At 61.8% G+C, this 57084-nt stretch carries 52 protein-coding genes and 2 tRNA genes (1 of these 54 only partly in view); 25 read left to right on the top strand and 29 right to left on the bottom strand.

Annotated features, from left to right (window positions below; translation table 11 throughout):
* From LAN61_15680 to LAN61_15635, 10 genes are all read left to right on the top strand, one after another.
* Positions 1-1344: the 3' portion of a hypothetical protein gene (locus LAN61_15680; protein ID MBZ5541956.1), read on the top strand. The gene continues 525 nt to the left of window position 1, outside the view; 1344 of the gene's 1869 nt are visible here — the last part of the coding sequence; its start codon lies off the left edge, out of view; the stop codon is at positions 1342-1344.
* Positions 1345-1374: 30 nt separating this feature from the next.
* Entirely contained in the window at positions 1375-2127 is a 753-nt protein-coding gene (locus LAN61_15675) for a hypothetical protein (GenBank protein MBZ5541955.1), read from the top strand.
* A gap of 297 nt (positions 2128-2424) precedes the next feature.
* Positions 2425-2814: a phosphoribosyl-AMP cyclohydrolase gene (hisI, locus tag LAN61_15670; protein ID MBZ5541954.1), complete on the top strand. Its 390-nt coding sequence runs from the start codon at positions 2425-2427 to the stop codon at positions 2812-2814.
* A complete protein-coding gene (gene hisG, locus LAN61_15665; protein ID MBZ5541953.1) occupies positions 2811-3683 on the top strand; it encodes an ATP phosphoribosyltransferase in 873 nt (290 codons plus the stop codon). Before hisI ends, hisG begins: the two co-directional genes overlap by 4 nt.
* Complete coding sequence (gene hisD, locus LAN61_15660; protein MBZ5541952.1) at positions 3683-4936, top strand: histidinol dehydrogenase; 1254 nt, start codon at positions 3683-3685, stop codon at positions 4934-4936. Before hisG ends, hisD begins: the two co-directional genes overlap by 1 nt.
* Positions 4933-5982, top strand: coding sequence for a histidinol-phosphate transaminase (gene hisC, locus LAN61_15655; protein MBZ5541951.1), 1050 nt, complete (start codon positions 4933-4935; stop codon positions 5980-5982). The genes hisD and hisC overlap by 4 nt, the downstream gene beginning before the upstream one ends.
* Before the next feature lie 75 nt (positions 5983-6057).
* A complete protein-coding gene (gene hisB / locus LAN61_15650) occupies positions 6058-6648 on the top strand; it encodes an imidazoleglycerol-phosphate dehydratase HisB (protein MBZ5541950.1) in 591 nt (196 codons plus the stop codon).
* Between the two features lies 1 nt (position 6649).
* Positions 6650-7255 (top strand): imidazole glycerol phosphate synthase subunit HisH, encoded by a 606-nt coding sequence (gene hisH, locus LAN61_15645; protein ID MBZ5541949.1) that lies wholly within the window; start codon positions 6650-6652, stop codon positions 7253-7255.
* On the top strand, positions 7252-8016 hold the full coding sequence (gene hisF, locus LAN61_15640) for an imidazole glycerol phosphate synthase subunit HisF (protein ID MBZ5541948.1): 765 nt from the start codon (positions 7252-7254) through the stop codon (positions 8014-8016). The genes hisH and hisF overlap by 4 nt, the downstream gene beginning before the upstream one ends.
* A complete protein-coding gene (locus LAN61_15635) occupies positions 8010-8699 on the top strand; it encodes a 1-(5-phosphoribosyl)-5-[(5-phosphoribosylamino)methylideneamino] imidazole-4-carboxamide isomerase (GenBank protein MBZ5541947.1) in 690 nt (229 codons plus the stop codon). The genes hisF and LAN61_15635 overlap by 7 nt, the downstream gene beginning before the upstream one ends.
* A gap of 107 nt (positions 8700-8806) precedes the next feature.
* On the opposite strand, the gene LAN61_15630 is transcribed toward LAN61_15635, so the two are convergent.
* Complete coding sequence (locus LAN61_15630; protein ID MBZ5541946.1) at positions 8807-11335, bottom strand: TonB-dependent receptor; 2529 nt, start codon at positions 11333-11335, stop codon at positions 8807-8809.
* Positions 11336-11954: 619 nt separating this feature from the next.
* Here LAN61_15630 and LAN61_15625 point away from each other — a divergent pair.
* Together LAN61_15625 and LAN61_15620 are read left to right on the top strand one after the other, a co-directional pair.
* On the top strand, positions 11955-12200 hold the full coding sequence (locus tag LAN61_15625) for a PxKF domain-containing protein (GenBank protein ID MBZ5541945.1): 246 nt from the start codon (positions 11955-11957) through the stop codon (positions 12198-12200).
* Positions 12201-12297: 97 nt separating this feature from the next.
* Positions 12298-12609, top strand: a complete 312-nt coding sequence (locus LAN61_15620) for a tyrosine-type recombinase/integrase (protein MBZ5541944.1) — start codon at positions 12298-12300, stop codon at positions 12607-12609.
* 139 nt (positions 12610-12748) lie between these two features.
* Here LAN61_15620 and LAN61_15615 read toward each other — a convergent pair whose 3' ends face one another.
* Both LAN61_15615 and LAN61_15610 read right to left on the bottom strand, forming a co-directional pair.
* Entirely contained in the window at positions 12749-13891 is a 1143-nt protein-coding gene (locus LAN61_15615) for a hypothetical protein (GenBank protein MBZ5541943.1), read from the bottom strand.
* A 537-nt stretch (positions 13892-14428) separates the two neighbouring features.
* A complete protein-coding gene (locus LAN61_15610) occupies positions 14429-14863 on the bottom strand; it encodes a CHASE3 domain-containing protein (GenBank protein MBZ5541942.1) in 435 nt (144 codons plus the stop codon).
* A 514-nt stretch (positions 14864-15377) separates the two neighbouring features.
* Here LAN61_15610 and LAN61_15605 point away from each other — a divergent pair.
* The gene (locus tag LAN61_15605) at positions 15378-16187 is read left to right on the top strand and encodes a DUF3050 domain-containing protein (protein ID MBZ5541941.1); all 810 of its coding nucleotides are present in this window, start codon (positions 15378-15380) and stop codon (positions 16185-16187) included.
* A gap of 252 nt (positions 16188-16439) precedes the next feature.
* On the opposite strand, the gene LAN61_15600 is transcribed toward LAN61_15605, so the two are convergent.
* The 15 genes from LAN61_15600 to LAN61_15530 form a co-directional block, all read right to left on the bottom strand.
* Positions 16440-17561 (bottom strand): chemotaxis response regulator protein-glutamate methylesterase, encoded by a 1122-nt coding sequence (locus LAN61_15600; GenBank protein ID MBZ5541940.1) that lies wholly within the window; start codon positions 17559-17561, stop codon positions 16440-16442.
* Positions 17562-17564: 3 nt separating this feature from the next.
* Positions 17565-19097, bottom strand: coding sequence for an AarF/ABC1/UbiB kinase family protein (locus LAN61_15595; protein MBZ5541939.1), 1533 nt, complete (start codon positions 19095-19097; stop codon positions 17565-17567).
* 93 nt (positions 19098-19190) lie between these two features.
* The gene (locus tag LAN61_15590; GenBank protein ID MBZ5541938.1) at positions 19191-21185 is read right to left on the bottom strand and encodes a PAS domain S-box protein; all 1995 of its coding nucleotides are present in this window, start codon (positions 21183-21185) and stop codon (positions 19191-19193) included.
* Between the two features lie 181 nt (positions 21186-21366).
* Complete coding sequence (locus LAN61_15585) at positions 21367-21768, bottom strand: group 1 truncated hemoglobin (protein MBZ5541937.1); 402 nt, start codon at positions 21766-21768, stop codon at positions 21367-21369.
* A 33-nt stretch (positions 21769-21801) separates the two neighbouring features.
* A complete protein-coding gene (locus LAN61_15580) occupies positions 21802-22164 on the bottom strand; it encodes a hypothetical protein (protein ID MBZ5541936.1) in 363 nt (120 codons plus the stop codon).
* A 144-nt stretch (positions 22165-22308) separates the two neighbouring features.
* Complete coding sequence (locus tag LAN61_15575; protein ID MBZ5541935.1) at positions 22309-23166, bottom strand: protein-glutamate O-methyltransferase CheR; 858 nt, start codon at positions 23164-23166, stop codon at positions 22309-22311.
* Positions 23167-23180: 14 nt separating this feature from the next.
* Positions 23181-24251 (bottom strand): chemotaxis-specific protein-glutamate methyltransferase CheB, encoded by a 1071-nt coding sequence (cheB, locus tag LAN61_15570; GenBank protein ID MBZ5541934.1) that lies wholly within the window; start codon positions 24249-24251, stop codon positions 23181-23183.
* Complete coding sequence (locus LAN61_15565; GenBank protein ID MBZ5541933.1) at positions 24251-24586, bottom strand: response regulator; 336 nt, start codon at positions 24584-24586, stop codon at positions 24251-24253. Before LAN61_15565 ends, cheB begins: the two co-directional genes overlap by 1 nt.
* Positions 24587-24836: 250 nt before the next feature.
* Complete coding sequence (locus tag LAN61_15560) at positions 24837-25316, bottom strand: chemotaxis protein CheW (GenBank protein MBZ5541932.1); 480 nt, start codon at positions 25314-25316, stop codon at positions 24837-24839.
* The gene (locus LAN61_15555) at positions 25316-27463 is read right to left on the bottom strand and encodes a chemotaxis protein CheA (protein MBZ5541931.1); all 2148 of its coding nucleotides are present in this window, start codon (positions 27461-27463) and stop codon (positions 25316-25318) included. The genes LAN61_15560 and LAN61_15555 overlap by 1 nt, the downstream gene beginning before the upstream one ends.
* A gap of 24 nt (positions 27464-27487) precedes the next feature.
* Complete coding sequence (locus LAN61_15550; protein ID MBZ5541930.1) at positions 27488-27877, bottom strand: response regulator; 390 nt, start codon at positions 27875-27877, stop codon at positions 27488-27490.
* A gap of 157 nt (positions 27878-28034) precedes the next feature.
* Positions 28035-29387: a sigma-54 dependent transcriptional regulator gene (locus LAN61_15545; protein MBZ5541929.1), complete on the bottom strand. Its 1353-nt coding sequence runs from the start codon at positions 29385-29387 to the stop codon at positions 28035-28037.
* A gap of 20 nt (positions 29388-29407) precedes the next feature.
* Positions 29408-31660 carry a PAS domain S-box protein gene (locus tag LAN61_15540; protein ID MBZ5541928.1) on the bottom strand — a complete coding sequence of 751 codons (2253 nt, stop codon included), beginning with the start codon at positions 31658-31660 and terminating at the stop codon, positions 29408-29410.
* Positions 31661-32306: 646 nt separating this feature from the next.
* Positions 32307-32381: transfer RNA gene (locus LAN61_15535), tRNA-Lys, on the bottom strand.
* 67 nt (positions 32382-32448) lie between these two features.
* Positions 32449-33408: a phosphoesterase gene (locus LAN61_15530; protein ID MBZ5541927.1), complete on the bottom strand. Its 960-nt coding sequence runs from the start codon at positions 33406-33408 to the stop codon at positions 32449-32451.
* A 271-nt stretch (positions 33409-33679) separates the two neighbouring features.
* On the opposite strand from LAN61_15530, the gene LAN61_15525 reads away from it, so the two are divergent.
* Entirely contained in the window at positions 33680-33982 is a 303-nt protein-coding gene (locus LAN61_15525; protein MBZ5541926.1) for a DUF4282 domain-containing protein, read from the top strand.
* 45 nt (positions 33983-34027) lie between these two features.
* On the opposite strand, the gene LAN61_15520 is transcribed toward LAN61_15525, so the two are convergent.
* Positions 34028-34486 carry a DUF4870 domain-containing protein gene (locus LAN61_15520; GenBank protein MBZ5541925.1) on the bottom strand — a complete coding sequence of 153 codons (459 nt, stop codon included), beginning with the start codon at positions 34484-34486 and terminating at the stop codon, positions 34028-34030.
* Positions 34487-34630: 144 nt separating this feature from the next.
* On the opposite strand from LAN61_15520, the gene LAN61_15515 reads away from it, so the two are divergent.
* The 3 genes from LAN61_15515 to LAN61_15505 all read left to right on the top strand — a co-directional run bounded on the left by LAN61_15515 (position 34631) and on the right by LAN61_15505 (position 37025).
* Complete coding sequence (locus LAN61_15515; GenBank protein ID MBZ5541924.1) at positions 34631-34774, top strand: hypothetical protein; 144 nt, start codon at positions 34631-34633, stop codon at positions 34772-34774.
* A gap of 79 nt (positions 34775-34853) precedes the next feature.
* Positions 34854-36668, top strand: coding sequence for an ABC-F family ATP-binding cassette domain-containing protein (locus LAN61_15510; protein MBZ5541923.1), 1815 nt, complete (start codon positions 34854-34856; stop codon positions 36666-36668).
* Positions 36669-36707: 39 nt separating this feature from the next.
* Positions 36708-37025, top strand: coding sequence for an EthD family reductase (locus LAN61_15505; protein ID MBZ5541922.1), 318 nt, complete (start codon positions 36708-36710; stop codon positions 37023-37025).
* Positions 37026-37075: 50 nt separating this feature from the next.
* Here LAN61_15505 and LAN61_15500 read toward each other — a convergent pair whose 3' ends face one another.
* Positions 37076-38239 carry an NAD(P)/FAD-dependent oxidoreductase gene (locus LAN61_15500; GenBank protein MBZ5541921.1) on the bottom strand — a complete coding sequence of 388 codons (1164 nt, stop codon included), beginning with the start codon at positions 38237-38239 and terminating at the stop codon, positions 37076-37078.
* A 255-nt stretch (positions 38240-38494) separates the two neighbouring features.
* Between LAN61_15500 and LAN61_15495 the strand changes: the two genes are divergently transcribed.
* Together LAN61_15495 and LAN61_15490 are read left to right on the top strand one after the other, a co-directional pair.
* Positions 38495-39790, top strand: coding sequence for an MFS transporter (locus tag LAN61_15495; protein MBZ5541920.1), 1296 nt, complete (start codon positions 38495-38497; stop codon positions 39788-39790).
* Between the two features lie 93 nt (positions 39791-39883).
* Positions 39884-39970: transfer RNA gene (locus LAN61_15490), tRNA-Leu, on the top strand.
* A gap of 31 nt (positions 39971-40001) precedes the next feature.
* Here LAN61_15490 and boxB read toward each other — a convergent pair.
* The 3 genes from boxB to LAN61_15475 all read right to left on the bottom strand — a co-directional run bounded on the left by boxB (position 40002) and on the right by LAN61_15475 (position 44102).
* Positions 40002-41432, bottom strand: a complete 1431-nt coding sequence (boxB, locus tag LAN61_15485; protein MBZ5541919.1) for a benzoyl-CoA 2,3-epoxidase subunit BoxB — start codon at positions 41430-41432, stop codon at positions 40002-40004.
* Positions 41433-41504: 72 nt separating this feature from the next.
* Entirely contained in the window at positions 41505-43184 is a 1680-nt protein-coding gene (gene boxC, locus LAN61_15480; GenBank protein MBZ5541918.1) for a 2,3-epoxybenzoyl-CoA dihydrolase, read from the bottom strand.
* 9 nt (positions 43185-43193) lie between these two features.
* Positions 43194-44102: a helix-turn-helix transcriptional regulator gene (locus LAN61_15475; protein ID MBZ5541917.1), complete on the bottom strand. Its 909-nt coding sequence runs from the start codon at positions 44100-44102 to the stop codon at positions 43194-43196.
* A gap of 450 nt (positions 44103-44552) precedes the next feature.
* On the opposite strand from LAN61_15475, the gene LAN61_15470 reads away from it, so the two are divergent.
* From LAN61_15470 to LAN61_15450, 5 genes are all read left to right on the top strand, one after another.
* Entirely contained in the window at positions 44553-44693 is a 141-nt protein-coding gene (locus tag LAN61_15470; GenBank protein ID MBZ5541916.1) for a hypothetical protein, read from the top strand.
* Positions 44694-44793: 100 nt separating this feature from the next.
* Positions 44794-45693: a universal stress protein gene (locus tag LAN61_15465; protein MBZ5541915.1), complete on the top strand. Its 900-nt coding sequence runs from the start codon at positions 44794-44796 to the stop codon at positions 45691-45693.
* A 14-nt stretch (positions 45694-45707) separates the two neighbouring features.
* Entirely contained in the window at positions 45708-46181 is a 474-nt protein-coding gene (locus LAN61_15460; protein ID MBZ5541914.1) for a CBS domain-containing protein, read from the top strand.
* Positions 46182-46328: 147 nt separating this feature from the next.
* Positions 46329-48752, top strand: a complete 2424-nt coding sequence (locus LAN61_15455; GenBank protein MBZ5541913.1) for an AAA family ATPase — start codon at positions 46329-46331, stop codon at positions 48750-48752.
* Entirely contained in the window at positions 48749-49648 is a 900-nt protein-coding gene (locus LAN61_15450; GenBank protein ID MBZ5541912.1) for a universal stress protein, read from the top strand. The genes LAN61_15455 and LAN61_15450 overlap by 4 nt, the downstream gene beginning before the upstream one ends.
* On the opposite strand, the gene LAN61_15445 is transcribed toward LAN61_15450, so the two are convergent.
* From LAN61_15445 to LAN61_15420, 6 genes are all read right to left on the bottom strand, one after another.
* Positions 49632-49883 carry an acyl carrier protein gene (locus LAN61_15445; GenBank protein ID MBZ5541911.1) on the bottom strand — a complete coding sequence of 84 codons (252 nt, stop codon included), beginning with the start codon at positions 49881-49883 and terminating at the stop codon, positions 49632-49634. The genes LAN61_15450 and LAN61_15445 overlap by 17 nt on opposite strands.
* A complete protein-coding gene (locus tag LAN61_15440; GenBank protein ID MBZ5541910.1) occupies positions 49880-51076 on the bottom strand; it encodes a 2-oxo acid dehydrogenase subunit E2 in 1197 nt (398 codons plus the stop codon). The genes LAN61_15445 and LAN61_15440 overlap by 4 nt, the downstream gene beginning before the upstream one ends.
* Entirely contained in the window at positions 51069-52052 is a 984-nt protein-coding gene (locus LAN61_15435) for an alpha-ketoacid dehydrogenase subunit beta (GenBank protein MBZ5541909.1), read from the bottom strand. Before LAN61_15435 ends, LAN61_15440 begins: the two co-directional genes overlap by 8 nt.
* Positions 52049-53047: a pyruvate dehydrogenase (acetyl-transferring) E1 component subunit alpha gene (gene pdhA, locus LAN61_15430; GenBank protein MBZ5541908.1), complete on the bottom strand. Its 999-nt coding sequence runs from the start codon at positions 53045-53047 to the stop codon at positions 52049-52051. Before pdhA ends, LAN61_15435 begins: the two co-directional genes overlap by 4 nt.
* Complete coding sequence (gene acsA / locus LAN61_15425) at positions 53048-54811, bottom strand: acetate--CoA ligase (protein ID MBZ5541907.1); 1764 nt, start codon at positions 54809-54811, stop codon at positions 53048-53050. It abuts the gene before it with no gap.
* A gap of 107 nt (positions 54812-54918) precedes the next feature.
* The gene (locus tag LAN61_15420; GenBank protein ID MBZ5541906.1) at positions 54919-56115 is read right to left on the bottom strand and encodes a hypothetical protein; all 1197 of its coding nucleotides are present in this window, start codon (positions 56113-56115) and stop codon (positions 54919-54921) included.
* Between the two features lie 507 nt (positions 56116-56622).
* On the opposite strand from LAN61_15420, the gene LAN61_15415 reads away from it, so the two are divergent.
* Entirely contained in the window at positions 56623-57012 is a 390-nt protein-coding gene (locus LAN61_15415) for a universal stress protein (protein ID MBZ5541905.1), read from the top strand.
* The last annotated feature ends 72 nt before the right edge of the window (positions 57013-57084 follow it).

Here is a 57084-nt window from a genome sequence, read left to right as displayed (position 1 = left end):
GGCAAACTGCAATGTACGAGCTGCCACGATCCGCATCGGGAAGACGCCGATCCGATTACGCGCAAGTTCCTGGTGAAGTCCAACCAGGCCTCCAGCCTGTGCCTGACCTGCCACCAGAAAATTGGCTGGGATGGTTCGGTGCACAGCCGGCCGCCCGATCCGGTGGAAGACCTTCGCTACACGCAAGACCAGGGAGCGCACACCGGATACACGGGAGTCAGGAATAACGGGTGCGAGAGCTGCCATCGCCCGCACGCGCCTCAGGTTTCGCAGCGCCTAATGAAACAAACGGAAGAAAACGTCTGCTTCCAGTGCCACGACGGCACGGTGACCGACCGCAATATCAAAACGGAGTTTCTGGGCAAGACCTACAAGCACCCGGTGCTGCTAACGCCTTCCTCGCATGATGCCGCCGAAAGTCCCAATTCCGCGGCGCATCCGCTTCCGGAAACCGGCGTGGGACTGCCTCGCCATGCGGAGTGCACGGACTGCCACAACCCTCACATCGCCAGTAGCGTCACGGCACAGCCTCCTTTGGTGAGTGGGGCTCTGCTCGGCGTAAAAGGCCAGTCCGCGGGCAATTCGTTCCTGCCGCAAGCCGTCAACGAATATGAAATTTGCTTCAAGTGCCACGGCGATAGCGCCAATAAGCCGCAGGCTCTCGATTACGGCACGGCAGGCATCGGCTACGGACGCAATCCGCAGCGGCAATTCGACGCCGGAAACTTGAACGCCTATAACACGCGCGTCGAGTTCACGCTGAGCACCTCCTTTCATCCGGTGACCCGGGCGCGCGATCTGTCGCTGGTCGAAGTGCCGAGCCTGCGGACAAACGTGACGAATTCCAGTGGCGCGCCGGTCACCAGCCGGCCGCTTTCCGGTGGCAGCCAGATTTACTGCACCGACTGCCACAACAGCGACACAGGGCGGAATCTGGGTATTTCCGGCAACCTCCCCAGCGGGCCGCACGGGTCCAATCTGCCGCACATCCTGGAGCGCGGCGACACCATGGAACCCCCGCCGGCCACGCCGGGGAGCAACGGTTCCGGAGTGACCTACACGCTATCCAATTACGCGTTGTGCGATAAGTGCCACGAGGTTCAGAACAGCGTGCTAGCGGACCGCAGTTTCGGAAAACATAGCCTGCACGTTGTGGAACAACGCGCCGCTTGTTCCACGTGTCATGATCCCCACGCTTCGTCTGCGCCCATGCTGATAAATTTTGACCGCAGCATTGTCGCGCCCAACAGCCAAGGGGTGCTGCAGTTCACCCGAACCAGTCCCGGACACGGCTCCTGTTCTCTGCGCTGCCATGGCGAGGATCATCAGAATGAGTCCTACTGAAGAGACTGGCGCGAGCGAAGGAAGGTAACCATGAAGAAAGTCATCTTAATAGCCACCGGAGTGATCGCGCTCATGGCCGTAGCCATTGCGCTCATTCGCGCTTCTGCAACACGCCCTTCGACACTGAGCGGCGTGGCCGTTACAGAGCCTGGTTACACGCAGAAGCTGCTGGCCGGCGTAAAAGCGAGCTTCACAACGGGCAAAACAGAAATTCAGCGCTCCTTTGATGCCAAAAAAAATGCGAAGAGCTACCGCATGAAGATCGTATTGCGCCTGCATCCGGGCCATCCTCTCGAGACCTTAATCGAGGTTTCCTGTCCGGACCGTGAGCGCTTCACCACCACCATTGGCGACCGCGCCTTCCATGCGGTCCGCATCGCCAACAAGGCGTACGTTGAGCAGCAGGATGGCACCTGGACTGTGCAGGACACCCCGCCAAGCGGATGGTCCCCTTGTGGAGAGAACCCGGGCGAGCCCGCCCCCTGGGCGGTGATGAATGAAGGCCGGGAACAGGTAACCCTTCTGGCAAGAATGTCGGAAAATGCAGACATTGCCCGCGGAGCCTTCGTCGGGACCAGCAGCGGCAATTGCCAGCAGTGGATGGTGAATCTCAAGCTGCCCGGAAGCGCCGGGCAGCGGCATGGCAATAACGGTTTGCGCTATACGGTGTGCATCGAGCCGAATCAGCATCTGCCGGTGGCCGTGAGCATGGGCAGTGGTGGCATGGTTACCAGTTATTCGGATTGGAACCAGCCCATTCAGATCGAAGCTCCGCCCATGTGAGTTTCCGTACCGCTTTCCCGGAATGCCTGCTCGCGCACAAACTTCCGGGTGCATCCAGCGCCAACGCTGAATTTTCGAAATCTTCGCATTGACAGACCCGCGGAGATTCTTTATTCTCTTCCTTCGCAATGTTCAGCACACGCAACCGCCGGGCGCATCATCATCATCACGGCCACACGCCGCGCCCGATGAGGTGTGCATAGCGATTCGCTAAACAAAGCACTCATCGGCCCGCTGGCGCAAAAAGCCCCAGCGGGTTTTTTGTTTTTGGGCAATAGTTTCAAGGGGGAAAGCACCATGGAAATGGCATTTGAAAAGAGCGGCGGTCTGGTTTCGGCCATCGTGCAGGATCATGGAACGGGCGACGTGCTGATGCTCGGTTTTATGAACGCGGAGGCCCTGGCCGAGACGCTGCGGACCCGCGAGGTCGTGTTCTTCAGCCGCTCCAGAAACCGCCTCTGGAAGAAGGGCGAATCCAGCGGGCATGTGTTGAAAGTACGCGAGCTGCTCGTGGATTGCGACGCCGATGCGCTGCTCGTGCGCGTCGAAGCCGCCGGACCCGGGGTTTGCCACGAAGGCTACCGCAGCTGCTTTTTCCGCAAAATGGACGGCGATGGAAGCGTTACGGTGAGCTCTGAGCGGACCTTTTCGCCGGAAAAAGTTTATGGACAGGAGAACAAACGATGAGCCGGCTGAAGCTGGGAATCCCCAAGGGCAGCCTGCAGGAAGCGACGATCGACCTTTTGACGCGCGGAGGCTGGAAGGTCACGCTGAGTTCGCGCAGCTATGTGCCGGCGATTGACGACCTGGAGATCGAATGCTTGCTGGTGCGCGCGCAGGAGATGGCGCGCTACGTCGAGACCGGGGCTCTGGACGCCGGCATCACCGGGCACGACTGGGTCGTCGAAACCGGAGCGGCCGTCGAGGAGCTGGCCGAGCTGGTCTACGCCAAACAGAGACTGGCGCGGGTGCGCTGGGTGCTCGCGGTGCCGGAGGATTCGCCCATTCGCTCGCCGAAAGATCTGGAAGGCAAAGTCATCGCAACGGAGGTGGTGCAAATCACCGAAAAGTATCTGGCGCGGCATGGCGTGCAGGCCCGCGTGGAATTCTCCTGGGGCGCAACGGAAGTGAAAGTGCCGCAGCTCGCCGACGCCATCGTGGAAGTGACGGAGACCGGATCCTCGCTGCGGGCCAACCGCCTGCGCATCGTCGATACGATTCTCGAATCGGCGACGGTCTTCATCATGAACCGCGCAGCGGCTGCGGATCCCTGGAAACGCGAGAAGGCGGAAAACCTGATCCTCATGCTGCAAGGGGCCATCGCTGCGGCCAGCAAGGTGGGACTGATGCTCAACGTGCGGCGCGAGGATCTGGCGGCCGTGCTCGGCGTGCTGCCGGCGCTGAAGAATCCCACGATATCGCCGCTGAGCGATTCCGAGTGGGTGGCGGTGAACACGATCATCGAGGAAGCGGTGGTGCGGCAGATTCTGCCCAAACTCAAAGCCGCGAACGCGCAGGGGATCGTCGAGTATCCCTTGAACAAGATTGTGCTGTAATGCGCATCCTGAAACTCACCCCTGCGCTCGAGAAACAGTTTCTGCGGACGCGCCAGCAGCGCGACGCCGCGGCGGAGCGGATTGCCGCGCGGATTATTGCCGATGTTCGCAAGCGCGGCGATGTGGCTCTCGCGGCATGGGCCAAGAAACTCGATGGAGTGGATTTGCGGCGCGAGGGCGTGTGGATTGCGCGCCGCGAGATGCGGGCCCTGGCCCGCGAAGTGAGCGCTGACTTCCTGCAGGCGTTGCGTCATTCCGTCAGAAATGTGCGGCGGGTTGCCGAGAAACAGTTGCCCCGGCCGTGGACGCTCGACGTCGAGCCGGGCGTGAAGGTCGGCCAGATGGTCCGGCCCATCGAGTCCATCGGCTGCTATATCCCCGGCGGGCGATTTGCCCTGGTCTCGACGTTGGTCATGACCGTAGTTCCGGCGCTGGCAGCTGGAGTGCCGCGTATTGTGGTGGTCTGCCCCCGACCGAATGCGGAGTTACTGGCCGCGGCCAAGCTTCTCGGTGTCGCCGAGGTAGCCAGGGTTGGCGGCGCGCAGGCCATCGCGGCGCTGGCTTATGGAACGCGCGAAATCCGGCGCGTGGACAAGATTTTTGGACCCGGCAACCGCTATGTCACCGCCGCAAAGCAGCTGGTCAGCAGCGATTGTGCGATCGATCTGCCGGCGGGACCCACGGAAGCCATCGTCCTGGCGACGAAGGGCAATCCACGCTGGATTGCGGCGGACCTGCTGGCCCAGGCGGAGCATGCGCCGGATGCGGGCAGCTATCTGGTGACCACGTCGGCGGAGCTCGCGCGGACTGTCGCTGCGGAAGCAGAGGCGCAACTAAAGAGTTTTCCGCCGGCCAATCCGGCACACCTGTCCATGCGGCGTACGGGAGCCATCGTGCTTGCCGCTTCGCTCGGCGCCGCATGCGATTTCGTCAACCGCTTTGCCCCGGAGCACCTCAGTCTCCCGGACAATTCCCAAATGCTGCTGCAGAAGATCCGCGCGGCGGGAACCGTGTTTCTGGGGCCCTGGGGCGCACAGCCCCTGGGCGACTACCTGAGCGGCAGCAACCACGTCCTGCCGACCGGAGGCTGGGCGCGCATGCGCGGCGGCCTCTGCGCAGCCGATTTCGTGAAATGCATCAGCGTCCAATCCATCGGCCAGCGCGGCTTCGCCCGACTGGCCGGGGATGTCCGGACCCTAGCGAAGGCCGAAGGATTGCTGGCGCACGCGAAGGCCGTGGAGGTACGGCGATGAAAGTCCGGTTGCCGGTCCGCAGAGCCATCCTCGAACGGCGCACCTATGAGCCGCCCGCGGAGGGCCGGCGGAACAAGCTGCGCCTGGATTTCAACGAGAACACCGCGGGCTGTGCTCCGGCGGTGCTGCGTGCCCTCGCGAAACTGAGCGCGAAACAGCTTGCCATGTATCCCGAGTACCTAGCGCCCACGCGGCGCCTGGCGCGTTATTTCGGCGTTCGCCCGCAAGAACTGCTGCTGGCCAATGGCGGAGACGATGCCCTGCGCGTTTTCTTCGACACCTTCGTGGATGCCGGGAGCCGCATTCTGATCTGCGAGCCGACATTTCCGATGTACCGCTACTACGCGGAGATCTTTGCAGCGCGCATTGACGTCATGCGCTACAACGCCGAGATGGAGTTTCCGCTCGCGGACGCGCTTCTGGCGTTGCGCAAAAGGCCGCGGGTCCTGTTCCTCGCCAATCCCAATAATCCCACGGGCACGCTGCTCCGGAAGGCACAGTTGCAGGCGATTCTGAAGGCGGCGACGCATACTGCCGTGGTGATCGACGAAGCCTATGCGGACTTTTCCGGCCTGACGCTCATCCCGTGGATACGCAGGTATCCGCAGTTGTTTGTGGCGCGAACATTTTCGAAGGCTGCGGGACTTGCAGCCTTGCGCCTGGGCGCAGTGATTGCCTGCGCCAAGTCGCTCGCGCTCTTGCGGCGCGCCATGCCTCCCTACCCCGTCAATCTGGCGGCACTCGTTGCCGCGGATGCCGCAGTGCGCGACCAGGTGGTGATGCGCAGGCACGTGCGGGAAGTCAAACGCCGGCGCGCATGGTTCGCCGCGGAATTGAAGCGTTTGGGCGTAAAGACGTATCCGAGCGCGGGAAATTTCTTGCTTGCGGATTTCGGGCCCGGCGGACCGGTATTATTCGAAAAGCTCGCGCGCCGGGGGATTCTGGTGCGCGAGCGAAGTAAAGAAATCGGGCCGGGGTTTGTGCGCATTACGATTGGCACGGAAGCAGAGATGCAGCGGTTCTTGCGAGCGCTTCGGCAGAAGTGAAGGATGATTTTCCGCCCGCCCACGCCGGCTCGGAATGACGGTGGCGCGAGCGTACCGGAACAATTTGAGGTGAGCATGCCACGAACGGCTACGATTCATCGCAAAACGAACGAGACAGACATCCATCTGCGCTTGGATCTGGATGGACGCGGAAAAGCGAGAGTCAAGACCGGCATCGGTTTCTTCGACCACATGCTGGATCTGGTGGCACGGCACGGTGCCTTCGATCTGGATCTGCGCGTAGAAGGCGATCTGGCCGTGGACCAGCACCATACCGTGGAAGACACGGGTATTGCTCTTGGCGAAGCGGTGCTACAGGCGTTGCGGACCAAGCGCGGAATTCTGCGCGCCGGCTATTTCCTGATGCCTATGGACGAAACTCTCGCGGCGGCCGCGGTGGACCTCGGCGGGCGGCCCTACTGCGTGGTCAAGGGCCGGATCGCTGCGGCACGGGTCGGAGATTTTCAAACCGAACTGGTGGAGGATTTTTTCCAGGGCTTCGCACAGGCGGCGCGGGCCAACGTCCATCTCCGCGCGCTCTACGGACGATCGTCGCACCACCAGGTCGAGGCCATGTTCAAGGCCTTCGCGCGAGCGCTGCGCTTCGCGGTGTCCCGGGACAGGCGCTTGCGCCGTGTGCTGCCCAGCACGAAGGGGTTGCTCTGACATGAAGGTGACACTCGTGGATTACGGCGCGGGAAATGTTCCATCCGTCGAGCGCGCCTTGCAGCGCCTGGATACCGCTTCCGAGCGCACCAGCTCGCCGGATGGCATTTCGAAAGCCGCGGCGCTGTTGTTGCCCGGTGTCGGCCATTATGCGGCGCTGATCCGCGCGCTGGATGAGCGGGGACTGCGCGGCCCTCTAACCGAAGCGATCGGCCGCGGCGTGCCGTTTCTGGGGATTTGCCTCGGACTCCAGGCGCTCTACGAATCCAGCGAGGAAGCGCCCGAACTGGCCGGCCTGAACTTGCTGCCCGGGCACGTGCGCTCCCTGCCGGGCACCGTCAAGCTCCCGCACATGGGCTGGAACCAGGTGCAGCAGCGCCGCGAATCCCGGCTGCTCGAAGGAATCGGCCCCAGCTCTTACTTTTATTTTGCTCATTCTTATGCCGCCGCAAGCGCGGACGCGGATGTGGTGGCGACCTGCACGCACGGAACGGACTTTGTGGCGGCTCTGGAAAAGCACAATCTTTGCGCGGTGCAGTTTCACCCGGAAAAAAGCAGCGAGGCCGGGGCCCGCGTCCTGCAGAACTTCCTGAGGATGGCGGCATGAGCCTGGCACGCAGAATCCTTCCCTGCCTCGATACGGACGGCGCACGCGTGGTCAAAGGCGTCAATTTTGCCGGCCTCCGCGATGCCGGCGACCCCGTCGAGCTGGCGGCTCGCTACAACGCGGAAGGCGCCGATGAACTAGTGGTGCTGGACATTGCGGCGTCGCGTGACCGGCGTCCAACCTTCCTTGAGACGATCCGCCGCGTGGCGGCGGAGCTGGCCATTCCCTTGACCGCAGGTGGCGGCATTCGCACCCTCGAGGATGCCCGCGCGGTCGTGCGCGCGGGTGCCGACAAGGTCACCGTCAATACCGCCGCCGTGCAGCGCCCGGAGCTGCTCTCCGAGCTTTCGCGTGAATTCGGGGCGCAGGCCGTGGTTCTGGCCATCGACGCCAAGCGCAAAGCCGGTTCCTGGGATGTCATGGTGCGCGGAGGGCGGGAATCTTCCGGGCGCGACGCCATCGTCTGGGCGCGGGAAGGCGTTGCGCGGGGCGCGGGGGAAATCCTGCTGACGTCGGTGGATCGCGACGGCACACAAAGCGGTTTCGACACCACACTCACCGCAAGAATCTCCCGGGCGGTCTCCGTGCCGGTCATTGCCTCGGGCGGCGCAAAATTGCCGGAGCATTTTGTGGAAATCTTTAACGAAGGCGCGGCAGATGCGGCGCTGGCCGCCTCGATTTTCCATGACCAATCGCAGCCCATTCGCGAATTAAAACAGTTTCTTGCGGCGCGCGGAGTCGAGGTGCGCCTGCCATGCTGATCCCTTGCATCGATCTGCAGAACGGACAAGCGGTGCAGCTTGTGCAGGGACGAAGGCGCGAGCTGGCCGTCGCGGATGTGTTTGGCCTGCTCAGTAAATTCCAGAACTATCCCTGGCTGCACATCATCGATCTGGATGCCGCAATGGGCAAAGGCGCCAATAACCGCCTCGTGCACGACCTCTGCTCGCAGGCGAAAAAGAAGTATGGAATGAAGGTGCGGGTCGGCGGCGGAATTCGCACGGTTGCCAGAGCCGCGGAAGTGATTGGCTGGGGCGCAGCGCAGGTGATCATCGGCAGCTCGGCGTTTGCTCGTGGCCAGGTCAACGCGCCCTTTTTCCGGCAGCTTGCAAAAAAAGTGGATCGCAAGCGCATCCTTGTGGCGCTGGATACAAAAAAGGGACACATCACGATTCACGGATGGCGGAAGGGCTTGGCGCTGCGCGCGGAAAGCCTCATGCCGGAACTCGAACCCTTCTGTGGCGGATTTCTTTGCACGGACGTGGACCGCGAAGGCACGATGAGCGGAGTGAATCTCAAATGGTTTCGCAAACTGCGCGGCGTTACCACCCATCCCATCATCGCCGCGGGGGGAATCAAGACGCGCCGTGAAATCGCCGCCCTCGCAAAGATGGGCATGGACGCTGCCGTGGGCATGGCCGTCTATAAGAATCGCCTGCGCTAATTCCCCGGAGACCATCCGCTGCAATATCCGGCTCTATCCGGACGAGCTGGCCTTCCTGATGATTTGCCAGGCCGGGGCTTGGCTTTTTCTTCTGCCGCAAGGACTCCTCAGAATAGAACGTCAAAATCGAGCAAGACCCTGCGGTGGATATTTCCGAAGAAGATGCCATATCGCGGGTCTGCCACATTCGAATGCACTTCCAGAGGATTGAAGTGATTCGTCAGATTCTGAACGGTTGCAGAGAGCCGGACTGCATATTTGGGTGAGACCTGAAGATCTTTAGACCCTCGCAGGTCAAATGAAAAGTAATACGGAAATCGGTCCTGCGCCCCGGAGCTTTGTGTGACGTATTGCTGGTACACATCCGTCGGCTGGTAAGGAAAGCCATTCCGCAGTTCCATGTGCGGTATTATCCGCACCTTCCGTGGCAGGGCATACGTTCCCCAGAATATAAAACGATTGGGAATTTCACTGGGCAAGCTCGCGAGCAGGTTCTGCCGCACGATGGGAAAAGGGATATCTCCCAGAAATTCATTTGCATCGCTGATGTTTCCGCGTGCGAATTGCCGGACGTACGACAGGAAGAACTGCCGCCGTCCTTCGCCGCCTATTCGGGCAGTGAACTCATACTGGCGCGTCCGTGCAGTCCCCCTCGAGCCCAGTACGAGAGCGTTTTGGTTCTGAATGATTTCGGGCTGGATCGAAATCAGATCTTGCGCCACGCTCTGCAGGTACTTCACCCGCAAGGTCACCAGGCGCGTTACCGGGCGTTCCACCTCGACATTCCATGCCAGGCTATACGGAGCAAAGTTCCCGCTGGTCCGCGATCGGTCCACGAACGGGAACTTCGATTGCGCCTTCTCCTCCGTGATGTTGAGGTACTGGATCGGATTCCCAAGAATCTCGCCGGAAGGGCCGTACGAAGTAACGGTCTGCAGGGGATAACTGCTGAAGGCATAGACATTCAGCGGCACGGAGTCGTAGAACACGCCAGCTCCGCCGCGCACCACCGTCTTTCCGTCCCGGTACGGGGTCCACACGAAACCCAGGCGCGGCGCTGTGCGCGTGGTATGGCTGATGGTCTGCCCTTCGACGCGAATCCCGGCCTCCAGGGCAAGGCGCGGACTCAAAACCCAATGATCCTGCGCGTACAGCGCCGGTTCCGTGTCGGAAAGTGCGAACCTGCTGCCGCCGCTGAAGACGACTCGCTGCAACAGGTGTCCACTGGCATCTTGAATCTGCACCGGGCTGCCCGAGAACTGGCCTTCGTTTTCACTGTGCCCCAGCAACGAACCGATTTGCAGCGTGTGTTCTCCGCCAAAATGCAGCTTCGGCAGCGTCCAGTTTTCTATCCATGCAAATCGTGTGGCGTCGCGATCTTGCCGGCTGAAGTAACTCCCCTGATTCCCTGCCGGATTCAGGATCATCTCTGCCGGGCCTTGCGGTTGCACCTCGCTCTTGATGCGCGTAACGGCGAATGTGCTTTGCAGCACGCCACCGGCAATCAACAGCCGGTCAAGAATCGCGCCGGTGGACTCATGAAAATTGGCATTAGGTGTGACGGGCTGCGGATTGAAAAAGTCCAGTCCCGCATACCGCACGGAATGCGGCGCGAAATGGTAACTGAGGGTAAGCACCTGAGTGGACGAAACGATCCAATCCGCCTGCGTGAACGAATTGATCGCTGTGGATCGTGTTTCATTCACTGGGAAAGGCAGCGTCCGCACCTCCTGCTTCTTGAGCACGTACTCCGCACCCTCCAGGAAATAGAGCCGGTTGGCAATCAAGGGACCACTGAAGTTCAGTCGCGGGGTCGCCGTTTTCAGCCCCACGAGGTGTCCACTCCGGATTCGAAATTCTGGGAGCGGGTCATTCAGGCTGAACTCCCACTTGTCCCCTCCCCTTCGCGTTTCTGCTGTGACAACCCCCGCCGTGAATTTTCCGTATTGCGCCAGGTAGGGCATCTCCGAGACGGCGATTGTTTCCACGCTATCGATGGGCACGCTCAGTCCGAAGTTTCCCGTGGCGGGGTCGGTCACATCCACGGAATTCACGAGCAGCGCGCTGTGGTTTTCGCCGTAGCCGGCGATTCTCACCGTGCCGTCTTTGCCGCGCACGATTCCCGGGATGAGCGGCAGAGCGTCCGTCAGCGTTGCGGGTCGCGCAGGCGTCTCTTTGGCTTCTGTGGGCGCCAGGGTCGTCTGACTACTGGAGCTTTCCGCGACCGGATCAGTGATCTTCCCTTGTACCGTGATGCTCTGCTGGTTCAGAGCATGTTTCGCCAGCACGATGTCCATCTCTGGAGTGTCACGATTGGCCTGGATTTCTACCGTAATTTGGTTGCTGACGTAACCTTCTTTGCTGATCGTGATGAGATAGCTTCCCGGACCTGGAACGCTGAGACTCGTCTTCCCGTTTCTGTCTGTCGGCAGGCTCGCCACGAGCTTTCCCTCGCGGCGGATTTCCCCAAGCGCGCCCTCTATCGGCTGATTCTTCTCGTCAATGACATTGATATGGAGGAGGATCGACGGCCCGAGATCTTGATTCGTGGCCCGTACCGGGACACTAAGAACCACCTGCAATGCAAGGCAGACGGCCATAAGCCGCACCATTGCGGAAGCAGTCACCTTGTCCATTCTTGTCGAGCGTGACGGAGGTAGAGCCATATCAAAAATCCATTCCAGACAATGCAACTTTCGCACGCATCCGGCTTCAGAATGTCCGGGGCTTCCGCCTCTAAGATGTCCGCCGCCATGGGAGAGTTGCTTCCTCGAACCCGGAGACTGTTGCTCTGGGTCAGTCTATCTCACACAGCCGCAAACCGCGCGATTGGATTGGTTCAACTGAATTTAGCGCGCAGCGATTGCTCGGCAGGTCTGAAAACATCAACAACGCATTAATGGCGCTGAGAATCTAAGCCGCTCAGGCGCCCGAGGGTGCGATCGCAGTTTTTGATTTTCTGCGCCAAAGTTTCGGGTGTTCCCACTTCCCCAGCCGCAAGCTTGCCTTGCGCTTCCCTCTGCCGGAACACGGGTAAGGCCTTCTGCATCCAGGTCTTCGCTTCGCGGCAAAATTTCAATTGGTCGCCGGGCCTCCGTTGAGCGCTCCGCCATGCTTGCGTACGCTTTCCCAATCTCCGCCTGGCAATCCGCAACCCTGAACCGAAGCCCTTCATTGGCGGGATCTTTCCGGAAGAGAGCCAGGCGAATGGCAAGGGATTTCTTGTAAGAATCGAGCGCGCGCCCGGTATCGCCCTTGCGAATCGGGACCCCCGGCGTGGTAGCAAGCTTCCTGCTGGTGCAGATTGTCAGCGGAACGCCGACGGACGTTGAAGAAACGGTCAGTTCGACTACTGCGGATACCGCGTTCCGCTGGGATTCTTCCGGTCAGCAGTGGATTTTCAACATCAGCACGGCGAATCTAGCTGCGAACCAGACTTATGTCTTCCGCATCCAGCTGAACGACGGGAGCAGCATTAATTTCAGCTTCGGATTGAAGTGAATTACGAGAAGGGCTGAGCGCCGGTCTACGACTTTCGCGTAAGTGTGCACAATACTGACCGACGAATGGCCCAGTATCCTAGCTACGAGGCTGTACGCTGGAAACGGATCGATCTATTGCAAAATACGATCGAAGTGGCCCAAACTTCCGTGTGCTTGCGCCCGCGTGTGATCGGATCAAACAGCCACATGTTTCCTGGCATTTGTTCCGGCATACACATGCGACGCTGCTCGCAGAAGTGGGGGAATCGATCAAGACTGCTCAGGCGTTGCTGGGCCACTCGGATCTTGGACCAACGCTCAACACGTACTCGCATGCGATCCCGAAATCACAAAGGCGGGCAGTGGAGCGGGTAGCGGGAGTTTTGTTCTCAAGTGTTCTGAATTCGGAGGGAACACGCGAAGACTGAAAAATCTAATTAGTTGTATTTCGGAAAGTTAGGAATCAGTGGTGAGCCGGGCAGGACTCGAACCTGCAACCCGCTGATCATTCCAGAAACGCTATGTAGTTGGCTTTTCTAGCATTTCCCTGCGTGATGTAACATGGTTTTACACGGTGTTTGGGAGGGTTTTGTTCCCATACTTGTTCCCAGAAGTGTGAGGTTCACCCCAGGACCACGGGCCCATTTCTCGCCTCAAGCTGGTCGCCAGGTGATATGCCTCCGTCAGGAGTTGTTCGTCACTGCAATCGGGATGCTGTCTCAGCCAGGAAACAACGCTGTACAGCAGGGGATGCCCTTTGGCAGTGCTCTCCATTTCCGCGGGGTCCGCAGCGAGGTACTTTGTGCGTTGCTCAACGACACGCACAGCAGTCCGGAGGAAATTGCGCACCATGAGGTCGCGGGCCACCACGAGAACCTCGCCGTTGGGAGCCAACACTCTTTCCGCCCGGGCCGTCAACTCGTTCCAATGAGGCAGGTATTCGAAGTCAATCACGTTCCCGGTGTCGAAGCAAACCGTGTCGTATTTTTCGATGGTTTCCGCGAGGTGCTCCTCGACGCTTCCTCTTCTGATCGCACAGCGCTCAACACCCGGCCAGGCATGCTTCGACCATGCTTCGGCCACCAGCTTGACGACGAAGGGATCCGGCTCCACGACGTGGACAGATTCGACCCTTGGGAATGACAACGCGAACTGCGGGAAGATACCAAGGCCGAGGCCTACGCAAAGCATCTTGCCTCGAGATCGTTTGGCGGCCTCCCACAGCATCATGCGCTTTTGAAGCCCGCCTGGCCAACAGTCCGAATAGGGCAACCCCGCAGTGCGCTTCTCTTCCCATCGAAACTTTCGCTCCGACCAGTCGAACTGGCAGCCGGGGAGGCGCTTGTACAACGAGAAGATCGCTGGCGCATCCGGCATGACGACACGCCGGCCATACAGCGCGTGTATGTCGAGTCCCTCTCGTATCACCGTTAAGTCGCCGTCGTAATCGCCCTCTTCAGGAAACGATAGTCGTGCCGAAAGCGATTGGTAATCTTGCCGGTCGTCCTGCCATGTTTGGTCGCAGAAGCTGCCACGGGTGGCCAGCCGGGTGCGCAGGCTGTCCTTGGTGAAAAACGCAAATCCACTGGGCGCGTCCCGAGTCCACAACTCGCTTAGGGCCTCCGCCAAGAACCGGGGCTGTGAGGGATCGCGCGCGAGGCCACCCGCTGTTTCACTTTCTTGCGCTTTGTTGCGGAATTGCTGCAGCATCGCGTACCCTGGCCCGCGCTGTTCCGAGAGCGAACAGCGGCGGCAATCCAAGGCGTCTTGCCCGATGGTCTTATAAACGGCCCTGCACTCGATGGGCCTGACCGAGTAAATCTGGCAATGTCCGTCCTCCAAGAAAGGACATTGAAGGCCGCCCGCGCGAAAGAAGGCTCCATCGGAATCACATAGACCATCCTCGCGGAGCCTGCGGAGAGACGAAGCGACGGACTCAACGCGCAAGCGAAGATCTTCCTGCATTCCGGCAGGGAAGCGCGTCACGATGTGGTCGATAATAACCGCTGCTTCGGGAAGAGAGCAGAATCGGCGAGCGTAGCAACAGGGCACGCAGCCCTCCCGGCAGAGCATTCCGTGTCCGGCAGTGTGGATCTGCTGCTCGATTCCTCTCCATTCCGTATCCCACGCCCCCAGTAGCGACCGGCCAAGGTCGGCGAGCTGCCGAAACTCGGAGGGCATGAGGGGTTTTGCTGGTTGTTCGAATCCAGTCATTTACCTCCTCCTCACAGAGCCAGGGTTACGAAGTCAGCGAACGGCAATCTCAATCGGCAGCAGTACGCCCCTGATCGCGGATGCCTCGGATTCTCGCAGCCAGCGGGGCCAGGTTAATGCTGGCATGCCGTCCGAGAGCTTCAAGATCGAGGCTTCTTGAAGCAACTTGAGTCGACCGACAATACGAGGCTGTATCGCAGTAACACGTTCTTGTTGGCGCGGGTTGTCTGAGATCAGCCGTTTCAGGTTGTCTAGATGTTCCGTTACGTGGGAAAGAGCAGATTGAAAGCTTTCTAGGCGGGAGTCCTCACCGGTGATGATGTACCCGTGGCTTGTTCTTTCGGCATCCGCAATTGCCGGCAGAGTTCCGCTGATTTCCAGGAGGACATCATCCGTCTGTCCTACCCAGCGGCTGTTTTCGACGGAAGCGCGGATATTTGAATACCAGACAAGCGCAAGGCAGGTCACGATTGCGCAAGTAAGGGTTAAACTGGTCCCTGTCCGTGCCCGAACGGATGATTGCAAACCTCTGGTCCATTTCGTATCGGCTTAAGAAGCGTTATAAAGATCAATCAATAATGCCGATACCCCGGTCTGTACATCCTATTAATGGCCGCACTATATAGACGTAGTAGGGAGATTGTCAATCACTCCGGTACCCCCGCAGATTTCGGAGCGTCCGGCACTGAGCTGTACGCACGTAAAAACAACCCACCCGCTGCTTGTTTCACGCGTTCACATGCCTATGTAAACCATCCCTCGCGGATTTCTTGTTTCTGTAGCTCCGATGGTCTTCACTTAACGACAACGCATTCCTAATAACTGTTGCTCAAGCGCAGAAAGCATCACTAGAATCGAAAAAGAGCTTCTTCGTTTGCGGAATCACCCATCGCCGATGAGCATTTGAGATACCGCGAAACTTCGCAGGAGGCCACATCTGGTGGCTTTACGCATGCAGGCTGGTTGCCGAGGCATAGAACAGATGAAGACACTCTCCAGCAATGGACATCTCGAGGCATTTGAAGCGCGGATCTCGAAGCAGCGAGAAGCCCTCTTAGCACATCCCATTTACGAAGAGTTGAAGGATTTGCAGACCATCCAGACTTTCATGAAATCCCATGTTTTTGCTGTCTTGGATTTCATGTCCCTGCTGAAAACCCTGCAACGACAACTGACCTGTATAGACGTACCCTGGCTGCCAGCAAAGGACCCACAGCTTGCTCGATTTATTAATGAAATCGTATTGTGTGAAGAATCTGACGAAGTTGGGGAAGGCCTGTACCTGAGTCATTTTGAGCTCTATTTGCGTGCCATGGAGGAAATTGGCGCCGACACGAAACCGGTGCTGAATTTCATTGACCAAGTTCGAGGAGCAACTGCTTTTGATGCCGCATTGAAAGGTCTTTCCGCGGAAAACGGGGCCCTTAACTTTGTTCGGACCACATTCGATCTGGCTCGCGGGAAACCCCATGAGGTTGCCGCCTCCTTCTTATTTGGCCGTGAAGACATTATCCCGCAGATGTTTTCCCAGATCATGAAACGGCTGAATCTTTTCTACTCCGATGAGTACCACTTCTTCCGTCAGTATCTCGAGAGACACATTGAAGTCGACGGGGATCATCACGCGCCACTGGCGAGGAAGATGCTCGCCTCGTTATGTGAAGATGCGACGGTTAAGTGGCAGGAAGCCGAACGGGCGGCTGTGACCTCGATTGAGGCGAGAATAAAGCTGTGGGGTCACATCAGAAGTGAGCTATCTCTGCAGCAAAGCGCTTCAGATACTCATCCTTGATCAGGCCAGAGCTAGGTCTTGTTCTCGACCCCCGTCATCCCCGGGGAACTTTTGGAGCGTCCGCAACGCTTCCCTGCCCTCGGAATCCGCGAGTCGAACTGTCCGATAAGCCACCGCGTTCTTGCATGGCCCTATTTTATGGGAATCTCTCCGCACAAAAGACTAAACAAGAGAGAGGTTTCTCATCACTTCGCTTCTCGGAATGATGAGTGTAAGCAGTCCTTCAACAAAGTCTTGGATCAAGGGTCTCATCTACTGGGCAATTCCTGCCACCTTGCGCCCGGGTAACGAGCGGCTGTTTTTGACGCGGCGCACGATCTCATAGGCCATGATGTCGAGGGGAATGATGTCGTCTGCGAGGCCGGCTTGCGCCACCAGCCCTGGCATGCCCCAAACCACCGAGCTGGCCTCATCCTGAACGTAGACCAGGCCGCCCTGTTCGCGGATGTGTTGCGAACCACGCACGCCGTCCGCCCCCATACCCGTTAGAACCAGGGCCAGGACGTTGCTGCCGTAGACTTTTGCCACCGAACGGAATAGCACATCGACCGAGGGACGGCAGGAATTCTCGTGCGATCTCTGGTTCATCGCCAGCCGCACATTTGCGCCAAAGCGCTCGACGGCCATGTGAAAATCCCCGGGGGCAATCCAGACGTGCCCGGGTTCCAAAATGCTGCCCGGCACCCCTTCGCGAATGGTGATCTTCGTTTGATCGTTGAGCCGGTCGGAAAGCAGCCGCGTGAAGAGCGGCGGCATGTGTTGCACAATGACGATGGGGATCGGAAAATTCGCGGGAAACAGAGGCAACATCTTGGCCAACGCATTGGGGCCGCCGGTGGAAGCTCCGATGGCGAGGATGTCGATGCGCGACGAAGCCTGCCTGGGCACGGCAGGAATGATCAATTGCGGAACTGCCACGTCGGTGGCGGGAGCCGCCAACAGAGCAGACGGCGGCTCGATGGGCCGCTGCGCACAGAGCGCCTTGATCTTGGGAACCATCTCGGTGCGGACGCGTTCCGCGGCCACATCGGGATCGCCGCTCTTGCTGGGCTTGGTCACATAATCGGAAGCCCCCAGAGACAGCGCATCGAGTGTGATTGCAGCCCCGCGCTCGGTCATCGTGCTGAACATGATGACGGGGAGCTTCGGATACAGTCTTCGGATCTCTTTCAGCGTTTCGATGCCGTTTATGCCGGGCATCTCCACATCGAGCGTGATGATATCGGGGTTGAGGAGCGGAATCTTCGCGAGAGCGATCTTGCCGTCCGCAGCGGTCCCGGCAACTTGGATCGCGGGATCGCTGGAGATGGCTTCAGAAACTACCTTGCGGACGACGACGGAATCATCAACGATGAGAACGCGAATGGATGGCATGCGTTATTCGAGCCAGACACGGTAGCTCTTCGCCCCTTCTTCAAAATGGAACAGATCACCGGGCGCAAATCCTCCGGCGACGGCTTTCTGCGCGATTTGAGCCACATCAATGCCGTGGTTTGCGAGCTTCTCTTCCAGGCCCAGAGGCATCAGCTCGGGCAGGTTCTCCGCTACGGTGGCGAGAAAGGTGACTTCGGCCTTCGTGCGGCCGCTTTGCGCTACTCGAATCTTCAAGGAGCTCGATTTCGCTCGGACAGGCCATGCAGATTGAGCCGCAGCCTTCGCTCCCGGCTCCGGCAGTAACGCTGGAGCGGCCAGCCGGCGATACTCCTCTTGCCAGTTCACCGGTGCGTCCAGAGCCTTCAGATACTGGATGAGCCCCTGATAGGCACGCATGAAGAAAATTAACTGCGGCGGCCCGGCCATTCGGAAATTCCACCGGAATTCGCCGAGATGTGCTTCCACCCGCTCGCCCAGCCGCCAGGCATTCAGATCAAAAGGCTGCTCCCTGGAGAACGGTTCGAACAGAATCTCGCTCAGACCGGGAAGCAGATGCTGCATGGGCGCCAGAAGGAGCGCCTGGAACCCCATCGCTTCAAAGTGAGAACGCGCGCGGATCGGATCGAATACGCCGGTGGCGGTGTCTTCGATGAGCGCGGAGAGCGCACCGGTGGCCCGTGCGTCCAGGGCCTTCACGCAGCCAAAATCGAGCAAGCCGATCACCGGTCGACCTTGAATTAATCGGAAGCGATAGTTGCCGGCGTGCGGATCGGCGTGGAGAAGTCCCCAGGAAAAGCAGCTCGCTAGAAAGAAGCGGAGAAGAACCGAAGCCGCCTCCGTTCGCGCTGCCAGGGGCCAAGCGTGCGTAGAAGCAAAAGGCTCGCCATCGAGCCAAGCCATCGTCAGCACGCGTTCATTGCTGAACTCCTCGACCACTTCGGGAATTTCCACCCGCGGAGAGCGGCGCGCCACCTCGCGGAAAGAACCCAGCATCTCGGCTTCGTGCCGGTAGTTCAGCTCCTCGCGAAACATCGAACCGATCTCGCGACGATAACCGCTCAGGTCAAAGCCACGGTTCAGGCCGCCCACGGGGGCCGTGAGCCAGCCTAACGCCCGCAGGTCCAAGTCCAGCGCGTCGGCTATGCCGGGGTATTGGATTTTGACGGCCACCGCGCGGCCGTCAGGCAAAATCGCTTTGTGTACTTGTGCAAGCGAAGCGCCCACGCCTTGCGCCTCGATATGCGCAAAACATTCGCCGAGTGGGCGCCCGAGCGCTTTTTCGATTTCCTCGAAGGCCTCCCGGGAGGAGAGCGCCGGGGCGGTTTCCGTGAGCGAGCTGAAAAGCCGCTCTTCCCCGCCCAGTTCTCCGAGAGAAAGGATTTGCCCGATCTTTTGGGGCAATCCGTGCAACTGTGCGAGCCGTTGCACGACCGACGTTTGGGATTGTCTGGCCGAAGCGCTGCTGCCGCGCTGGAGGCTTGCCATCGTGCGGGCAAGGCCTCCCAGCTCGGCAGCGCGCTTCAGTTTACGCTGCATGGATACACCCCCGACGCAGTCGTACGGCCGCTGCGTTCAGCGATCTGAGAGTCCCACACATGCGCTTTCGCTCGTCCGGGTTCCGCGGCCGGTTCAGAACTTGTACCGGCCCACGAGACCGCGCAACTCGGCAGACATACTTGCCAGAGATTGCGCCGCCTTTTGTGAATCCCCCGCCCCGCGGGACGTGCTCTTGGCGGCTTCGGCCACGCCGGCGATATTCTTCGCGATCTCGCCTGCGCCCTTAGCCGCTTCGTTCACGTTGCGGGTCATCTCAGTCGTCGTGGCGTTCTGTTCTTCGACGGCCGTCGCAATGGTGTTGGAGAAGTCGTTCACCTGGGTGATGATCGCGCCGATCGCACCGATCGCTTCAACGGCACCCTTGGTATCGCTCTGGATCGCCTCGATCTTCCGGCTGATGTCCTCGGTGGCCTTCGCGGTTTCCTTCGCCAGTTCCTTCACTTCGTTGGCGACGACCGCGAAGCCTTTGCCGGCTTCGCCCGCGCGGGCGGCTTCGATGGTGGCGTTAAGCGCCAGCAGGTTGGTCTGCTGCGCGATGGAAGTAATGAGCTTGATTACCTGGCTGATTTCGGCGCTCGATTCACCCAGCTTGGCAACGGTCGTGTTGGTCGACTGCGCAACCTTCACCGCTTCGCTGGCAACCTTGGCCGCGTCCGCCGCGTTCTTGGCGATCTCCTTGATGCTGGAGCTCATCTCCTCCGTGCCGGTGGCCACCGTCTGGAGGCTGCGGTTCACCTGCTCGGAAGCCGCCGAGACCACGTTGGCCTGCGATGCCGTCTCTTCCGCGTTTGTGCTCATCTGCTGGCTGACAGCGGTGAGCTCCTCCGACGCCGTGGCCAGGCCGGAAGCGTTCTGCGCCACCGTCGCCATGGTTGTTTTCAGCTCTTCCACCTGCTTCCGCTCGCGCTCCTGGGCCTCTTTGATGGTGCGCTCGGCGGCCAGCTTTTCGGTGATTTGTTCCCAGGTGACCATGGGACCCAGATATTTCTTGTTCTGATCGTAGATGGCGCTGACTTTCAGATCGAACGATTCAGGGCCGATCTCGATCTGAGCGCTGAAGGGCAGGTTCCGGTCATTGGACAGGAACTTGCGCTGCTGCTCAGGATTCTTGTGGAAGATGTCGATGGCCGTGCCGATCATTTGATCGGCCCGGACGGGGAGATACTGCTCGATCTTCCTCATCAGGTTCTTGGCGGCTGGATTGAGGTACTGGAGCTTCAGATCCAGGTCGGCGGACATGATGTTGATGGGCGCGTTTTCCATCATGGACATGACGCGCGACATTTCCGTCTCGGTCTTCAAACGGTCGGTGATCAATGACCACGTGACCATCGGGCCAATGTAGTTGTTCTTCTCGTCGTAGATCGCCGTGGCCAGCAAATCGGCGGTCTGGTCGCCGATCTGAATGTTCGACCGGTGCGGCAGGTTTCTCGGATTGCTCAAAATCTTGCGCTGGTACGCCGCATTCTTGTGGAAGATGTCGATACTCGACCCCACGACTTTATCTGCAGTCACCGGCAGGAATTTTTCGAGAGTTCCCAGCAGCTTTTCGGACGCTGGATTCACATAAATGATGTTCATGTCCAAATCCGCCAGCATGATGTTGATGGGCGAATTTTCCAGCATCGCACGTACTTGGGCCATGGTCAGGCCCTGCTCTGTATCTCCGGAATCATTCTTGCGCACAGTCACGATGTCCCCCTCAAGACCGCCGATTTTCTCCATCACCGTATCCACCAGCTCGGGCGGCACACCCAGTTCGGTGAGCGTCACCGCAAGGTGCGTGCCCACGCGCTCGAAGTGCCGCGGCTCAATAAGCAGCTTCGCGTGCGCCGACTTCATCGAGCGGCCCTTGTAATCCGCGGGCCCCCCAAGGGCCTGGCTCATGAACTGCGTCTGGCGCAGCTTGAGCCAGGTCATATTGGTCTTGGCGAAAAACGGCTTGAGCTCGCGATCTGCCAGGACCTTCTCGTAGAACTTTTCGACGGCCGCTTCGATACTCGCCTTTCCGCCCAGTTGAGCGTAGAGCGAATCGGAGCGGCGAACGGACGGCAATTTGACTCCCATGACGACTCCTTTTCTTTTTTTGCTCCGTGGCGGAGCGATTTCTATTCACCAGCTGGCTGGTGCCTCTCTTCAGACCCTTGAAACAGATGAACGCAATCCCGATCGTTCACTTCAAGACCCGTGTTTTGTCCCCCCCGCTACACATCTGGTCCACCCACAAAATCGTTGTGACAGAGAAGCGTCAGCGGGCACATTGTGCCTCCGTGACAACATCCGGTTCGAGCTCCATAACCTTCTGCATCACACTTGCCACCACGTTGGGCGGCACGCCTACCTCATCCAGGGCCGCCGCAAGGAGTTTTTCGGCTTGCTGGAAGTGGCGCCGCTCGATGTGCAGATGGGCATGCGCCGCCTTCATCGAGAGACCCCTGTATTGCGCCGGCCCGCCCAGGACCTGCGTCAGATACCGGCTCAACCGCATCTTCATCCACGTTGTGTTGGTCCCCGCGAAAAAAGTCTTGAGATCGCCGTCTGCCATAATTTTCTCGTAGAACCTTTCTGCCGCGGCGGTAATGCGCGTTCTTCCACCCATCTGGGCGTAGAGCGAATCGGTCCGGTGAACGCCTGTCTCCTGGTTTCCCATGCGATTTCCCAACGGCTCCGGAACAGAACGGCTTCAGACCACCATATAACTGGTCGCGTAATTCAGGCTTCTGAGCACGACGAAGGTGATTCCGAGCACGCGATGCAGCGCGCGTGTTTCGTACCTGCCCGCAAGCATCGGACGCCCCAAGAGAATCATAAGGACGTAGCAGACCAGCACGGCCAGCGACACCCCGGCGTGAAACCAGACCAGCGGCCGGACGCGCGACACAACCTTCTCGACTGCGTGACGCGTGAATTCGATATACAGAACCAGCAGAAGATCGCTGCCGAATGCGGCGATCATCAGCCGCTGATGCCACTGCGGATTGCGCTTGCGTATCCACAGTCCCGCAGCCACCAGCAACAGAACCAGTGTTGAAGCCAGATGCAACATCTCAGATCCTCCCGCCGCGGCCGGCACAGGCATTTCGCTGGACCGGACCGATCCCGCGGTTCATGTTGAATTCCATATCTCCCCCCGTATTCCTGCGTACCCCCACTGCAGATAGACTCCCGTTTTGACCGGCAACCCGAATTCTCATCGCTTCACCTCTCCGGGAACCGCAACCATCTCGGCGGCTTTGGGACGATACAGGGAAGCCTTGCCCGAATGCATGATGTGGAACTCATCCGAAAGTCCCAAGACGGTCTCTGACGCACCGAGGAATACGGCGCCATCGTCCGCCACGGTCCGCCGGATGCGCCGGATGATCTCTTTCTTTGCGCCCTGGTCGAAATAGATCAAGACGTTGCGAAGAAGAACCAGGTCCATTGCGCCGACGCCATGCCAGGACTCAAACAAGTTGAGCTTGCGAAAAGTGACCATGCGCCGGATGGATTCGTTGATCTCCCAGATTGCGTCCTTTTTCGTGAAATGCTTGATCAGCATGGCCGCCGGCAGGCCCCGGTTGACTTCCGCCTGGGTGTACTGGCCCGACCTCGCACGCTCCAGGTTTTCCTCGGCGATATCGGTAGCGATGATTTCGACGGCATATCCCGGGCAACCCTGCATGAGCTCATGAACGATCATCGCGATGCTGTACGGCTCCTGCCCCGTGGAACACGCGGCAGACCAGATGCGGAGTTGCTTCTTTCCGGTGCGAGCGGCAAATAGTCTCGGCAGAGCATCGGTGCGCAACACCTCGAACGGATGGATGTCGCGGAAGAAATAGGTCTCGTTGGTCAGCAGCGTATTGAGGACACGTTCGCGCATCGCGGCGTTTGCATCGCGCCGCAATACCGTCACCAATTCGGCGATCGAGTCCACTTTCATGTCTACATACAGAGGAGACAATCTCACCTCCAAGAGGTACTCCTTGCCATCTTCGAGAAATACGCCCGAGTGCCCCTTGAGGAGCGCGCGTATGTAGTCGAAGTCCTCTCGCCGGACCGACATGCCTAAAGTTCCGCTCACGGTGTCGCCATTACCGGGATGGATTTACTCGCCTGAATCCTTCTGTGAATCTGTTCGTAAAATGCATTCAACGGAAATACGCCGTGCGCGAGTCCCGCCTCCAGGACTGCCGCTGGCATACCCCAGACCTTGGAACTTTCCTGATCCTGCACGAGAATCTCCCCGCCACAGCCGTACACATGTTCGCAACCTTTCAGGCCGTTATCCCCCATGCCCGTCAATATCCCGACCGTGCAGTTGCCGCCATACACGCCCGTCACCGACCGCAACAGGACGTCCGCCGACGGAAGGAAGGAGTTTTCTGACGCGCCTTCCGTCGCCCGAATTTGAATCTGATCTGCGACGCGCTCCACGACCGTATGCTTCCCGCCCGTTGCGATGTAGATTCCGGGAATCAGAGGCCGGGCGTCCCCGGTTTCCATTACATTCATCCTGCATTGGCTCTGCAAACGCTCGACAAAGCTCTTGATCAAAAGCGGCAACATGGATTGCACGATCACAAAGGGAACTGGGCAATTCGCAGGAAACCTCGGGAGGAGTTCCTCAAGCGCGCTCGGTCCCCCCGTGGAAGCGGTCAACACAACTATGTCCGTCCGGCCCGACACCTTGCCTGGATTCGGCGCCGGCACGCGCACGGTAGCCCTCTTGTCCGGCGTGGCCCGTCCGCAGAGTGCCCGAATCTTCGGAACCAGTTCCCTTTTGCAATTCTCCAGGGCCTGGTCCAGATTTTTTTCCATCGACGGCTTGGCCACGTAATCATCAGCGCCCAGCGCCAACGCTTCCAGTGTTTGCGAAGCGCCTCTTTTCGTCAGCGCGCTGAACATGATGATTGGAAGATCTGGATGGTCCTTACGAATAATCTTAAGCGCGGTCATGCCGTCCATTTCGGGCATTTCGATGTCGAGAAGGACGATGTCCGCTCTGACCTGCATGACTTTCTCCACACCAATGCGCCCATTGCGTGCGATCCCGACAACTTGCAGATCGGGCTCCTCTCCCAGCAACGAGGAGATCGAACTCCGGATCGGGCTGGAGTCGTCCACGATGAGGATGCGAATATTGGCCATCAGTTGTTCCTTGCGATTCCAATCAATGTCAATTTGTCGGCCAGCATCTCTTTTGTGAATGGCTTCATGAGGTATTCGTTCGCGCCGGTGGTCAGCGCCTTTTCCATGAGGTTCGGCTCGTCCACGGAGGTCACCATGACCAGGCGAACCTGCTTGTTGTAGAAGGGATCGTTGCGCACCGCATGGACAAGCTCCACGCCATCGACGTTGGGCATGTTCCAATCCACCAGGAGGACATCAAACGTGATCCCTTTCCGAAGCACGGCAATCGCTTCGGCCCCGTCGCATGCTTCTTCCACGTCGAACCCGAGATCATCCAGCATCGTGGCTAGCATCGACCGGGTTGCCTGTGAGTCATCCACAACCAGAGCGCGTTGACGCAACAAAGCATTTCCTCCCAACACCTAAACGTAGGACCCGTCTACTGTGCCGAACACTTCTTACCGCAGTCCGCCAACTCCCCTGGCTCGCCCCCGCTCAAATCCATCTTGGCGAGAGGGCATTCGTCATTTACATCTGGTGGCTCCACGACACCTTCACCCGCCTCGAACGTTTTTCTTGCACCGAGGTCATTCTTTCTCTGAATCAGTTCGGTTCACCCTGATTCACCGTATGCGCAACCGAATCCACCGCTGGCATTTTGACGCCGACATCGATGGCGTGCTGCGCATCGAGCACCAGCATTAAGTCCGTTTCCAGCTTGTGAACGCCGCTGATGATTTCTTTGAAGGCCGAACGCATCGTGACCGGAACGCTTTCGAACGTCTTTTCCGTCACATTCACCACGTCGCAGATCTCATCCACAAGGAGGCTCACGGCTCCGTCATCGCTGCGCAACACCACGTTCATAGGCGGCTGATCCACCGGCCGTTCCTCCATCTGCAGCCGGGTGCGCAGATCGATGGCCACGATGATCTGGCCGCGAAGATTAATCAGGCCGCGCAGTGCCGAGGAAAATGGGATCGGCGTCATCTCCTGGTAATTGATCACTTCCTGAACGCGCTCGACCTCGATCCCAAACAATTCGCCACCGACCCGAAACGTGCAAAATTGCTGCATGGCCATCAGTTCACCCCTCGCATGCTCTGAGCCGCACCGGACCACAGATCAGAGATGTGCGGGATTTCCAGTAGATCGGTCACCCGTCCCTGAATGACCGCGCGTCCCCGGATGTTCTTGTGGAAGTCGGCTTCATGCACGGTGAGGCGCTCCTCGACGATGTCCACGATCTCGTCAACGATCAGCCCTACGCTCTTCCCCTGTTTTTCGTAGACGATCACCTGGGCCAGACCGCTGCCTTCGCTGTCGCTTTCCAGATTCAGCACGCTGGCCAGTGGAACCACCGGCATGACCCCGCCGCGATACTGCACGACGAGCTGCCCAGCGGAGTTTTCCAGCTTGTCCTTTGGGAATTCTTCCAGCCGGGCGACCAGGTTTAGCGGCATTGCCAGCCGCCGGTTCTTCCCCACCCGGAAGATGACCAGCCTCTCGATTTCCGTCTCGTGCGCCGCCTCGGAAGCCGTTCGGGATTGCGCCTCGTTCTGAACTTCCACTCCGGCGCGGTGGGCGAGCCCGATTACATCCAGAATCATGGCCACCGCTCCATCGCCCATGATGGTCGCACCCGAACAAACGGTGAGTCCTTTGAGTTGCCGGGCCAGCGGTTTGACCACGATCTCTTCGGTATCGTTGATGTCGTCGACGGCCAGGCCAAACGAGTGCATTCCAGCCTGTAGAATCACAAGATTCACGCCGTCGGATGGCTGCTCCTGTTTGGCATCCTTGTCTTTCAGCCGAAGCACTTCGTGGAGGTAGAGGATAGGAATCAAACGCCCCCGGAGGCGGTATACGCTGCATCCACGCGCTTGTTCGATTTCAACGGCTGCCTGATCGGCATCGAGGCGCACGAGTTCCAAAATATTGACCTGGGGAATCGCATACCGGACGCCGCGGCTCACGACCACCAGCGCGGGAATGATCGCCAGCGTCAGCGGAATCGTCAGGCGGAAACAGGTTCCACCGTGCGGGGCGGCCAGGATGTCCACTGTCCCGCCGATACGCTCGGTATTCGTCTTAACCACGTCCATGCCGACGCCACGGCCAGAAACCTTGGTGACATCGATCGAAGTGCTGATCCCGGGCAGAAACATCAGCGCTTTCTGCTCGCGTTCGGAAAGGCGCGCTGCTTGGTCCGCGCTGATGGAGCCTTTTTCGATCGCATCGGCGACGATGCGGGCCGTATCGATTCCTTGCCCGTCGTCGCTGACCTCGATGCACACCTGCCCGCCGTCATGGTAGGCCCGCAGGATAATCGCGCCTTCTTCCGGCTTTCCTTTCGCCCGGCGCGCCTCCGGTGCTTCAATGCCATGATCAATCGCGTTGCGGACCAAGTGAGTCAGCGGATCCTTGATCGATTCCAGGATCGTCTTGTCCAGCTCCGTCTCACCTCCTTCGAATTCCACCCGGACCTGCTTGTTGCAGATGATCGAGACATCGCGTACCAGGCGTGGAACCCGGTCCCACAGATTGCTCACCGGCTGCATGCGGGTCTTCATCATCCCTTCCTGCAGCTCGGTGGTGATCTGATGCAGTTTTTGCGAGGAGGCGGTAATCGCCGAATTGGAGTGACCTAGCTGCAGGATCTGGTTGCGAACGAGCACCAACTCACCAACCATGTTCATCAGCTTGTCGAGCAAGGAAACGTCAACCCGAAGATGCTGCGTGCCCACACCGCTGGGTGCGGGCGCCGCGGCGCTTTCTTGCTGCGCTTCCGGGCCGGCTTGGTTCACAGTCTCTGCCCGAGGCAAACCCGCCTGATCCGCCTGGGAGTGTTTCAGCAACCCCAGGCGGGTAATCAGGCTGCCGGCATTAAACTCAGCATCCGACTTCTTCTGTGCGACGATCTCTATCGCCGCCCGGATGCGGTCCACCATCTGCAGCAGTGCTGTCGTGATTTCCTTGTTGGGGATCAGATTCCCATCGCGAATGTCCGTGAGCAGGTCTTCACCGGCATGCGCCAGCATCTCCAGATTGTTCAATCCAAGAAGGCCCGATGTGCCCTTGATACTGTGAATGACACGGAAGATGTCGGCCACACGCGCGGAATCGCGCTCGTTCTCCAACCGCACCAGCAGCGTATCGAGCTGCTGCAGTCCTTCCGAGCTCTCGTCCAGAAACTCTTTCAGGATCTCATCAAAGTTCTTCCGAGCCATCTTTATCCCTTTCCACGCACTCCATCAGAGCGCCGCTGGTGTCGAACCCTCAGGAAACACGCGCAAACCCTTCAGCAGCCGTTCAGCCAACCGCGCTACATCCGCCAGGGGCTGCGGCTTGTGAAGAAAGGCGTCCACTCCACACCGCTTCGCCTCAGCCTCGACCTCCGGCGACCCATACGCGGTCAACATAATCACCCGCGCCGACGGAGACTTGCCGCGAAGAGCCCGGACGATCTCCAAGCCTTCCGCACCGCGCGAACCGGTCAATCGCAGATCCGCGATGACCAACGAATACGTGCGTTGCCCGATTAATGTGACTGCTTGCTCCAATTCGTTGGTGCACTCCACTTCGTAGCCGAGCAAAGTGAAATACTCGCGCATGGCGAAAAGGATGACGTCTTGGTCGTCCACAAACAGAACCCTATGTGCCATCGCAGGGGGGAATAATGCAGTTGCGCTGCCACCGTCGAAAGGATGGGGTAACTCTTAAGAACACCCGCGTTTTCAATAGGTTATGGAGCGAGGTTGTAAGGCGGTCTTTGGCTGTGCCGAATCTTGGATCGCTTGTCTAGACTTTAGACAGGACGATTCCGTGTTGTTTGATCTTGTGGTAGAGCGTGCTGCGGGGCATGCCTAATTGTTCTGCTGCCTTGTCCACACTCCCGCTCGCCCGCTTCAGCATTCGAATGATGTGCAGCTTCTCCACCTGATCGAGAGAGAGGGAGGGATCGAAAAGTGCGTCGGTTTCCTTCTCCGGCCGCTCGAAATGGAGATCTTGCCGAGCTATCACATTTTCTTCCGTCAGGAGAACCGCGCGTTCCAGCACATTTCGCATTTCACGGATATTTCCAGGCCATTCATACGACTGCAGAGCGGCTACCGCATCCGCGTCCAGCGTGATTCCCTTCCGCCCATAACGGCCGGCAAAGCCATCCAGGATCTGCTGCGCGAGCGCGGGAATATCTCCGCTCCTTTCGCGCAGCGGAGGCACGCGGATCGGTATGGTGCTGATACGAAAATAGAGGTCATCCCGGAACAAACCCTGGCGCACGCGGGCAGCTAAATCCCGATGCGTCGCTGCGATGAGCCGCACGTCCACGCAGCAGTCCCGTACGTCGCCCAGCCTTCGAAAGCGCTTCTCCTCGACGACCTTGAGCAACTTTGGCTGAACTGCCGCGTCCACATCGCCGATCTCATCCAGAAACACGGTGCCGCGGTGCGCCACCTCCAGCAGGCCTACCTTGTTGCTCAGCGCCCCGGTAAATGCACCCTTCTGGTGCCCAAAAAGCTCCGTCTCCAGGAGATCGTGCGTCAATCCCGCGCAGTTCACGTCCACAAACGCTTCCTGACCTCTCGGACCATGTTGATGGATCCATGCCGCTAGTACGCTCTTGCCCGTCCCCGTCTCCCCCTGAATCAGGATGGGGCTGTCCGATACGGCTACCCGCTCGAGGACTTCCCGCAAACGCCTGATCAACGGATCGCTGCCGACAAAAGGATTCACTGCTTCTCGGGACTCCCTGGACTGTGTTGCCATTTGGCGCTGGCGGTTCCGGCGCTGTTCGCACAGGCGTTCCAGCACCACCAGCAAGGCCGGCAACTCCACCGGCTTGGTCAAGAACTGTTCCGCTCCCTCCTGAATCGCCCGCACTGCCAGTTCGATACTCCCGTGGCCGGTCAAGACGATCACGGATACATACGGGTCGATGGCCTTGAGCCGCGGCAGTAACTCCAGGGCGTTTCCATCGAGCAGTGCATAATCGCAAACGACGATATCCGCCCTCCAGGAACGCAGCACTTCCTCGGCCCCCGCGCAGGACTCCGCATGGCGAACCTCCTGCTCGTGGGCCGCCAGGAATTCTCCGACGCCGAACCGGATCCCCGCTTCATCATCCACCAGCAAGATACGATTTCTGGCCAACGCTCATACCTCCCAGGAAATCAAGCCAACTGCCGTGCCCGCAGACGAATCAGCATCTCCGCGCCACCCTCCGGGCGATTGCGCGCAATGATCTTACCCCCGTGCTGCTCGATGGCGCGCTCAACGATTGCGAGACCCATACCGGTTCCGCCGCGCCGCCGCGTGAAGAAGGGTTCGAACAGGTGCGGCAGGTCCTCCGGACGAAAACCCGGCCCGCTGTCTTTGACCACACATTCGATCCACGTCTGTTGCTCTTCCCGAACCGTCCGGGCATCGATCGTCACCTTCGCGTCTTTGGCGGAATGCTGAATGGCATTCTCGAGCACGTTCCGAAATATCTCGGCTATCCGTCGGCCATCGACCCGGACCAGGGGCAAATCGGGGCCAACGTGCGAGACGATCTCCACCCCGTACTTCCGGGCCAGGACCCAGCAGGTTTGGACAGCGTTGCTCACAATCGCTTCGATTGTCGTATCGGCCATGTCCAGCCCTGCCGGTTTCCCGTAGTCCAGAAGCTCCTCCATCAGCCCACTCAGACGACTGAGTTCATGCCTCAGGTTTCTCATGTATTCCGCATATTCTGCGCGGACCCCGAAGCGCGCCTCAATCGCATCCAGCGTGGCAGAAATGCTGAAAAGCGGATTGCGTATCTCGTGCGCAACGCCCGCCACAAGCGTCCCCATCGCGGACATCGTTTCGCTTCTGCGAACCGACTCCTGCAGATCCACCAGGGCGGTGACGTCTCGCAGCGTGATGAGCATATGCTCTTTGTCCAGGGAAGGGTCCATGAACTGGCTCACGTGCAAATACCAGCTCTTCCCGCTCTTCGGATCGAGGATTTGCCGGGAAGAGGGCTGGCGCCACTCTCGGGATTCCAGCAGGACCGCATTCACCGCCCCCCACAGCTCCGCAGGTGAAAACTGGACTAGGTTGCACCCAATTGCGTCATCGTAACTAAGGCCCAGCAGCTCTCGCGCTGCCTGGTTGAGCCGCTGGACCAATCCCTCGGCATCAGTGATCAAAATGGCCGAATGAACCGCATCAAACGTGAGTTTCCACTCTCTCGCGGCGTTTTCCAGGGCGGTCCGGAGACGGTGCTCCTCTTCTTCAGCTTTCATCTGTTCGGTCCTGTCACGGCCGACCGACACAAAGTGCGTAATCTCTCCCTGCTCGTTCTTCAACGGAGAAATTGTCTTATCCTCATAATAGAGTTCGCCGTTCTTTTTCTGATTGAGGAATACGCCACGGAATGGCTCTCCTGCCACGATCGTGTCCCACAACTTGGCAAAAAAAGCCGGGTTCATCTTCTCGGACTTGAGAATGCTCGGCTTTCTCCCCAGAACCTCTGCAGCGGTGTAACCGGTGAGCTTTTCAAGCGCGGGGTTGACGTACTCGATCACTCCGTCCCGGTCCGTGATGATGATGGAATCCGCCGTCTGCTCCGCGACGTTCGACAGCTTGATCAGGGTGTTCTCTGTCGCTTTGCGTTCCGTGATGTCGAAGGTGTGGGCGACAACGATATCCGGGGGTACGAATACATACGTCGCGTCAATATTCGCGATGCGTCCCGTCCTCGCAAACTTGTATACGAATTCTCTGCGGATGGTGTGTTTCTCTTCATAGCACCGGCGCAAATCTTCGGCGATTTCCAAATGCCCGGCGAAGACCTGCCCAGCCGTGGCGCCCAAAACAGTCGAAATCCGTCCCGCAGTGGCTTCCCCGGCCGCGTCGCTGAAATCAACCAACACGAAATCACCGTCCCGCCACTGCCAGGAATACGTAGGAATGGGCAGGCTCTTGAACAACTTTCGAAACCGCTCTTCCCCGGCACGAAGCTCTTCTGCGGCCCGCTTCCGCTCCGTTATGTCACGCAGGATGGCGGTAAAAAACAATTCCCCATTCACAGCACACTTCGAGATCGAAACTTCGGCCAGAAACCGGCTGTCGTCAGCCCTTAACCCGGCGACTTCACCCAGGGGCCCCATCCGGCGCAATGCGACCGTACCCTCGCCAAATCCACGAACCCACTCAATATGTTGCTTGCGGAAACTCTGGGGAATGAACTGCGTGATTGGCTTGCCCAGCGTCTGCTCGGTGGAACAGCGGAACATTTTTTCCGCCGCTGCATTGAACAAAACGATGTTCTGGCTCGAATCAATCGTTATGATGGCGTCTGTCGCAGATTCGACGACACTGGCCAAATATGCCTGGCTGTGGAATAGTTCTTGTTCGCGCCGCTTCTGTTGAGCACTACTCAACGTTTGACCTCGCATTCCGACCAGCCCGCTGCAGTCGACTCGTGGCAATGGAGCATCCAGATCGCGATCCCAGGATGATCCCCGCTATTTGACAAGCGACGCAGTCGTCCCCGCTAGCCTATTTCACAATGAATTTCAAAAGGTATATTATATTTTGCCGCAACTAACCATCGACTAACGTTCCCGCCATTGCGGAGGAACGACTGACTCTGCCAACAAGAAAAATGCGGCGACGACCCTTGCTGCGCTTCAGCGCCTGCACTAGCCTGTACTAGCTAAGCTCAATCCCAATAAGCCACGCACGACCGGCTGATTGGACGGGTGGCCCTGACGTAATGTGTCACAAGCTGATACCTTAGTCACCCTTAGCCGAGCGTAGCTGTCATCGGGCGGTTCGATAAGCCCAAATTCGCATCAGAAATACACTCCGCCAGCCATTTATTCCACGCTGTCGCCACGGAATTCGCTGTAACAATTCGCTCCAATTTCCGTGAAACCCCAGAAAGCTCAACACCTACATGCATGCAATCCCTGACTCGCAACGGCGTGCGGTCGAGCGAGTCGCAGGGGTTTTGTTCCCAGATGTTCCCAAATCAGCTTCTGGCCCGGAGGAGCCACACAGGGTCAACTGATTGCATTTTCGGCGGTTATTGAAAATCAGTGGTGAGCCGGGCAGGACTCGAACCTGCAACCCGCTGATTAAGAGTCAGCTGCTCTACCATTGAGCTACCGGCCCACTGATGGCAAAAACCTTAAAAAATTTTACATGGGAACGCTGCTTTTGTCGAATCGGCGCTCGGCCCTTACTTGCGCCGTAGCTGGACGGTAATTTCCGCGGCCACTTCCCGCGCCCGCGCCAGGTCGCCCGGCTCGAAAGAGATCGCCGCCACCTTGGGGTGTCCGCCGCCGCCGAATTTCTCCGCCAGCGACGCCAAATTCTGGTCCACCCCGCCGGGAATCCACGGATTCGACCCCAGCGACACCTTGGAGCGCACCGCTGACGCGCTCACGCTCACCGAATACGTGCATTCCGGATGCAGCAGGTAGGGAATGAACTTGTTGTAGCCCTCCAGGTCCAGATCGCTCACGTCAAAGAAAATCACGCCGTCGCGCGCATCAATGCGCTCGCGCAGCACCTCGATGGATTTGCGGTGCCGCTCCAGCAGCGGGCCCAGATGCTGCGCCACCAGCGGCAGTTTCACCACCTCCGCCAGCGGCCGGTAGGCTGCCTCCGGAATCAGCCGCGCCGGCAGCCCGTTTTCTGGCGCCGCCTCGATGACCAGCGCCAGTTGCGTTGCCGGCTCGGTCAGCTCCACGGCAAACTGCGGCGTCGGATACTGCGCCCCATCAATAATGTCGCCCCAGTGAATCAGTTCCGCGAGCGGCGCCGTGTCATAGCCGAACTTCTCCCGCGCCACCGTGGCGATCAGCTTGGTGCAGGACTTGTACGTGGGGTCGTAGAACAGGTGCCCGCTGCCGCGCTTCCGGAAATGCTCCGCGTCCGCCGGCGTCAGGAAGGCGCTCTGGTGATGATCGAACCACCAGGTCACCCGCGGCGAATTCGAGTACTTGAAATCCACGATGACGTTCTCGTCGCCGTCGAACAGCCCCTCTTCCCAGGGCTGCGCCGCGCGGTGTGTCATGCCCGTGAACTGGAACTCCGCCTGCGCATCGAAACGCTCGCGGTAGAAGCGGTAGAAGAGAGCCGCGGAGGCCATGCCGTCGAAGCAACGGTCGTGGAAACAGAGCCGAACCCGAGTCATAGTGAGCGCGAAATGGCCTTTCCCTCCCCCGGAGTGTCACACCGGAGAGAACAAAGCTATTTAATCTGGACGGCGGCAACAGGAAAGTCAAGTGGAAACCCGGAGCGCCCGCGGCGTCCCTCCGGAAGACGGCCCCGTCTCCCATGCGCCACAGGTATCCCCGCCGCATGGCACGCCTTGCTCCCGGCATCCCGCGCGCTTGACTTCTCCCCCGAAAACCCTTTAGTTATCTTCAGGCACCCAGCCGCCAAACCACTTCTCAGGAGGCATCATGCCGGATGGACAGAACTTCTTCGTGGGCCTGTTCGACTTTTCCTTCGAACAGTCTCTACTCCGCCGCCTCGTCAAGCTCCTCTACGTCCTGGCGCTCCTCGGCGGAGGCGTCACCGTCGTCGCTCTGGTCGTTACCGCCTACCAGCAATCGCCGGCGCAGGCTGTGTTGGTGCTCGTAGCCGGGATCGCGGGCCTGTTCGTCTGGATTCTGTGCGTGCGCCTGGGCCTCGAATTCATTCTTCAGGTTCTGCGCATCGCGGACAACATCGAGCGCGCCACGCACAGCGGCAGCGGCATGTGATGCAGCGGCTCCGCGCCCTGCGGGCTTTGGCCCGCGCGCAGGCTCCTATTTCCCCACCAGGCCGTCGGCGATCTCGCACGCCACTGGCACCCGGAACTTCTCGCCCTGATACGCCTTGATCAGCAGCAGAATCCACAGGAGAAGAGTGGCCAGGCTGATCACGTGCAGCACCAGAACTCCCGGCGCCAGCAGGTGCCGCCCCCCGGCAAAAATCCCCACCCCGAATAGCACCGCAAGGATGCTGCGAAACACGTGCAGCACGCCGAACACCACCAGCGATTGCGCGGCGTGAAAACGCACGTACGGCCGCTTGTCAATCAGCAGAAAAATAATCCCGGTGAGCCAGCCCAGCGCGTAGGAAAGCGCCGCCGCGGCGTTTTCCGAGAGCCCGCCCTGCGCCCCGGCGGGGCTCCCCGCAGCCGCATTTCCTTTCCCAGGCGGGGTCCCGGACCCCGGCGTGTGCGCCGTGCCGCATTGCGGGCAGAACGCCGCCCGCTCGTCCATCTGTCCGCCGCACTTCGTGCAGAACACCATCGCCCACCTCCCGCGCCGCCGTTACTTTCGCGCAGCCTAGCAGACCCGTGCGGCGCAAGCAATCTCCGCAATCGCCGTCACCTCACCCCGGTGTATCCGGGCTACAATAAAGACATGCAAAAGAAGATCTTCTGGACCGCCTTCACCGCCCTGGGCCTGGTCGCGGATGTCGCTTTGCCATTCTGGTGGGCTATCGTAGCAACTCTCCCCATCGGCGTGGTGAGCTGGTGGGTGGCTTATCGCAGCGATTGGTTCTAACCTGCTGCGCCCTCCGATGTTCCGCCGCCAGTTCTGCTATTCTTGAGTGTAAGCACACCACAGGAGATTACCGCGTCCGTTGCCTCCGATTATCAATGCCCAGGGACTTTCGAAGCGATACGGCAGCGCTCCGCTGTTCCAAAACCTCTCCTTCTCCGTTTCCGAAGGCGACCGCATCGGCGTGATCGGCCCCAACGGTTCGGGGAAATCCACCCTCCTGGAGATTCTCCACGGCCGCGTGAAGCCGGACAGCGGGGAGATCGCCATCCGCAAGCGCACCCGCTTCGCCTGCGTCACGCAGAGTTCTGAGTTTGCTTCGGGCGCAACGATCCGCTCCGTCATCGAGGGCGCCCTCGAACGCGCCGCCGTGCCCCACGCCGAGTGGCTCTCCCGCATGGCCGAACCGCTGGGCCGCGCCGGTTTCAACGACCTGGACGCCGAAGCGGCGGCGCTTTCCGGCGGCTGGCGCAAACGCCTGGCGATTGTTGAAGCCCTCGTGCAGCAGCCGGATATTCTCCTGCTCGACGAGCCCACCAACCACCTGGACCTCGCCGGCATCGAGTGGCTCGAAGGCGTGCTGCAGAACGCGCCGTTCGCCTGCGTCGTCGTTAGCCACGATCGCTACTTCCTGGAAAACGTCGCCAACGACGTGGTGGAGCTCGACCGCATCTATGAAGACGGCCTGCTGCGCGTCCGCGGCAATTACAGCAACTTCCTGCTGGCCAAGGAGGCCTACCTCCACGCGCAGCGCAAGCACCAGGAGGCCATCGAGAACCGCGTGCACACCGAGATCGAATGGCTGCGCCGCGGCCCCAAGGCCCGCACCACCAAATCCAAAGCGCGCATCGACAAAGCCCACGAGCTGATCGGCGAACTCGCCGGCCTGAGCGCGCGCACGCGCAGCGTCATCGCACGCATCGATTTTTCCGCGTCCCATCGCAAGACCAAGCAGCTGATCACCCTCGAGGGCGTGAGCTACGCCATCGGCGAGCGCACCCTGTTCCAGGACATCGATTTCAGCGTCACCTCGGGAATGCGCGTGGGCCTCGTCGGCCCCAACGGCAGCGGCAAAACCACCCTTCTCCGCCTGCTGCGCGGGGAGCTTGAGCCCACCGCCGGCACCATCCGTCGCGCCGACCCCCTGCGCATCGTTTACTTCGACCAGAGCCGCCAGCTCGATCCCTGCGTTTCCCTGCGCCGCGCCCTGGCCCCCGACAGCGATTCGGTCATCTACCAGGAGCGCGTGATTCACGTCGCCGCCTGGGCCGCGCGCTTTCTCTTCGCCGCCGGGGACCTCGAGACGCCCGTGGGGAGACTTTCCGGCGGCGAGCGCGCCCGCGTGCTGATCGCCCAGCTTATGCTCCAGCCCGCCGACGTTCTGCTCCTGGACGAACCGACCAACGATCTCGACATCCCCACGCTGGAAATTCTCGAAGAGAGTCTGCTCGAGTATCCCGGCGCGCTGGTGCTGGTCACCCACGACCGCTACATGCTCGACCGCGTCTCGACCGTGGTCCTCGGCCTCGACGGCCTGGGTAGCGCGGAGCGCTTTGCCGACTACTTGCAGTGGGAGGAGTGGCAGGAGTCGCAGCAGAAACAGACCGCTTCCACGCAACCATCCGCAACCCGGCCCTCTCCCGCCGTGCCAACGTCACCTCCAGCCGCCGCGAAGAAAAAACTCTCCTATCAGGAAGCCCGCGAATTCGCCGCCATGGAACAGCGCATCGCCGAGGCCGAGCAGGATCTCCACGCCAAGCACGCCGCTCTCGAAGACTCCGCCATCATGAGCGACGCCCCGCGCCTGCACGCCGCCTGCCTCCAATTGGAAGAAGCCCAGCGCGCCGTCGATGCCCTCTACGCCCGCTGGGCCCAACTGGAAGAGAAAAAAGGCTGAGATCATGCTAATTTAACGGCCATTCAGGAGACGCACACAGTGATCAAACTCAGCGTGATGTATCCAAACACTCCGGGCAGCACCTTCGACATGGCTTACTACTGCAATCGGCACATACCGATGGTCCTTCGCAATGTTGGCCCGGCCATCAAGAGTTATTCGGTGGAGCAGGGTCTCGGCGGGCCGGGGCCCGGATTGCCGCCGGCCTATCTGGCAATGGCCCACTTCATATTCGAGTCGGTGGAGGCCGTCCAGGCGTCGTTCGGTCCCCATACCCCGGCCATTCAGGCGGACGTGCCGAATTACACCAACACCCAGCCCACCATCCAGATCAGCGAAGTAAAACTATCTGCGTGAGCAAGTTCGCGCCTGCCCCGTTGTTTGCGATCCGCGGCTCCGCGCAAAAGTCATAGAGCCCGCCCCGCGGCCGCGCCGGAGGCCCAGGCCCATTGGAAATTGAAGCCGCCGAGCTGCCCCGTGACGTCCACAACCTCGCCGATGAAAAACAGCCCCGGCACTTTCCGGCTTTCCATCGTCTTGCTCGACAGCTCCTCGGTGTCCACTCCGCCCGCGGTGACCTCGGCTTTTTCGTAGCCCTCGGTGCCCGTGGGCGCAAGCGTCCATTCGTGCACCTGCTGCTCGAGCTCCGCCAGCGCTTCGTTCGTCCAGGCCCGCGGCTTGTGCAGCTCCAGCCAGCGCTCTGCAAAACGCTTCGGCAGCACTCCCTGGAGCGCAGAGCGCGCCGCGGCCATGTTGCGCGCCTGCCCTTCGCGGATCGCCGCCGTCACCTCGCGTTCCGGCGCCAGGTCGATGCGGATGCGCTTGCCTTTCTCCCAATACGACGAAATCTGCAGGATCGCCGGCCCGCTCAGCCCGCGGTGCGTAATCAGCATCTTCTCCCGGAACGCGTGGCCATCCGTGCCCGCGACCACTTCCGCCGAGACCCCCGCCAGATTGCAGTACCGGCTGCGGTCTTTGCCACCGAGCACCAGCGGCACCAGTGCCGGCCGCGTCGGCACGATCTTCAGCCCGAATTGCCGCGCCAGCTCGTAGCCCATCCCGCTCGCTCCCATCTTCGGGATGGAGAGCCCGCCCGTGGCCACCACCAGCGCCGGCGCGCGGAATTCCGCCGCGTCGGTGCGCACTACGAATTCAGTCGCTCGCCGCACCTCGCGGATCCGGCTCTGCAGAAATATCTGCACACCGGCCGCCCGGCATTCCGCCTCCAGCATGTCCAGAATGTCCTGCGCCGAGCGGTCGCAGAAGAGCTGCCCCAGCGTCTTCTCGTGCCAGGGGATGCCGTGCTTTTCCACCAGCGCAATGAAGTCCGCCGGCGTGTACCGCGCCAGCGCCGATTTCGCGAAGTGCAGGTTCGCGGAGAGAAAATTTTCCGCCCGGCAGTGCAGGTTGGTGAAATTGCAGCGCCCCCCGCCGGAGATCAGGATCTTCTTCCCCGCCCGCTCGGCATGCTCCAGCACCGCCACGCGCCGCCCGCGCTTGCCCGCCTCCACCGCGCACAGCAGCCCCGCCGCCCCCGCGCCCAGGATCACCGCATCAAATTTGTGGGTCATCTGCAGATGAGAGATTGTGCAGCCGAAACGAAGAAAGAGGAAGAGCCCCAGAAGCTCGAGCAGCACAGGCTTCAGCCTGTGCCTGCGGAAGCGAACGATACAAACTGAAATCTGTGCAACCTGGCATGCGCTTTACGGTGCTGTCTTCTCGCCTTTCTTCTCAGCCGGAAATGCCGCAAGCTCGCCGCCTCATTCCGTACCGCAGCGGTGCGGGTTCCGCTACAATCGGGGCCACGTCATGGAGCACACCTGCGCATGAGCAACGTGCCTGCCGGACCCGCAGCACCGACACCATCCGCACCCGCAGCAGAGACACCGCGCGGCGTTTTCGATCTTTCCTGGATCGCGGACGTCACCACCGCGGAGCGCCGCTCGCTCTTCGCCGGCGGACTGGGCTGGATGCTGGACGCGATGGACGTGATGTTGTACTCGCTGGTCCTGACCTACTTGATCCGCAATTTCGGCATGGACAAGGCCACCGCGGGATTGCTGAATTCGCTGACCCTGGTGGCTTCGGCGCTCGGCGGATTTCTCTTCGGCGTGGTGGCCGACCGCATCGGGCGCACGCGCGCGCTGATGATCTCCATCCTGATCTATTCGCTGGCCAGCGCGGCCTGCGGCTTCTCGCAGAGCGTGCCGCAACTCGCGGTGTTCCGTTTTCTCCTCGGCCTGGGCATGGGCGGCGAATGGACCACCGCAGCGGCGCTAATCGCGGAGACCTGGCGCCCGGCGCATCGCGGCAAAGCGCTCGGCCTGATGCAGTCGGCCTACGCCATCGGCGAGGCCATCGCCGCCCTGGTGGTGGCCTTCGTGCTCCCGCATTTCGGCTGGCGCGCGGTCTTTTTCGTCGGGGTGCTGCCGGCCCTGCTGGTCTTCTGGATTCAGCGGCGCGTGCCGGAGCCGGAAGTGTGGCTGCAGCGGGAAAAAGCGCCGCGGCAGAAAACGTCGCCGTGGTCTCTGCTGCGCGGCAAGGTTCTGCGCAACGGGATCCTGGCCACGGCCATGAACACCTGCGGGATGTTCGGCTACTGGGGCCTGTTTACGTGGATTCCGGCGTATCTCTCGCTGCCGGTGGCGCAGGGCGGGCGCGGCTTGAGCCTGGTCAAGACCACCAGCTTTTTTCTGGTGCTGACTTTCGGGAAATGGCTGGGGTACGCGATGTTCGGCTTCTTCGCCGACGCCTATGGACGGAGAAAACCGTATTTCACCTATCTGCTGGTTGCGGCGATGCTGGTGCCGCTCTACGGGATGACGCGCAGCCCGCTCTGGCTGCTCGTGCTGGGGCCGTTGGTAGCCTTCTTCGGCACCGGCTTCTTTTCCGGTTATGCGGCCATCGCCAGCGAAATCTTTCCCGGCGAGATTCGCGCCGCCGCCATGGGCCTCAGCTACAACATCGGCCGCGGCCTCTCCGCCGCCGCGCCCTTCGCCGTGGGCGCGCTCGCCAAACACTACGGTCTGGGCCCCGCGTTTTTTCTGCAGGCCGGAGCGTTTTTCGTGGCCGCGCTGCTCACGCTCACCCTGCCGGAAACGCTCGGCAAGCAACTGGACTGACGGGATTCTCCCTGGCCGCCGCGCGCTGCGCACGGAGGCCGCGCTAGACACTGGAGAATCGCCGTCGAATCCCGGTATAGTGTCTTTTGCGGCGCGGGAGTGGCGGAACTGGCAGACGCACCAGCCTTAGGAGCTGGCGGCCGCAAGGCCATAGGGGTTCAAATCCCTTCTCCCGCACCACCTTCTCCGCCAGCGAGCGGCAATTCCCCGGTCAATTGAAGCGCACGTACTCGAAGTTCAGCGGCTGGCTATTGATGCCGCGGATCGGCGGGGCGATCCAGTTGGCGAATTTGCCGGGCTCGACGACGCGGCCGGTCATCAGCGACTGCACGAAGGCAAAATCCTCCTGGCTGGGCAGCCACTTGTGCTGGCGGTCGGTCCACGCTTCCTGGCTCAGGACTTCCCCGTCGGGGCTGATGTAGTGGCCGGCAAAGTTGCCGATGGCGCGGTGGAATCCCTTGTGCGGGAGGGTGAGGCGGAAGGCCACGCCGGTCTTCTCGATGATTTTGTTCCAGCGGTCCACGCCGGCCTGAATCTCCCCGATATAGTCGTCGCGCAGGCGCTCGTTGATGGCGGTGAGCGCGGGCACTTGGCGTTCCACGATCTTGTTTCCAGTGACCTCGAAGATGGGGTAGGCGGCATCGCTCAGGATGTGATCGTCGGTGAGCTTGGTCTCCTCGTAGCGCCCTTTGAGGCCGGTGGTGTAGTAGGTAGCGGCGTTGGAGGAGGCGTCGGAGCCGAAGAGGTCGATGGTGACGCTGTAATGAAAGTTGAGGTAGCGCTGGATGGTTTGCAAATCGATGACGCCCAGGGCGCGCACGTCCGCGGGAGTTTCCACCTTGTGTTCGCGCATCACTTCGCAGGTGCGCTGGAGAATGCGCCCGACGCCGGTTTCCCCCACGAACATGTGATGGGCTTCCTCGGTGAGCATGAAGCGGCAGGTGCGCGCCAGGGGATCGAAACCGGATTCGGCGAGGGCGCTGAGCTGGAACTTGCCGTCGCGGTCGGTGAAAAAAGTGAACATGTAGAAAGCCAGCCAGTCCGGCGTGGGCTCGTTGAAGGCCCCCAGAATGCGCGGATTGTCGGCGTCGCCGGAGCGCCGGTCCAGCAGGGCTTCGGCTTCCTCGCGGCCGTCGCGGCCGAAGTAGCGGTGCAACAGATAGACCATGGCCCACAGGTGCCGGCCTTCCTCGACGTTGACCTGAAAAATATTCCGCAGGTCGTAGAGCGAGGGGCAGCACATGCCCAGCATGCGCTGCTGCTCGACGGACGCGGGCTCGGTGTCACCCTGGGTGACGATGATGCGGCGCAACGCGGAGCGGTATTCCCCGGGGACTTCCTGCCAGGCGGAATCGCCCTTGTGCGTGCCGAAATTGACCAGGCGATTGGGGTCGCGCGGCTGCAGGAAGATGCCCCAGCGGTAATCGGGCATGCGCACGTAGCCGAACTTGGCCCAGCCATCGGGCTCCACGCTGATGGCGGTGCGCAGATAGACTTCGTAATTGTGGCTCTCGCTCGGGCCCATGTCGTACCACCAGCCCATGTAGGCGGGCTGCCAGTGCTCGAGGGCGCGCTGCAGTACGCGGTCGCGGCCCAGGTCCACGTTGTTGGGAATTTTCTCGGTGTAATCGATCATCGCCATCTCCCTGTTGAATTTTGACCAGCGAAGCGCGGTTCCTCGCTTCGCTCGGAATGCCGGTTTTTCAAAAGACTCCTAAACTCTTTCCCAGTTGAATTTCACCGGGGCGCCCGTGCCGTAGACCTTCAGGGCGCCGCTGGCGCCCACGGCATTCGGGCGGATGAAGATCCAGTTCTGCCAGGCGGAGAGGCGCCCGAACACGCGCGTCTCCAGCGTTTCCGGCAGGCCGAAGCGCAGATTGGCTTCGAGGCCGGTCAGCGCGTCGGGCGAGAGCGCGACGCGGGACTCGATGGCCAGGCGCAGCTCATCCTGCCAGTCCAGATCGTCGGGCGCGGCGGTGACCAGGCCGGCGTCTACGGCTTCGCGCGCGGAAAGTTTCTTGCCGGCCAGGGCGCGCAGAGCGCTGAGCTGCTGCTCGTCCTGGTAGAAGCGCGCGGCCAGGCGTGAGAGGTGATTCACCATCGGCAGGGCGCCAAAATTGATGCGCGAGAGCGTGAGCGAGCCGGTGTCGCCTTCCTGCGCATCCAGCATGTAGACGCGGTCGGCGGCCAGCGCCAGTTCCAGCAGCGTGCCGGCGAAGCAGGAGCCGGGCTCCACCACGGCAAACAGAGAGCGCGCGGTGACATCCAGGCGGGCGAACGTGCGCCGCATCATGCCCAGGACCTCGCGGATGAACCAGTGGTCCTGATGCTTCAGCAGGAAATCGTCGGTGGCGAGGACCGCTTCGGAATTTCCGGCGGTCTTGAAAATCCACAAGCCCAGCTCGAGTTCGTTGGTGCGCAGGCTGAGGATGGCGTCGTCCAGCTCGCGGGCCATCTGCAGGGGCCACCAGCGCGCGCCCGCGGCAACGGCCTTCTCGGCGGTGTCTTCGGTGACGCTCTCCGGGGCGCGCACGGTGATGGTGACCGTGCGGCTTTCGCGATGGATCTGGGCGTCGACGTATTCATAGTGCAGGCCCGTGGCATCGGCGGTGCGCTGCAACGGCGCGAGCGGCACGCCCTTGGCGTTCGCCGGGCGGTCGCTTTGTGCCGCAAGTTGCACGGCGCGCTGTTTGATGTGCTCGGCGAACTGCTGGGTCTTGACCACCTCATCCACGAGGCGCCAGTCCTTGGCGCGCTGGCCGCGCAGGCCGTCCGGGGTGGTCGAGAAAATATCGGCATGGTCCCGGCGGACTTTGCGCTTGTCGGTCACGCGGGTCAGGCCGCCGGTGCCGGGGAGAACGCCCAGCAGGGGAACCTCGGGCAGGCTGACGGCGGAAGAGCGATCGTCCACCAGAACGATTTCGTCGCAGGCCAGGGCCAGCTCGTAGCCGCCCCCGGCGGTCGTGCCGTTCAAAGCGGCCAGGAACTTGAGGCCGGAGTGCGCGCTGGCGTCTTCGATGCCGTTGCGCGTTTCGTTGGTGAATTTGCAGAAGTTCACTTTCCAGGCGTGCGAGGAAAGCCCCAGCATGTAGATATTGGCGCCGGAGCAGAAGATGCGGTTCTTGGCGCTGCTCAGGACCACGGAGCGGATCTCCGGATGCTCGAAGCGGATCCGCTGCAGGGCGTCGTGCAGCTCGATATCCACGCCCAGGTCGTAGGAGTTCAGCTTGAGCTTGTAGCCCGGGCGGATGCCGCACTCTTCGTTGACGTCCATGGTGAGCGTGCCCACGGGGCCGTCGAACGCCAGGCGCCAGTGCTTGTAGCGCGCGGGGTCGGTCTGGTAGTCCACCGGATCGAATTTGGCCTGCGCTTCCTGAGCAAATGCTGCGTCCACGGTAATCTCCTAGGCAAACTCGGTTTGCAGTGCTAGCTTCAATTTCTGAAAACTCTGTTCGACGTCTTCCCCGGAAGTATCGAGCTGCAGATCGGCCCTGCGGTAGAGCGGCTCGCGGGCTTCCAGGATGCTCCGCAGGTCTTCCATGGCTTCGTCGTTCTCGGCCATGGCCCGGAAATCGCCCTGGGCGACCACCCGCGCCATGTGCTCTTCGGGCTGGGCCTTCACCCAGACTGTGTAGCAGTGGGCCAGCAGATATTCGTAGGTCTCTTTTTCGGAGACCACGCCTCCGCCAACGGAGAGGATAGCGCTGGGCTGCTCCTGCAGCACGCGCTTCAAGGCGCGCTTTTCGATGCGCCGGTAGCCGGCCTGCCCGTAGAGGGAAAAAATCTCGTCCAGCGGCATGCCCGTCTCTTTTTCGATCTCTCGATCGAGCTCGATGAAGGGGACGTTCCGCTCCTGGGACAGCCGGCTGCCCAGCGTCGATTTTCCCGCGCCGCGCAGGCCGATGAGCGCGATGTGCTCGCTGCGCCGTTTCTCTTCCAGCCGGATGCTGTGGGTGAGCCGGCCGAGGATCTCCTCCAAGCGGTGTTTCGGAAGATGTTCGAGAAACTCCTGGATCATCCGCTTCTCGGAAAACTCTTCCGTTTCGGGAGCGAACAGCTCGACAAGGGAGACGTTCAGGGCCAGGGCGATGCGCCGCAGGAGGACGACGGAGACGTTGCCTTCGCCGGCTTCCAGTTGGGCCAGGTGGCGTTCGGAAACGTCGGCCTCCTTGGCCACCATTTTGCGGGTCATGCCGCGGCGGGCGCGCACTCCGCGCACATGCCTGCCGAGGAACAGGAGAAACGCACTTTCGGAATCGGCTGGCGCACCAAGGTGTGCAGCCAGTTCACCAGAGTTGAGTTTAGTGGCCATAGCTATGGAGTCGCAATGAGCGTGCAGTATAATGCATGCATGGGCTATATCGTCAAGCTAGAATAGAAGCGATAGTCCTCTTCCGGCCACTTTTCTGGTTTACAAATTAGATGTATATAACAGATTCTAAATATAGTTAATTAAATCTAAAGGGTCTGGCTGCAAGGATTCAAGAAACGCTTCTTTCCGGAAATGCACTATTGTGCAGCATGATTATCGGATTTTTCCTCTTTTTATAGCTCTCCGGTCATCGCTCTCCCCCTTCGCCGCGGAAACGCGGTAGACTCCGTGACGCGCAGCGGGCGAAGTTGTGACCTGGCGCACTGCACCTTTGCTCGGCGGCGACTCACAATAAGTACGGGGGATAAGTGAACTTGCCGGTAGAAATCGTGTAAGATGAGGGCCCCCTTCCTGCGCGGTACAAACCCGAGAAGACCAGGAACGAGCCGTATGGCTGAGCTTGCGATTCGCGGGATTCCCGTCATGGACACGCAGGAGCAGTCCGCCAGCGCAACCGGCGGAGGAAAGATCCTGCGGATGACCGAGGCCGAATCGGCCAATACGCAATCACCAAGGCACCGGAAAACATAGCCCTTCGTCCGGTCGCCGCCCGAAACCCTGCCGCTCCCGCGGGACTCTCTCCGGACTGCCGGCGGGCGCAGCGCACGCGACGCAGCAAGGAGTGAAATTCATGAGAGTCCTCATTGCACTGGATGCAACCCCGTCTGCGGCGGCCATCCTGCAGGAAGCAGCGGCGCGGCCGTGGCCTGCAGGCTCGAATTTTTCCCTGCTGACGGTGGTGGATCCGTACGGATTTGCGAAAGCGCCCCTGCTGCTGGAAAAAGCAAAAGCCGCGGCGCGCAGCCAGCTCCAGAGCGCGACGGAGAGCCTGGAGAAAGCGGGCTGGAAATGCTACACGGACGTGATCCTGGGAAATCCGCGGCGGGCGATCAGCGGGTACGCCGCGGGCTGGGAGGCGGACCTGCTGCTGGTGGGATCGCACGGGCACGGCAACATGGCGCGCTTTTTTCTGGGGAGCACGGCCCGCGCGGCGCTGCGACGCGCGCCGTGCTCGGTGGAGATTGTCCGGGCGCGCGCCAAGGAGGGAGATGGAGGGAAGGACGCCAAGATGAAGATCCTGGTGGCCACGGACGGCTCGGCGTTTTCCGCGGCGGCGCTGCGCTCGGTGGCCAGCCGGCCGTGGCCGCAGGGGAGCGAAGTGAAGGTGCTGGCAGTGCCGGAACTGGTGCTGCCGCTGCAGGAATTTCCTTACTTCGACGCCGCGGAGATCGAAGAGGTCAACAAATCGGAGATGGAACATGCACGGGCCTACGCAGCCGAGGGGGAAACGATTCTTTCCGGCAAGGGGTTGAAGGTGAGCACGGAAGTGCCCGTTCTCTGGGAGATGCCTTCCCAGGCGATTCTGAACGAAGCGGAGAAGTGGCATGCCCGGATGATCGTGCTGGGTTCCCACGGGAAGCGGGGGTTCGACCGCCTGACCATGGGCAGCGTTTCGGAGACGGTGGCCCTGCACGCTGCGTGTTCGGTAGAGATCATCCGGGAACATAGCTTACAAAGGGAAGCAACGTAGAAAGGAGAACTGCCATGAAAGTGAAAGACGTAATGATGGGAACGCCGTACTACTGCCAGCCGGAGACCAATCTCGGGTCGGCGACGGAACTGATGTGGAATGCGAACTGCGGATTTCTCCCGGTGGTGGGAAGCGACGGCAAAGTCGCCGGCGTAATCACCGACCGGGACATTTGCATCGCCCTGGGCACGCGGGGGAAGCTGTCCGGGGAAATCACCGTCGGTGAAGTAATGGTCCGGAAGATCTTCTCCTGCAGGCCGGAGGAGGACATCCACCGGGCGCTGGAAACGATGAAAGATGGGCGGGTGCGGCGTCTCCCGGTGATCAGTGCAACTGGCACGCTGGTGGGAGTGGTCTCTATGGACGATGTCGTCCTGCACGCCGAGGCCGCGGGCTACGGGAAAAGGCCGGAGCTCTCCAGCGAAGAGGTGGTGCATATTTTCCAGGCCATCACCCAGCGGCAGGTGCCGCAGGCGGTGCATAGCTGAAGCGCGCGTGACCTGAAGTTCCTGCGGGCCGGACCCTGTCCGGCCCGCATCCTGACCATCGGAAGATTCTTTTCCGGGGAAGCGCTGAACTCCCGTCTGGACCAGCGTGAGCCAATACGAGAGAGCCCATTTCTAAGGAATGGCACGATGAAGAACCCACAAGCGTTGCCCCCGGAGTTGCTTTTCCGCCGCTGTGATCCCGGGCAGTTTTCTTTTCAGACGACGGCCGAACTCCAAGAGCTCACCGAAATTATCGGCCAAGAGCGTGCGGTGGAAGCGGTGCGCTTCGGCATCGGCATCCGCCGCCAGGGCTTCAATCTCTTCCTCCTGGGGTCGCCGGGCACGGGGGAATACTCGACGGTGCGGCGGATTCTGGAGCAGCAGGCGGCCAACGAGCCCACGCCGCCGGACTGGTGCTACGTCAACAACTTCGGGCATCCGGAGGAGCCGCGCGCGCTGCAGCTCCCGCCGGGACGCGGCGCCAAGCTGCACCAGGATGTGCAGCGGCTGCTGGAGGACCTGCAGTCGGTGATCCCCTCGGTCTTCGAGAGCGAGAGCTACCGGGCGCGAAAGCAGGTGATCGACCAGGAGAGCAAGGAGCGCCAGGAAAAGGCCTTTGACGAGATCCAGCACGATGCCGACACCAAAGGCATTGCGGTGCTGCGGACGCCGACGGGCATCGTGCTGGCGCCCACGCGCAAGGGCGAAGTGCTGGGAGCGGAGGACATGCGGCGGCTCCCCGAAACGGAGCTGAATCGGATTGAAAAGCAGATCGCCGCACTGCAGGAGAGGCTGGAGGCAGTGCTGCGGCAGGTGCCGCTGTGGGAGAAAGAGCGGCGGGAGAAGATCCGCGAGCTGAACCGCGAAGTGACCATCTTCGCCGTGGGGCATCTGCTGGACGAACTGCAGAAGAATTACCTGGATCTGCCGGAAGTGGTGGCCCACCTGAAGGCCATGCAGCAGGACGTGATAGTGAACGCCGACCAGTTCCTGAGCCCGCCGGAACACCCCTTGGCGGCGCTGATGGGCATCTCGCAGCCGCATGTGGGCAAGGGCTCGATGTTTCTGCGCCGCTACCAGGTCAATCTGGTGATCGATCACAGCAGCAACCACGGCGCGCCGGTGGTCGCGCCGGATCACCCCACCTATCAGAACCTGGTGGGGCAGGTGGAATACATGGCGCAGATGGGGGCGCTGTCCACGGATTTCAATCTGATTCGTGCGGGGGCGCTGCACCGGGCCAACGGCGGATATCTCATTCTGGACGCCTACAAGGTACTGCTGCAGCCGTATGCCTGGGAAGGCCTGAAGCGCGCGCTGCGTTCGGGGGAGATGCGCATCGAATCGCTGGGGCAGATGCTCAGCCTGGTGAGCACGGTGTCGCTGCAGCCCAAGCCGATTCCCCTGCAGGTGAAGGTGGTGCTGCTGGGGGAGCGGCTGCTGTACTACCTGCTCAGCGCGTACGACCCGGAATTCAACGAGCTCTTCAAGGTGGGGGCGGATTTCGAGGAGCACATGGAGCGCGGGGGGAACGATCAGCTCTATGCCCGCCTGATCGGGACCATCGCGCGCGAGGAGAAGCTGCTGCCCTTCGCCGCGCCAGCGGTGGCGCGCGTGGTGGAGCACAGCTCGCGCGCCGCCGGGGATTCCGAAAAGCTGCTGACGCACCGGCGCAGCCTGGTGGACCTGCTGCGCGAAGCCGACTACTGGTCGCGGGAAGCGGGCCAGGCGGCGGTGCGCGCCGCGGACGTGCAGCGGGCCATCGACGCGCAGATTCACCGCGCCGACCGGGTGCGTGAGCGGCTGCAGGAGGCGGTGCTCAAGGGCACGCTGCTGATTGACACGGCGGGCGAGCGCGCGGGCCAGGTGAACGGGCTGTCGGTGATCGAACTGGGCCAGTATGCCTTCGGGCATCCCACGCGCATCACGGCGCGGGTGCGCCTGGGCAAGGGCGAGGTGATCGACATCGAGCGGGAGGTCGAGCTGGGCGGACCCATTCACTCCAAGGGCGTGCTGATTCTTTCCGGTTTTCTGGGGGCGCGCTATGCGGAGGACCGGCCGCTCTCGCTCTCGGCCAGCCTGGTGTTCGAGCAGTCCTACGGTGCGGTCGAGGGCGACAGCGCGTCCTCGGCGGAACTCTACGCGCTGCTCTCCGCGCTTTCCGGAGCGCCCATCCGCCAGGCGCTGGCGGTGACCGGTTCGGTGAACCAGCACGGGCAGGTGCAGGCCATCGGCGGGGTGAACGAGAAGATCGAGGGCTTCTTCGATCTGTGCAAGGCCCGCGGGCTCACGGGGGAGCAGGGCGTGCTGATCCCCGCGTCCAATGTGCGGCACCTGATGCTGCGCCAGGAAGTGGTGGACGCGGTCGCCGCGGGAAAATTCCAGATCTACTCCGTGGAGAACATCGATCAGGGGATCGAGATTCTCACCGGAGTTGCCGCGGGCCAGCGCGACGCGGGCGGGAAATTTCCCGAGGGCAGCGTGAACCAGCGGGTGGAAGCGCGGCTGATCGAACTGGCGGAGAAACGTCTGGCCGCGGTGGCGCGGCAGAAAACGGAGGGCGAGGCGTGAGCGAGCCGCGCAGCATGGCGGCGATCCGGCGCATTCTCGTGGCGCTGGATGCTTCGCCGCACAGCCTGGCCGCGCTGCGCGCTGCGGTGGAGCTGGCGGCGCGCATGGAAGCGGAGCTGCTCGGGCTGTTCGTGGAAGACGTGGACCTGCTGCGGCTGGCGGATTCGCCGCTGGCGCGCGAGGTGCAGTATTTGACCGCGCGGCAGGCCCCGCTGGACCGCGCGAGGATGGAGCAGAAGCTGCGGGCGCAGGCGGAACAGGCGCGCAAGGCCCTGGCCGCGGCGGCGGAAGGCGCGCAGGTCGAGTGGTCGTTCCGGATCGTGCGCGGACAGGTGGCGGTGGAAGTGCTGGCGGCGGCCGCGGGAGTGGACCTGCTGACGCTGGGGCGGTGTGGCTGGTCGTCTTCGCTAAAATCGCGGATTGGCTCGACGGCCCAGACGGCGGCGGCCATAACCATGCCGGTGCTGCTGCTCTCGGATCGCGGGCTCGTGCTGAGTCTGCCGGTGCTGGTTTGTTTTGACGGGTCTGCGGCGGCGCACCACGCCGTGCGTGTAGCGGCGGAATTCGCGGAAGCGGGATGCGGGAAGGTGGTGGTGTTGCTGTTTGCGGAAGACGCGGAGAGTGCGCGGCGTTTGCAGGGGCAGGCGGGGGCGCTGCTGAGAGAGCAGGGCTTGCAGGTGCGCTTCCGCGCGGTGTATCCGCGCGATGAAGCGGGGCTGCTGCGCGCGATCAAGTCGGAAGAGGCCGGGGTGCTGGTGCTGGCGGGCAAGACGCGTTTCTTCAAGCCGGACACGCTCCAGCTGCTGCTGCGCGAGGTGGACACTTCGCTCCTGCTGCTCGACGACCAGGAAGGGACGCAGCCCGAAAAGTCACAAACCGCTACGGGCGACCGCTGAAACCCGCAAGATAATCCACACAACCCTGGAGCGTGGCCAGTTTGGGGTAGTCGGCCTCGGGGATTTCCACGTGCAATTCCTTGTGCAGCCCGATGACGAAGTTGAGCAGGTCCATGGAGTCGATGTCCAGTTGGTCGCGGAGGCGGCGGGTGGGGTTGAGCTGGGTGAGGTCGGCTTCCGGCGCAATCTGGCCGAGCACGCGGAGCACGGTGGCGCGGATTTCGTCTTTGCTCATAGCTTCTCCGGCTCCTGCAGAAGGCGGTCGACGGCGGCGAGAAAGAGCCCGCCGCGGTGGCCGTCGCTGACGCGGTGATCGCCGGACAGCGTGGCGGTGAGCAGCGGGCGGGAGACGATCTGGCCTTCGGCCGACCACGGGCGCTCGACAATCTTGCCGAAGCCGGCGATGGCGACCTGCGGCGGATAGATGATGCCGAAGACGCATTCCACGCCCTGCTCGCCGAGGCTGGTAACCGTGAAGGTGGGGTCGCTCAGCTCGGAGCTGCGCAGGGAGCCGGCGCGCGCGCGCTGCACGAGATCGCGGAAGTTTTTCATGAGCTCGCCCAGGCTTTGCCGGTCGGTGTGGTGCAATGCCGGGGCCACCAGGCCCCCGCCGCGCAGCGAGATGGCGACACCAATATGCACATCGGCGGAGGGGGCCGCCCGGCCCTCGCGCCAGAACCCGTTCAGCTCGGGAACCTCACGCAAGGCCAGCGCCGCGGCCTTGAGCAGCAGCACGCCGTAGACCAGGCGGTCCTCGACCGAGCGTTGGAGATTTCCCTGCGCGAGCCAGGCCAGCGCGCGGCTCACGTCCATGGTGGTGCTCAGATAATAGTGCGGGATCTCGCGCTTGGAGCGGGCCATGGCGGCGGCGATGACCTGGCGCAGGCGCGTCTGGCGGTCGGGCGCGGCTTCCGGAGGCGGCTGGGCACCACGGGCTTGCGCGGCGCGCTGAATATCTTCCAGAGTGATCCGGCCGGCGGGGCCGCTGCCTTGCACTGTGGCGGGATCGATGCCCAGGTCCGCCGCGGCTTTGCGCGCCACGGGAGAGATGTGCAGGCGGCGCTCGACGCCAGCCGCCGCGGGAATCGCGCGCGCCGCGGGGGCTGCGGCCGCAGGAAATATTTCAGGTGCGACGGCAGCGGGAGCGGGTGCGACAGGCAAAACGGGCGGCGCTTCCGCGGCAGCGGGCTTTCCCTCTTCGCGGATAAAGGCCAGCACGGTGCCGACGGGGAGCTTCTCTCCGGGCTGCACCAGGAATTTTTCGATCACGCCGGTGACAAAGACTTCGACCTCGATATCGGCCTTGTCGGTCTCGACGTCGGCGATGATGTCGCCGCGTTGCACGGGGTCGCCGGGCTGCTTGCGCCAGCGCAGAAGTTTGCCGGCGCTCATGTCGGCGCCCAGTTGCGGCATGCGGAATTCAGCCATGGCGGGGGACAAGCTCCTGGGCGGCGCGGACAATTTCTTCGACCTTGGGCAGGGCCGCCGTCTCGAGATGTTTGGCGTAGGGCATGGGAACCTCGGCGCTGCAGACGCGGGCCACGGGGGCGTCGAGGTCGTCAAAGGCCTTCTCCATGATCTGCGCGCTGATCTCAGCGGCCAGGCTGCCGGTGCGCCAGGCCTCGTCCACGACGATGGCGCGGTGGGTTTTGGCGACGGAGGCCAGGATCGCCGGGGTGTCGAGCGGGCGCAGCGAGCGCAGATCGAGGACTTCGGCTTCGATGCCGGCCTGGGCCAGGCGCTCGGCGGCCTGCAGGGTTTTGCCAAGCGAGCCGCAGTAGGTGATGAGCGTGACGTCGCCTCCGGAACGGCGCACGGCGGCGCGCGTGATCTCCGCGGGCTCGGCGGATTCGTCCACTTCGCCCTCGAGTGGATACAAGGTGGCGTGCTCGAAGATGAAGACGGGATCGGCCTCGCGCAGCGCGCCGAGGAGCATGCCGTAGGCGTCGCCCACGGTGGCCGGCGCGAGGACCCGGATCCCGGGAATGTGCGCGTACCAGCCTTCCAGGCTGTTGGAATGCTGCGCGGCCATCTGCCGCCCGCCGCCCGTGGCCATGCGCACCACTAGCGGCACGTTCAGCTGCCCCCCGGACATGTGCCGGAGCGTGGCGGCGTTGTTGAGGATCTGATCCATGGCCAGCAGGCTGAAGTTGACGGTCATGATCTCGACGATGGGCCGCAGGCCGCCGAGGGCGGCCCCGATGCCCGCCCCGACGAAGGTGGATTCGGAGAGCGGGGTGTCGCGGATGCGCTCCGGGCCGAACTCTGCGAGAAGGCCGTGGCTGACGGCGAAGGCCCCGCCGTAACGCCCGACGTCCTCGCCCATGAGAAAGACGCGGGGATCGCTGCGCAGGGCCTTGCGCAGCGCGGCGCGGACGGCTTCGCGATAGGTCATCTTGCTCATGACTGCACCGGCCCCTGGACATCGGCGAGAAGATTCTCCACGGGCTCCCACGGCCCGGCCTCGGCAAAGCGCACGGCTTCGTCGATCTCCGCGCTGACCTCGGCTTCCAGGCGGGCGCGCCCGGCGTCGTCGAGCAAGCCCCAGGCGCGCAGCCGCGCTTCGAAGAGCGCCAGGGGGTCGCGCTTCTTCCACTCTTCGATTTCCTCCTTGCTGCGGTAGAGGTCGGGATCGGCCATGGAGTGCGCGCGGAAGCGGTAGGTGCGCAACTCCAGGAGATACGGGCCGTTTCCGCCGCGCACGAAATCGGCGGCCTGCTTCGCCGCGGCTTCTACGGCGAGAACGTCCATGCCGTCCACGGCGCTGGCGGCCAGGCCGTAGGGCGCGGCCTTGGCGCTGATGTCGGTCTGCGCCTGATGCCGGGCCAGCGCCGTGCCCATGGCGTAGAGATTGTTCTCGCAGAGAAACACCACGGGGAGCTTCCAGAGCGCGGCGAGATTCAGCGCTTCGTGGAACTCGCCTTCGGCCACCGCGCCGTCCCCGAAATAACAGGCCGTGACCCCGGAGCGTTTCTGGAGCTTTTCGGCGAGAGCCAGGCCGACGGCGATCGGCAGGCCGCCGCCCACGATGGCGTAGCCTCCGTAGAACCGGCGCGCTTTGTCGAAAAAGTGCATCGAGCCGCCGTGGCCGTGGCTGCAGCCGGTGGCCTTGCCGAACATCTCGGCCATCAACACAGTGGCGGGAATGCCGCGGGCTAGGGCTTGGCCGTGTTCGCGGTAGGTGGCCACGATGGCGTCCTCCGGGGTGAAGGCCTGCATGGCCCCGACGCCGGTGGCTTCCTCCCCGATATAGAGATGCAGGAAGCCGTGGATCTTCTGCAGGCTGTACATCTCCGCGGCCTTCTCCTCGAAGCGGCGGATGCGCAGCATCTCGCGCAGCAGGAACAGGGCATGTTCGCGGTCCGGCGCGGGGCGTTCGGAGTTACCAGCAAAGGACATTCAGCTAGTCTCCAGCGTGGAAGTGTCGCCTTCGGGAAGGCCCAGTTCGCGGGCCTTTAGCAGGCGGCGCATGATCTTGCCGCTGCGCGTGCGCGGCAGGCTGGCGAGGAACTCGATCTCCTTGGGGGCCACGGCGGCGCCCAGGCGGGAGCGCGCGAAGCCCAGCAGCTCGCGCTCTAAAACATCCGTGGGCTCGTAGCCTTCGTGGAGCACGACGAAGGCCTTCACGATCTCGAAGGCCACGGGATCGGGTTTGCCGATAACGCCGGATTCGGCGACCGCTTTGTGCTCCAGCAAGACGCTCTCCACTTCGAAGGGACCGATGAGGTGCCCGGAGGTCTTGATGACGTCGTCCTTGCGGCCGATGAACCAGAAATAGCCGTCCTGGTCGCGCTTGGCGAGGTCCCCGGTCAGGTAAAAACCGCCGGCGAAACATTTCTGGTACCGCCCCGGCTCTTCCCAGTAGGCCCGGAACATCGAGGGCCAGCCGGGGCGCAGCGCCAGTTCGCCCTGGACGCCGGGCTCGCGGATCTCCTCGACCGCGCCGGAGTCGCTCCCGCGGACGATGGCGGCCTCGATGCCCGGCAGGGGGCGGCCCATGGAGCCGGGGCGGATATCCATGGCCGCAAAGTTGGCGATCATGATGCCCCCGGTTTCCGTCTGCCACCAGTTGTCGTGGAAAGGCAGCCCAAAGACTTCCCTGCTCCAGACCACGGCTTCGGGATTGAGCGGCTCGCCGACGCTGGCGAGGAAGCGCAGGGCGCGCAGGTCATACTGGCGGGCGATCTCGGCGCCGGTCTTCATGAGCATGCGGATGGCGGTGGGAGCGGAATACCAGACGCTTACTTTCTGGGACTGCAGAATGGCATACCAGCGCTGGGCGTCGAAGTCCCCTTCGTCAACGATGCTGGTGAGCCCGTTGGTGAGTGGGGCGATGATGCCGTAGGAGGTGCCGGTGACCCAGCCGGGATCGGCGGTACACCAGAAGATGTCCTCGGGGTGGAAGTCCAAGGCCAGCTTGCCGGTGATGTGGTGGGCGACGACCGCGCCGTGGACGTGCACCGCGCCCTTGGGAGTGCCGGTGGTGCCGCTGGTGAAATGCAGCAGCGCGGTATCTTCGGGGGCGGTGGGCTGGATGGCGTAGGACGTTCCGGCACTTTCCATCAGGCGGTGATAGTCGGCGGTGTCCGGAACGCTGGTGGGCTGGTGATCGTCGCCGATCAGGAGAATGTGTTCGAGGAACGGCAGCGCGGGGCGCAAGGCTTTAATCTTGCGCTCGTAGAGCGACTGGGTGGTGAGCAGGAGTTTGGCGCGGCCGATGGTCAGGCGGGCGCGGATGGGTTCGGGGCCGAAGGCGGAGAAAAGCGGGCAGAAAACGGCGCGGTGTTTCCAAGCCCCCAGTGCGGCGATGTAGAGTTCGGGGATGCGCCCGGCGAGCACGTAGACGCGCTCGCCTTTGTTCACGCCGAGCTTCTGCAGGACGTTGGCGAAGCGGCTGCTGAGCGCCCGCAGCTCGCTGTAGGTGAAGTCCCGCGATTCGCCGTCTTTGCCGAGCCAGCGGAGGGCGAGATAGTTGGCGCGCGGACCGTTGGCGTGGCGGTCGACGGCTTCGTGGGCGATGTTTAGGCCCTGGCCGCCGGGCAGACCGTCGAGATCGCGGCGGGCCTCTTCCCAGGAAAAGGTGCGGCGGGCCTGCTCGTAGTCGCGCAGGTTGGGTGCGACGGCCCAGTCGCGAGCGGATTTCACAATGGTTTCCCAGGGCATTTCGTTCACCTGCCGCGCAAACTCGCTGCAGCTCGCTCGAATGTCCTTGTCAGGACTGAAACCCTGACCCCTTGTTGCGAATTACAGGAAACTTCCGAAGCGCCACGTTAGCTGGCGCGCCTTGCCGGCTGGCGCAGCCGGGTCTGCTTGGGCTGGCGGAGCCAGGCGCCCATCCCGCCCTCTGCTTGGAGGCGTTCCGCGGCTGCGCCGCTCACGACCTCGACTCCGACCTTGTGGGAGTGCGCCAGGCCGGGCAGAACATCGCGCAGGGTCACTGCGGTGCGCTTGCCCCCGCAGACCGGGCAGCGCGGATCCCCCGAGCGGTCCATCCAGTTGCAGACGACGCAGTGATGTAGGATGGCGTCAAGGTCGCGGGTGAGCACGAGGGCGCGGATCTTGCCTTTCTGGAGATGGGCGAGGGTCTGGTCGAAGCCGACCACTGTGGCCGCCTCGTCCGCGAGGAGCGAGGTCACCAGTGCGGAGCCCTGCTGCAGGGACCAGGCCGTGAGGCGCGGCTCAAGGCGCTGCTGCAACTCGGACCCGGAAAGGCCGGAGAGGTCTTCGGGAATGGAGACAACGCGGGAGCGGAACTCTTGCGGAAAGGATTCCTTGATGGGCTCCAGCAGGCGTTCGGAGCCCACGAGGAAGAGCGCGGCGAGGCCCTCCCGGGCGCAGAGATCCATGGCCTGTTTGGCGGTGGCGCTGAACAGGCGGCCGTACCGCGCGTCCATGCGATGCGCGAAGACATCGCGCTGCGTGCCGCGGGTCCTCCGGGTGCCCCCAGTGGTGCCGCCGGCCCGCGAGAAGTGGCCCACTTCCGGCTTCTTCCATTGTGAGATGTCCACGCGGAACTGCTTCTTGGCGGACTCGCTCAATTCGCCGAGCCGATAGCGCAGGAAGCGTGCGCCCGTGCGGTCCACGACCACGATGCCGCAGGGTTTGTTCTCGCTGAGCAGGCGCAAATATTGCGTCAGCGCGGGGCGGCCCCAGCGAACTTCGTTTTCCACTTCCACGCGCAAGGGCACGAGCCTCCAGGCCCCCGCTCCGGAAAAGACCACCAGGCCCTTCTCTTCCGGCTTCCAGGTGTGCAGATAGTTTTTGGTGCGCTCGAGCTGCTCCTGGAAGAGTTCCTTCTCGGAGGGCGGCAAGGTCAGGGCGATGGCTTTGGCTTCTTTGTCCAGCCAGATCAGATATTCCGGGGTGAGGCGGTGCTGGTAGCGCCCGGTGGGCTTGGTGCTGACGTAAGCGGTCAGCAGGGGAGCGGGCAACTGCAAGAGAAGCTGGAAACGAGCGGGGGTGAGCATGGTGGTCTCTCCTGGCGTGGCTGGAAGATCTTCCGCGTCTGCCTCGGTGGGCAGATCGCGCCTGCGGGGCCCTGCGCCGGACAGGCGTGACGGTAAGTTCCTGCGTGGAGGGGACAGCAGAGAACCGCCGTGCCGCCGGCCCTTGCCTCTTCATTTTCGCTCTTTTCGGGCTCCGGCGAAAGCCCCGCGATGGCCCCAGCATGGCCATGGTCGCGGAGCGGGGGCCAGGGCGATGTGCCCTGGGTCACCGCGGTAAGTGACGGCGGCCATCGCACGGGGCAGGCACTCCGTTGGCCCCTCACCAGCGCACTGTGACCCAGGTCACAGCATTTTTCCGGCCGCCCGGGTTACAAAGGAAGAGCCGGAGCGCTCCGGTAGGGCGCTGCGGGGTGGGTGCGCCGTGTGCCGCAGGCAGACGGCAAGTGCCCCGCAACGCAAGCCTCGCGCAATTCCCCTCTTCGCGCCAGGCCTCGGCCAGGCAGTGGATCCCCGGACCTGGAGGCAATCATGAAAATTCTTTTGGCGGTGGATGAGTCCAAGTTTTCCGAAGAAGCGCTGAAGACCGTCGCCGGGCAGTTTCCCCCGCAGGGCACGGAGGTGCGCGTGCTGCACGTGCTGCAGCCCATCACTCTCAGCGCCCCGCCGCAAATGGCGGCGGGCTATGCCCCGGAGCTGGCAGCCCAGGGCGTCGTCCTGGAGGACCTGCGAGCGGCCGGCGTGCGCGGGGAGGGGATGGCCGACTGCCAGCGCAGTCTGGCCCTGCTGGCTGCCGGGAAGATCGTTGCCAAGCCCATCATCACCCATCACTTCCCTCTGGAACAGATGAACGATGCCCTGCAGACATTCATCCAGCGCAAGGGCGGGGCTCTCAAGGTTATTGTCGAAGCTAACGGGTAGCCGGATGCGGCCGCGACGCCGTGAAGAGCGGGCGGGGCCTAGAACTGTTGCGTCTCTCGCCTCGAGGCGAGA

This window comes from Terriglobia bacterium (genome assembly GCA_020072785.1).
In the GTDB taxonomy this organism is placed as follows: Bacteria; Acidobacteriota; Terriglobia; order Acidiferrales; family UBA7541; genus Acidiferrum.
Note: the sequence above shows the minus strand (reverse complement) of the source record. Positions and strands in the feature narration are given on the sequence as shown.

Bases quoted from the DNA above. Each gene is read 5' to 3' on its own strand.
- LAN61_15675 (MBZ5541955.1), top strand. From the start codon at position 1,375: ATGAAGAAAGTCATCTTAATAGCCACCGGAGTGATCGCGCTCATGGCC.
- hisI (MBZ5541954.1), top strand. From the start codon at position 2,425: ATGGAAATGGCATTTGAAAAGAGCGGCGGTCTGGTTTCGGCCATCGTG.
- hisG (MBZ5541953.1), top strand. From the start codon at position 2,811: ATGAGCCGGCTGAAGCTGGGAATCCCCAAGGGCAGCCTGCAGGAAGCG.
- hisD (MBZ5541952.1), top strand. From the start codon at position 3,683: ATGCGCATCCTGAAACTCACCCCTGCGCTCGAGAAACAGTTTCTGCGG.
- hisC (MBZ5541951.1), top strand. From the start codon at position 4,933: ATGAAAGTCCGGTTGCCGGTCCGCAGAGCCATCCTCGAACGGCGCACC.
- hisB (MBZ5541950.1), top strand. From the start codon at position 6,058: ATGCCACGAACGGCTACGATTCATCGCAAAACGAACGAGACAGACATC.
- hisH (MBZ5541949.1), top strand. From the start codon at position 6,650: ATGAAGGTGACACTCGTGGATTACGGCGCGGGAAATGTTCCATCCGTC.
- hisF (MBZ5541948.1), top strand. From the start codon at position 7,252: ATGAGCCTGGCACGCAGAATCCTTCCCTGCCTCGATACGGACGGCGCA.
- LAN61_15635 (MBZ5541947.1), top strand. From the start codon at position 8,010: ATGCTGATCCCTTGCATCGATCTGCAGAACGGACAAGCGGTGCAGCTT.
- LAN61_15630 (MBZ5541946.1), bottom strand. From the start codon at position 11,335: ATGGACAAGGTGACTGCTTCCGCAATGGTGCGGCTTATGGCCGTCTGC.
- LAN61_15615 (MBZ5541943.1), bottom strand. From the start codon at position 13,891: ATGCTGCAGCAATTCCGCAACAAAGCGCAAGAAAGTGAAACAGCGGGT.
- LAN61_15605 (MBZ5541941.1), top strand. From the start codon at position 15,378: ATGAAGACACTCTCCAGCAATGGACATCTCGAGGCATTTGAAGCGCGG.
- LAN61_15600 (MBZ5541940.1), bottom strand. From the start codon at position 17,561: ATGCCATCCATTCGCGTTCTCATCGTTGATGATTCCGTCGTCGTCCGC.
- LAN61_15595 (MBZ5541939.1), bottom strand. From the start codon at position 19,097: ATGCAGCGTAAACTGAAGCGCGCTGCCGAGCTGGGAGGCCTTGCCCGC.
- LAN61_15590 (MBZ5541938.1), bottom strand. From the start codon at position 21,185: ATGGGAGTCAAATTGCCGTCCGTTCGCCGCTCCGATTCGCTCTACGCT.
- LAN61_15585 (MBZ5541937.1), bottom strand. From the start codon at position 21,768: ATGGGAAACCAGGAGACAGGCGTTCACCGGACCGATTCGCTCTACGCC.
- LAN61_15580 (MBZ5541936.1), bottom strand. From the start codon at position 22,164: ATGTTGCATCTGGCTTCAACACTGGTTCTGTTGCTGGTGGCTGCGGGA.
- LAN61_15575 (MBZ5541935.1), bottom strand. From the start codon at position 23,166: ATGTCGGTCCGGCGAGAGGACTTCGACTACATACGCGCGCTCCTCAAG.
- cheB (MBZ5541934.1), bottom strand. From the start codon at position 24,251: ATGGCCAATATTCGCATCCTCATCGTGGACGACTCCAGCCCGATCCGG.
- LAN61_15565 (MBZ5541933.1), bottom strand. From the start codon at position 24,586: ATGCTAGCCACGATGCTGGATGATCTCGGGTTCGACGTGGAAGAAGCA.
- LAN61_15560 (MBZ5541932.1), bottom strand. From the start codon at position 25,316: ATGGCCATGCAGCAATTTTGCACGTTTCGGGTCGGTGGCGAATTGTTT.
- LAN61_15555 (MBZ5541931.1), bottom strand. From the start codon at position 27,463: ATGGCTCGGAAGAACTTTGATGAGATCCTGAAAGAGTTTCTGGACGAG.
- LAN61_15540 (MBZ5541928.1), bottom strand. From the start codon at position 31,660: ATGCGAGGTCAAACGTTGAGTAGTGCTCAACAGAAGCGGCGCGAACAA.
- LAN61_15530 (MBZ5541927.1), bottom strand. From the start codon at position 33,408: ATGACTCGGGTTCGGCTCTGTTTCCACGACCGTTGCTTCGACGGCATG.
- LAN61_15525 (MBZ5541926.1), top strand. From the start codon at position 33,680: ATGCCGGATGGACAGAACTTCTTCGTGGGCCTGTTCGACTTTTCCTTC.
- LAN61_15520 (MBZ5541925.1), bottom strand. From the start codon at position 34,486: ATGGACGAGCGGGCGGCGTTCTGCCCGCAATGCGGCACGGCGCACACG.
- LAN61_15515 (MBZ5541924.1), top strand. From the start codon at position 34,631: ATGCAAAAGAAGATCTTCTGGACCGCCTTCACCGCCCTGGGCCTGGTC.
- LAN61_15500 (MBZ5541921.1), bottom strand. From the start codon at position 38,239: ATGACCCACAAATTTGATGCGGTGATCCTGGGCGCGGGGGCGGCGGGG.
- LAN61_15495 (MBZ5541920.1), top strand. From the start codon at position 38,495: ATGAGCAACGTGCCTGCCGGACCCGCAGCACCGACACCATCCGCACCC.
- boxB (MBZ5541919.1), bottom strand. From the start codon at position 41,432: ATGGCGATGATCGATTACACCGAGAAAATTCCCAACAACGTGGACCTG.
- LAN61_15475 (MBZ5541917.1), bottom strand. From the start codon at position 44,102: ATGGCCACTAAACTCAACTCTGGTGAACTGGCTGCACACCTTGGTGCG.
- LAN61_15470 (MBZ5541916.1), top strand. From the start codon at position 44,553: ATGGCTGAGCTTGCGATTCGCGGGATTCCCGTCATGGACACGCAGGAG.
- LAN61_15465 (MBZ5541915.1), top strand. From the start codon at position 44,794: ATGAGAGTCCTCATTGCACTGGATGCAACCCCGTCTGCGGCGGCCATC.
- LAN61_15460 (MBZ5541914.1), top strand. From the start codon at position 45,708: ATGAAAGTGAAAGACGTAATGATGGGAACGCCGTACTACTGCCAGCCG.
- LAN61_15455 (MBZ5541913.1), top strand. From the start codon at position 46,329: ATGAAGAACCCACAAGCGTTGCCCCCGGAGTTGCTTTTCCGCCGCTGT.
- LAN61_15445 (MBZ5541911.1), bottom strand. From the start codon at position 49,883: ATGAGCAAAGACGAAATCCGCGCCACCGTGCTCCGCGTGCTCGGCCAG.
- LAN61_15440 (MBZ5541910.1), bottom strand. From the start codon at position 51,076: ATGGCTGAATTCCGCATGCCGCAACTGGGCGCCGACATGAGCGCCGGC.
- LAN61_15435 (MBZ5541909.1), bottom strand. From the start codon at position 52,052: ATGAGCAAGATGACCTATCGCGAAGCCGTCCGCGCCGCGCTGCGCAAG.
- pdhA (MBZ5541908.1), bottom strand. From the start codon at position 53,047: ATGTCCTTTGCTGGTAACTCCGAACGCCCCGCGCCGGACCGCGAACAT.
- acsA (MBZ5541907.1), bottom strand. From the start codon at position 54,811: ATGCCCTGGGAAACCATTGTGAAATCCGCTCGCGACTGGGCCGTCGCA.
- LAN61_15420 (MBZ5541906.1), bottom strand. From the start codon at position 56,115: ATGCTCACCCCCGCTCGTTTCCAGCTTCTCTTGCAGTTGCCCGCTCCC.
- LAN61_15415 (MBZ5541905.1), top strand. From the start codon at position 56,623: ATGAAAATTCTTTTGGCGGTGGATGAGTCCAAGTTTTCCGAAGAAGCG.